This is a genomic window from Streptomyces sp. NPDC087859 (assembly GCF_044742595.1).
Taxonomy (GTDB): Bacteria; Actinomycetota; Actinomycetes; order Streptomycetales; family Streptomycetaceae; genus Streptomyces; species Streptomyces canus_F.
This window is the reverse complement of record NZ_JBIUUU010000015.1, coordinates 56521-114191: the sequence shown is the minus strand read 5'-3', so window position 1 is coordinate 114191 and position 57671 is coordinate 56521. Positions and strand designations below refer to the sequence as shown.

Sequence of the window (57671 nt, the reverse complement as noted above, 5' to 3'; positions counted from 1 at the left end):
GATGCTCCGGGCGCTGCACCGGCTGGCACAGGAGGAGGAGTCGACGCGGAGGTACGGCTACGAGTAGGCCGCCGGGAACGGCGAAGGCCCCCCACCGAAGTGGAGGGCCTTCCCTGTACGTACCCCCGACCGGATTCGAACCGGCGCTACCGCCTTGAGAGGGCGGCGTGCTAGGCCGCTACACAACGGGGGCCCTAGCGATCCTGCGTTTCCGCAGTTCCGAGCTGGTCTACCTGGACTCGAACCAAGAATGACGGTACCAGAAACCGTAGTGTTGCCAATTACACCATAGACCAATAAGGTTTAAAGCTTTTCGTACCCCCGACCGGATTCGAACCGGCGCTACCGCCTTGAGAGGGCGGCGTGCTAGGCCGCTACACAACGGGGGCCCTAGCGATCCTGCATCGAGATCGGCGGGAGCTACCCTGACCATCCTCGCGGGAAGGATCTGTACCCCCGACCGGATTCGAACCGGCGCTACTGCCTTGAGAGGGCAGCGTGCTAGGCCGCTACACAACGGGGGCTTTGCGGAATCGATCTCCGCTTGCAGATGAGCTCTGCGAGCTGGCCTACCTGGACTCGAACCAAGACTAACTGAACCAGAATCAGTCGTGCTGCCAATTACACCATAGGCCACTGGAACGCAAGCCCCGAAGGGGATCTTGTTCTAGTTTGCTCCGTCGGTCCCGGCCTTTCGGCCCGCTCTCCGGCGGCGCAGGAAGAACATTACCCGAAGGTGGACGGGGCTCCAAAACGGGTATCCGCGCCGAGGAGGGCGGGGAGTTCGGCGAGGGTGGCGATCCGGTGGGGGCCGACGGGTGCCGTCCCGGTCGCGTACACACCGTCGCGGTCGATCCAGAAGGAACGCAGGCCTGCCTCGGCGGCACCGCGTCCGTCGATCTCCGGATGGTCGCCGACGTACGCCACCTCCTCCGGGGCGAGTTCCAGGGCCTCGCAGGCCGCGTGGAAGGCACCGGCCTGCGGCTTGGAGATGCCGAGTTCGGCGGCGCAGAGGACGGCCTCGAAGCGGTCGTACACGCCGAGGGCACGCAGTTTGCGGTCCTGGACGTGGATGCTGGAGTTGGAGAGCACCGCGTGCCGGTGGCTGTCGGCCAGGGCGTCCAGGACGGGCAGGACGTCCGGGAAGAGGGCCCAGACCGTCTCGTAGTGGGCGATGTACCGCTGGAACCAGGCGTCGGCCTCCGCGTCGCTCAGCTCCGCGCCGAGGAACGCCCGCACCCGGTCCCGGCGCTGGCCCTGGAAGTCGACCTCCCCCGCCGAGAACCGCGCCCACTGGACGTCCGTGATCTCCCGCCAGCTCACGATGGCCTGCTCGGCGCTCTCGTACGCCTCCAGCAGCCCCTCGGCCGCGAGGTGCAGACGCATGCCGGCGCGGTCGGCACCGGTGTAGTCGAAGAGGGTGTCGTCCACGTCCCAGACCACGGCACGAATGCTCATGATCCGACCGTAACCCGGGAGTTGCCGCCCTGTCCGGGGGTACCGCGAAGGGGCGGCACCCGGTGACCCGGTGCCGCCCCTCACGTGCGCGTGCGTCACGCCGTCAGCTTCACCAGGGCCGCGTCGATGCGGGCCAGGGTCGTCTCCTTGCCCAACACTTCCAGGGACTCGAAGAGGGGCAGACCGACCGTGCGGCCGGTGACGGCGACCCGGACCGGGGCCTGGGCCTTGCCGAGCTTGAGGCCGTGGGCCTCGCCCGCCGCCAGGACGGCCTCCTTGAGGGACTCCGCGGAGGTCCAGTCCGCCGACTCCAGCTTCTCGCGGGCCGTGCGGAGCAGGGCGTCGGAGCCGTCCTTCATCGCCTTGGTCCAGGACGCCTCGTCGAAGACCGGCTCCGCCAGGAACAGGAAGTCGACGTTGTCCGTGATCTCCGACAGGACCTTCAGACGGGTCTGCGCGTGCGGGGCGATCGCGTGCCACTTCGACTCGTCGAAGTCCTCCGGCGCCCAGGGGGCGAACGGGGCCCGCAGCCAGGGGGCGCAGCGCTCGGTGAAGTCCTTCACGTCCAGCAGGCGGATGTGGTCGCCGTTGATCGACTCGCACTTCTTGAGGTCGAAGCGGGCCGGGTTGGGCTGGACGTCCGCGACGTCGAAGGCCGCGACCATCTCGTCCATCGTGAAGATGTCCTGGTCGGCCGAGAGCGACCAGCCGAGGAGGGAGAGGTAGTTGAGCAGCCCCTCGGGCAGGAAGCCGCGCTCGCGGTACAGGTTGAGCGAGGACTCCGGGTCGCGCTTGGAGAGCTTCTTGTTGCCCTCGCCCATCACGTACGGCAGGTGGCCGAAGGACGGGGTCTGCTTGGCGATGCCCAGCTCGGTCAGCGCCTTGTACAGGGCGATCTGGCGAGGGGTGGAGGAGAGCAGGTCCTCGCCGCGCAGGACGTGGGTGATCTCCATCAGGGCGTCGTCGACGGGGTTCACGAGGGTGTAGAGGGGCGCCCCGTTGGCTCGCACGATCCCGTAGTCCGGCACGTTCTCCGGGGTGAACGTCAGCTCGCCGCGGACCAGGTCCGTGAAGGTGATCGTCTCGTCGGGCATGCGAAAGCGGACGATGGGCGCACGGCCCTGCGCCTTGTACTCCTCGACCTGCGCGGCGGTCAGCTCGCGGCAGTGGCCGTCGTAGCCGGAGGGCCTGCCGGCGGCGCGGGCGGCCTCGCGGCGGGTGTCCAGCTCCTGCTGGGAGCAGTAGCAGTGGTACGCGTGACCGGCGTCCAGGAGCTTGGCCGCGACGTCCTTGTAGAGGTCCATGCGCTGCGACTGGCGGTACGGCGCGTGCGGGCCGCCGATCTCGGGGCCCTCGTCCCAGTCGAAGCCCAGCCAGCGCATCGAGTCGAGCAGCTGCTCATAGGACTCCTCGGAGTCGCGGGCCGCGTCGGTGTCCTCGATGCGGAAGACGAGGGTGCCCTGGTGGTGCTTGGCGAACGCCCAGTTGAACAGGGCGGTGCGGACCAGGCCCACGTGGGGGTTACCGGTGGGCGAGGGGCAGAAACGTACGCGGACGGGTGCGCTAGCCACGCTTGACAACCTTGTTGGTGAGAGTGCCGATGCCTTCGATGGTGACGGCGACCTCGTCGCCGACGGTGAGCGGCCCGACGCCTGCCGGGGTGCCCGTGAGGATCACGTCGCCGGGGAGCAGCGTCATGGCCTCGGAGATGTTGACGATCAGATCCTCGATCGGGTGGATCATCTCGCTGGTGCGGCCGAGCTGTCGCTGCTGGCCGTTGACCGTGAGCTGGATCGTGAGATCGGAGGGGTCGAGGTCCGTCTCCACCCAGGGGCCGAGCGGGCAGGAGGTGTCGAAGCCCTTGGCCCGGGCCCACTGCTTCTCGCGCTTCTGGACGTCGCGGGCGGTGATGTCGTTGGCGCACGTGTAGCCGAGGATGACGTCCTTGACGCGGTCGCGCGGGACCTCGCGGCACATACGGCCGATGACGACGGCCAGCTCGGCCTCGTGGTGGAGGTCCTGGGAGAAGGACGGGTACTGGATCTCGTCGCCGGAGCCGATCACCGAGGTGGACGGCTTGAAGAAGGCGAACGGGGCGTCGGGGACCTCGTTGCCCAGTTCCCGCGCGTGCTCGGCGTAGTTGCGGCCGTAGGCCACCACCTTGTTGGGGAGCACCGGCGGCAGCAGCCGGACCTTGCTCAGCGGGACCTTCGTACCGGAGAGCTCGAAGTCCGCGAACGGGATGCCCTTGATGATGTCGAGGACGAGCTCGTCCGGCTTGTCGCCCTCGACCGCGCCGAAGGCGACGTTCCCGTCGATGGAGAATCTGGCGATGCGCACGGGATCCTTGCGCCCCTCACTTGAGCTGTCTGGAGTCTGACGCTCCAGGCTAACGCGGCAAGGGGCCGGCGCCTCGCGCATTGCGCGGGCGCCCCGACGGTCGTACGAGCATGATCTACTCGGCGGTGGCGGAGACCGGGACGTCCATCAGGATCGTGCGGCGCGGGTTGGCGGTCTGGGCCGGGAGGTCGACGGAGTGCTCCGGGAGCTCCGGGGTCTGCAGGTCGTCGGCGTCCTCGAGGTGCGCCAGCGTCGTGCGCCGCGGGTTGGCTATGTTGCGGAACATCATCGTCGTCTTCACGGTTGTACGAGCCCTTGTCGTCTTCGGGCGCCGGACGGGTCCCAAGGGGCCCCGGGCGGGCGCGAGTTGTCAAAGTGTTACGTCATGTAAAGCGTCAGGCTAAACATGCGATTCCCCTCCGAAGGCGTGAAGACCCCATGATCCGCATGTGAGTTTGCTCACGGGGTGAGACGCAAAGCGGTCAATTCAGGCCCGCAATCCACCCCAACGAAACGGACATTGACCCCCTGAAGGCACCATTCCGCTCCTGATCATGGCGACTGGGACACCCTTGCCCCACAAGGGATCCGTTGGGGTACGTCCACTTTTGAGTGGATCACTTTCTACGTCTCGTAACCCGTCCCTCACGTGCTGTCACGGAAGTCACAGCCTGGCCTACGGCCCTTGTTGGAGATCCTGCACTGTGCTGGAATCTCACGGACCGCCGCAGGAACGAGCCGGCGCACTGGGGGCGCACCACGCGCCGGGTGGCGGCGAGTAAGGGGGAGCCAGCGCCGGTCACTCACGACCATGGGGGGCGTAATTCAGGGCGCCCCCTAGTACGCCGACACCGTGCCCTTCCGTTCACGCGGAGGGGTGCCTGGTCCAGAGGTTGCGACGCTAGTGCAGGGACGTTTCAAGAGGGATGGCAGCGCTTCGGCGGAGCCGGAGCCGCACGGCGGGACTGGCCCGAAAGGCGGCTCCGCGCCCCAGCACGCCCAGAACCCGGGCCAGACGACCGCGTCCGGTGACGGGGGCGAGCGCTCCGGTCGACCCGGCGCGGCGTCCTCCGGACCCGCGAACCCCGCGGCCCCGACGGTGAAGGCGCCCAAGGGCCCGACCGGCCCCGGCTCACGAATAGCGCTGCGCAACTGGCGGATCTCCACCCGCCTGGTGTCGCTGCTCGCGCTGCCCGTGGTCGCGGCCACCTCGCTGGGCGCCCTGCGCATCAGCGACAACATGGACGACATCCAGCAGCTCGAGAACATGAAGCTGCTGACGGACATGACCAAGCAGGCGACCGCGCTGGCCGACGCGCTCCAGAGGGAGCGCGACCTGTCCGCCGGTCCGCTGGCGCACGGCTCCAGCGCGACCGAGTACACGATCAAGGGTCTGCGCGACAAGACCGACCGCGCCCTCGAGGACTTCGTCGACTCCTCGGAGGAGATCGACGCCGAGGGCGGAAGCCTCCAGGGCGTCCGCGACAACGTGGTGCTCCTGGTCAGCAACCTGCGCGGTATCGAGAAGATCCGCAACACCGCCTACGAGCAGAAGGACAACTCCACCCAGACGGTGGAGGCCTACCACCGCCTCGTGACGCAGTTGCTCGACCTCTCGCGCGACATGGCGCAGGCGACCAGCAACCCCGAGATGATCCAGCGCACGCGTGCCCTGGCGGCCTTCTCCGCCGCCAAGGAGTACTCCTCCGTGCAGCGCGCGGTCCTCGCGGCGGCCCTGCCCGCGAACAAGACGACGTTCGGCGACCTCTCCGAGAACGACCGGCTCTACGGCCAGTCGGCTCTCACCAACGAAGAAGCCGACATCAAGAGCTTCCAGGTCATCTACGGCAAGACCAGCGCCGTGGAGCTCATGGAGCCCATCAGCGACAACAACTCCACCATCCAGTCCGCCGACACCTACGCCAGCCGTGCGCTGAACGCCCAGGACGGTCTGGAGAACCTGGACAAGCGGTCCTACCAGGACTGGGTGGACGACAGCTCCTCCAAGATCGACCAGATGGGCAAGATCGAGCACACGCTGCTCGAGGAGATGGAGCAGAAGGCCCGCGAGCTGCGCAACGAGTCGGAGCAGGAAGCGATCATCTCCGGTGCGCTGATCCTGCTCGTGCTCGGCATCTCGCTCGTCGGCGCCTTCGTCGTGGCCCGGTCCATGATCCGCTCGCTGCGCCGGCTGGAGGAGACCGCCACCAAGGTCGCCACGGACCGGCTGCCCGAGCTGGTCAAGCAGCTCTCCGAGTCCGACCCGCAGGACGTCGACACGTCCGTGGAGTCGGTCGGTGTGCACTCCCGGGACGAGATCGGCAAGGTGGCCGCGGCCTTCGACGACGTGCACCGCGAGGCGGTCCGCCTCGCCGCCGAGCAGGCCCTTCTCCGGGGCAACGTCAACGCGATGTTCACCAACCTCTCGCGCCGCTCCCAGGGTCTTATCCAGCGCCAGCTGTCGCTGATCTCCGAGCTCGAGTCCCGTGAGGCCGACCCGGACCAGCTGTCCTCGCTGTTCAAGCTGGACCACCTCGCGACCCGTATGCGCCGTAACGGTGAGAACCTCCTGGTCCTCGCCGGTGAAGAGCCCGGCCGCCGCTGGACCCGCCCGGTCCCGCTGGTCGACGTGCTCCGCGCCGCCGCCTCCGAGGTGGAGCAGTACGAGCGCATCGAGCTGGCCTCGGTGCCGACCACCGAAGTCGCCGGCCGCGTCGTCAACGACCTCGTGCACCTCCTCGCCGAGCTGCTCGAGAACGCGACCTCCTTCTCCTCGCCGCAGACCAAGGTCAAGGTCACCGGTCACGCGCTGCCCGACGGCCGCGTGCTGATCGAGATCCACGACACCGGCATCGGCCTCTCCCCCGAGGACCTCGCGGCGATCAACGAGCGGCTCGCCTCGCCGCCCACCGTGGACGTCTCGGTCTCCCGGCGCATGGGTCTGTTCGTGGTCGGCCGGCTGTCGCAGCGGCACGGCATCCGCATCCAGCTGCGCCCGTCCGACTCCGGTGGTACGACCGCGCTGGTCATGCTGCCCGTCGATGTCGCCCAGGGCGGCAAGAAGCCGCAGCCCAAGCCCGGTCAGGGTGCCGGTGGTGCCCCGTCCGTCGCACAGGCGTCCGCCGGTGTGGCCGCGGCCCGTCGTGGCCCCGGTCAGCAGGGCGGCTCGTTCGGTGCGGGTGCGCCCCTCGGTGCCGGCGCTCAGCCCGGTGGCCTGCTCAACGCCGGTCAGGGGCCGCGGGCCGCACTGCCGGGCACGGGCAACGGCGGTCGTCCGGGTGCGCCGGGTGGCGCGCGCGGACCCCAGGCCCCCTCGGCTCCTCCGCAGGGCCGGCCTTCCCCGGCCGGTGCGGGCGCCGGGTTCGGCGGTCAGGCGCCGGGTGCGCCGCAGGGGCTCCAGGCCGCGGGCACCTCAGCGCCGCAGGACGCCTTCGGTGGCGGCCGCGGTCCCGTACCGCCGCAGCAGTCCGCTCCCGCAGGCAACTCGGGCAACGAGCAGCAGGGCCGTCGCCGTGGGCGTCAGCTCCCGGGCCGTGGCGGTCCGCGGGCCGAGCTGCCCGGCGGCAACCCGCAGCAGCCCCGGACGCCCAGCTGGAGCGACGAGAACGCGCAGCCGCAGATCTCGCACACCTCGCTCGACACCCCGCGCGGCCATGACGAGCAGGACTCCGCGCAGACGTCCCGTATGCCGCGCATCGACGACCGGCAGGGCCCGGGCGCGACCACGGAGATGCCCGCGATCCCCCGGTCCGACAACCGCCAGGGTCCCGGCTCCACCTCCGAGTTCGCCCGCCCGGACTTCGACGCCCCGCAGAACACCGGTCAGTTCGCCCGCTCCGAGTACGACGCCCCGCAGAACACGGGCCAGTTCGCCCGCCCCGGCACCGATGCTCCGCAGAGCGGCACGGGTTCGTTCGTCCGCCCGGACGTCTTCGGCACCGCGGGGCAGAACAGCCCCTCGGCGACGGGCCCGTTCACGGTTCCGCAGGGGTACGACAACGGCTCCACGGGCCAGTTCCCGATGCCGGGCCAGGACAACGGCTCCACCGGCCAGCACGCGCTGCCGGGTCACCAGAACCCGCAGCACACCGGCCAGTTCGAGCGACCGCAGACGAACGGTGGACGTGGTCCGGCCGACTTCGGCGCCCCGCGTCCCCCGGTCCCGCCGCGTCCGCAGCGTCCCGCCCGTCAGGAGCCCGAGGCGCTGCCTCCGGCGACGGGCGCGGGCGACGGACGGACGCCGCTGTACGACACCCTCGAGACCAACTGGTTCCACGGTCAGCAGGCCGGCCAGCAGGATCAGCAGGGCAGCGCTCCGGCTCAGGCCCCGCAGCAGCCGCAGAACTCCGCGGCTCCCCAGTCCCCCGCCTCCGCTCCCCAGCGGACCGCGGCCAATTCCTCCTGGCGCAGCTCGCCGAACGACGATCTCGTCCGGCAGGCCGAGCGGGTCAGGCAGCCGGCCGCGGGCGGGGTCACCACCTCCGGCCTGCCGCGCCGGGTGCCCCGGGCGAACCTCGTCCCGGGCACGGCTCAGCAGCAACAGCACCAATCCGGTCCGGCGGTCTCGCGTGCGCCTGATGACGTACGCGGCCGTCTGACCAATCTCCGTCGGGGTATCGCACAAGGTCGTCAGGCCGGCACCGGCCAGACGGGCAGCTTCCCGAGCCCCACTCACCAGCAGGAGCGTTAGTTGAGCCCGATGAGCCAGGCGGCACAGAACCTGAACTGGTTGATCACCAACTTCGTGGACAACACCCCCGGGGTGTCCCACACCGTCGTCGTGTCCGCCGACGGTCTTCTGCTGGCGATGTCCGAGGGTTTCCCGCGTGACCGTGCCGACCAGCTGGCGGCCGTCGCGTCGGGTCTCACCTCGCTGACAGCCGGGGCCTCCCGGATCTTCGAGGGCGGCAACGTGGCACAGACGGTCGTCGAGATGGAGCGGGGTTTCCTGTTCCTGATGTCCGTCTCGGACGGCTCGTCGCTGGCGGTGCTCGCTCACCCCGAGTGCGACATCGGCCTGGTCGGCTACGAGATGGCCTTGCTCGTCGACCGCGCGGGGGCAGTCCTCACGCCTGATCTCCGCGCCGAACTACAGGGCAGTCTGCTTCACTGACCGGCCCCGGATCCACCCGTCTCACCAAATCACCGTCCGGCCGCCACAATCCCCCCACGGCCATGTCAGACGGCTTGACTGACCGACTTGCTGTCCCGCCCGGAGGATTCATGACCCCGCCCAACGCCTCTCATGATCCGTACGCGGAGCCGTACGAGGATGAGGGCGACCAGCCGCTGGTACGTCCGTACGCGATGACCGGCGGCCGGACCCGGCCGCGCTACCAGCTCGCCATAGAGGCCCTGATCAGCACCACGGCCGACCCGGCGGCACTGATGGGCCTGCTCCCCGAGCACCAGCGCATCTGCCACCTGTGCCGTGAGGTGAAGTCGGTGGCCGAGGTGTCGGCGCTTCTGGCCATGCCGCTCGGTGTGGCCCGCATCCTCGTCGCGGACCTCGCCGAGGCGGGTCTCGTCGCCATCCACCAGCCGGGCGGCGACGAGAGCACCGGCGCTCCGGACGTGACACTGCTCGAAAGGGTGCTCAGTGGACTTCGCAAGCTCTGACGGAGGCCGGGCGACCACCTCCGCGAAGATCGTGGTGGCCGGCGGCTTCGGCGTCGGCAAGACCACGTTCGTGGGCGCCGTCTCCGAGATCAACCCGCTGCGCACCGAGGCCGTCATGACCTCGGCGAGCGCGGGGATCGACGACCTCACGCACACCGGGGGCAAGACGACCACCACGGTCGCCATGGACTTCGGACGCATCACCCTGGACCAGGACCTGATCCTGTACCTGTTCGGTACGCCGGGCCAGGACCGCTTCTGGTTCATGTGGGACGACCTGGTGCGCGGCGCCATCGGCGCGATCGTGCTGGTGGACACCCGCCGTCTCGCCGACTGCTTCCCCGCGGTCGACTACTTCGAGAACAGCGGTCTCCCCTTCGTCGTCGCGCTCAACGGCTTCGAGGGGCACCAGCCCTACGCACCCGAGGAGGTGCGCGAGGCGCTGCAGATCGGTCCGGACACCCCGATCATCACGACGGACGCCCGGCACCGCTCGGATGCGAAGAGTGCCCTGATCACGCTGGTCGAGCATGCTTTGATGGCACGGCTGCGGTAGCACTCAAATCGTCCGTGCCGTACGGAAGTTGTCGTAGACGCCCCGGAGCCGGCTGTGTCCTTTGACACGGTCGGCCCTGGTGTTCATAACGTTTCGGCAGAGGAATCGGGTGGTACGGCCACGCGTCGTTGCCAAGCGGTCTCACTGCGCTCACAAAAGCCCCGTCATTTGACGGGGCTCGCTCTTTATGACCGTTTTATCTAGGGCTTACATCACTCCGAATCCTCGCCCTCCCATGTTTGGAGGACCGTAGGCGGACATGCTGGAATGCCTGAACTGCCCAATAGTCAAAGACGTACTCACTAGTCGATGGCGCACTGGGCTCTGAGAGACTGCGGCACAACGTTGGTGCCGACCCCGCCGGAAGGTTGTTGGTCGAGTGAGGCGAAGCAAGAACGGTCCCGAGCCGTCGGCCCGGGGCAACTTCACCCCGCCGCCGCGCGGAGCGGCGCCCGCCCCTGTGCCCGGTTCGGAACCGACGGCCGCGCCCGCCCCGAGCGGCAGCCGTCTCTCCCCGCGCAACTGGCGCGTGCCGACGCGGCTGAACGCGATCCTGCTCATACCCGTGCTGGTCGGCCTCGTCATGGGCGGCTTCCAGGTGAAGAGCTCGATCGACACCTGGCAGCAGGCCGAGGACGCGGAGAAGACCGCACGTCTGGTCCGGGCCGCCCTCACCTACGGCGACGCCCTCTACACCGAGCGCGACTCCACCGCCGCCCCGCTGCTCCAGGGCCTGGGCGAGGACGACAAGACGGTCGTCGCCGCCCGCAAGGCCACGGACACCGCCGCCGACGCCTTCGACGAGGCGGCGCAGAACATGCCGCAGACGGCGGGCCTCCAGCGCCGCCTCCAGATCTTCCGCGAGGTTGAGCCCAACCTCCAGAAGCTGCGCGCCGCCGCCTACACCGACAAGCTCAAGGGCGTGAAGACCGAAGAGGGCTACGTCGAGGTCGCGCACCCCTTGATGGAGTTCTCCAACGAGCTCGGTCTCGGCACCGGAAACATCACCAGCTACGGCCGTACCGTCTACGCGATCGCGCTGACCAAGGCCTCGCTGTCGCTCGAGCGCTCCATCGGCATGCACCTGCTGATCAAGCCGGGCACGGACGCCAAGAGCTTCGCCGCCCAGCGCACCGCGCTCACCTCGTACGCCTACCTCGAGGGCATCGCCATCGAGGAGTACATCGGTGGTGGCACCGAGGCCGACGCCCAGAAGCTGGACACCCTGCAGAAGCAGGCCCTGGCCGACGGCGCGACGATGGCCAAGGAAGCCAAGCAGAAGAACTCCGCCTATGTGGCGCCGCCGGCCAACCCGGTCGACATGGTCCGGGGCATCGGCGGTCTGACCTCCACCGACAAGTCCGAGCGTGACGCGCTCGCCACGAAGGGCATCACCGCCGAGAACTGGTGGGCGGTCAACACCCTCAAGTACAACGTCTACCGGACGATCGAGTCCGACATGGCCGACAAGGCCGTGGACGAGGCCGCCGGCATCGCCGACGACGCCCAGCGGGACGCCTTCGTCACCGGTGCCGCCGTCGTGGTCGCCCTGCTCGCCGCGTTCATCCTGGCCGGCATGGTGGCCCGCCAGATGTCCCGCTCGATGCGCCAGCTGCGCAACGCCGCCTTCGGTATCGCCGAGCAGCGCCTGCCGATGCTGGTCGACCAGCTCTCCCGCACGGACCCTGGCCGGGTCGACACCCGGGTCACACCGATCCCGATCACCTCGACCGACGAGATCGGCGAAGTCGCCCGCGCCTTCGACCAGGTCCACCGCGAGGCCGTCCGGCTCGCCGCCGAGCAGGCTCTCCTGCGGGGCAACATCAACGCGATCTTCACCAACCTGTCGCGCCGCAACCAGTCGCTCATCGAGGGCCAGCTGACCCTCATCACCGAGCTGGAGAACAACGAGGCCGACCCGGACCAGCTGGAGAACCTCTTCCGCCTGGACCACCTCGCGACCCGTATGCGCCGCAACGGCGAGAACCTCCTGGTCCTCGCAGGCGAGGAGCCCGGCCGCCGCTGGGACCAGCCGGTCCCGCTGGTCGACGTGCTCCGCGCCGCCTCCTCCGAGGTGGAGCAGTACGAGCGCATCGAGCTCTCGGGCGTCCCGGAGGCCGAGATCCACGGCCGCGCCGTGACCGACCTCGTGCACCTGCTCGCCGAGCTCCTGGAGAACGCCACCACGTTCTCCTCCCCGCAGACCAAGGTCCGTGTGACCGCGACCCGTCTCCCCGACGGCCGCGTGATGATCGAGATCCACGACAAGGGCATCGGCCTCACCGCCGAGGACTTCGCGGACATCAACCACAAGCTGGCCAACCCGCCGACCGTGGACGCCGCGATCTCGCAGCGCATGGGCCTGTTCGTGGTCGGCCGGCTGTCCGACCGGCACGGCATCCGCGTCCAGCTGCGTCCCTCGGGCGAGCAGGCCGGTACGACCTCGCTGGTCATGCTGCCGGACGCGATCACCCACGGTGGTGGTGGCGAGCAGCAGCAGCCGTCCCAGGACGAGTTCACGGTCTCGCAGATCATCCCGGAGCAGAGCTTCGGCGGCGAGAACTTCAACAACGGTCTGCCGATGCGTACGGCCGCCGAGCTCGGCTTCGACGACAGCCGCTACACCGAGGTCCCGGACGACATCCGCGAGCTGGACCCCGTGGGCCGCTCCCTCATGCGTGAGGAGCGCCGCGCGGCCCTTGAGGCCCAGCAGGGCCAGCCGTCCCTGGAGGGCCCCGGGAACCCCTCGTACGTCGACGAGTTCGACGCCCAGCAGGCCGCCTACGAGAACGGCCACGGCGGCTTCCAGCAGCCCTCCGGCTACGAGGAGCAGCAGGCGCCCTACGCCGAGCCGCAGCGCGCCGCGTACGAGGAGCCGCAGCAGGCGTCGTACGACGAGCAGTACTACGCGCCGAACGGCGGTGTGCCGCAGAACGACGCCTTCTCGTCGAACGGCGGCTACCCCGAGCCCACGTATGCGGAACCCGCCCAGACGGACCACACGTCCGTACCGGAGTCCATCCCGGCCTTCGAGGAGCGGCGCTACCAGGACGACTGGCCGCAGCAGGACGGGTACCAGAACGGGTACCAGGACCAGTACGCTCCCGAAGCGGAATCCGCGCAGGCCGCTGACGTCGGTGAGCGCGACCACGTAGGCTTCGACCGTCCGGGTCCGGCTCCGTCGGCCGCTCACGACCTGACCGAGGCGGGGCTCCCCCGCCGCGGATCCGGCGGGGGCGGGACGAACGGCACAGCCCGGGCGAACGGAACGAACGGCACGGGCAGCACGACCGACATGTTCGGCTCGCGGCACGTGAACCAGGAACAGCCGGCCTCCGCACCGGAGAGCAACGGCAGTGGCAACGGTGACTGGCGCTCGGCCAACGACGAGCGCTGGCAGCAGGCTTCGGCACTCAAGAAGCCCAAGGCAGGCGGGGTCACCTCCTCCGGTCTGCCGAGGCGGGTGCCCAAGGCCAACCTGGTCGAGGGAGCCGCCGAGACCACCCCCCAGGGCGGCCCACAGGTCTCCCGCGCTCCCGAGGACGTCCGGGGCAGGTTGAGCAACCTGCGCCGCGGTGTCGAGCGGGGCCGCAGCGCAAGCAGTGAAACGAACGGTCAGGGCTTCGGTTCTGACAGCACCTACAACCAGGAGCGTTAGTGTGAGCCCGATGAGCCAGGCGGCACAGAACCTGAACTGGTTGATCACCAACTTCGTGGACAACACCCCCGGGGTGTCCCACACGGTGGTGGTCTCCGCCGACGGACTCCTTCTGGCGATGTCCGAGGGTTTTCCGCGTGACCGCGCCGACCAGCTTGCGGCCGTCGCGTCCGGTCTGACCTCACTGACCGCCGGCGCCTCGCGCATTTTCGAGGGCGGCAGCGTGAACCAGACGGTTGTGGAGATGGAGCGGGGATTCCTCTTCATCATGTCCGTCTCCGACGGATCATCGCTCGCAGTTCTCGCACATCCCGAGGCGGACATCGGTCTCATCGGGTACGAGATGGCGCTCCTGGTGGACCGTGCCGGTACGGTCCTGACGCCCGATCTTCGGGCCGAGCTCCAAGGGAGCCTTCTCAACTAACAGACAGACGGTGCGTTTTGGCGTCCCGAGGCCATAAGGTTTCGGGACGCGGCTCCACAGTGATGCGGTGCCCGGCACAGTCGGAGGAGGAGAGAAAGTGGCAACACCCCCAGGCGGTTCATCGTCCGGTAATTGGTCGTACGGCCCTGGCCAGGGTCAGAACGACGGTTCCCAGAACCCGAACCGTTACAACTTCCCCTCCGCACCGAGCCATCGGCAGCCGTACGCGCCCCAGGGCCCCGGGCCCTCGCCGTACGACCAGCCGTCGGCACCGCGTATCCAGCCTGTGCAGCCGCAGCGACGCGCCCCTGAGCCGGCGCCCGCAGGGGCGTCGAACAACAACCACAACCCCTTGGTGCGCCCGTACGCCATGACCGGCGGCCGGACGCGCCCGCGCTACCAGCTCGCCATCGAGGCACTGGTGCACACCACCGCGCAGCCGCACCAGATGCAGGGCCAGCTGCCCGAGCATCAGCGGATCTGCAACCTCTGCCGGGAGATCAAGTCGGTAGCCGAAGTCTCGGCACTGCTGACGATCCCTCTCGGCGTGGCCAGGATCCTCGTCGCCGACTTGGCGGAGGCGGGCCTGGTCGCCATTCATCAGCCCGGCGGCGACGAGAACGCCGGCGGCCAGCCAGACGTGACACTGCTCGAAAGGGTGCTCAGTGGACTTCGCAAGCTCTAGCGGCGGTCCTTCCCGCTCCACCACCTCGGCGAAGATCGTGGTGGCGGGTGGCTTCGGCGTGGGCAAGACCACGTTCGTCGGGGCCGTTTCGGAGATCAACCCGCTGCGCACCGAGGCCGTCATGACGTCCGCTTCCGCGGGCATCGACGACCTCACCCACACCGGTGACAAGACCACCACCACGGTGGCCATGGACTTCGGCCGTATCACCCTGGACCAGGACCTGATCCTGTACCTGTTCGGTACGCCCGGTCAGGACCGCTTCTGGTTCATGTGGGACGACCTGGTGCGCGGCGCCATCGGCGCGATCGTCCTCGTGGACACGAGGCGCCTTGCCGACTGTTTCCCGGCCGTCGACTACTTCGAGAACTCGGGGCTTCCTTTTGTGATCGCCCTGAACGGGTTCGACGGGAACCAGCCGTACAACCCGGACGAGGTCCGGGAGGCGCTGCAGATCGGCCCGGACACCCCGATCATCACGACCGACGCGCGCCACCGTGCGGACGCGAAGTCGGCGCTGATCACCCTCGTGGAGCACGCGCTGATGGCGCGCCTGCGGTAGGCGGTTCTCTTTGCGGCCACTGGGCTGCCACGGACGGTGTACGCCGTCCGTGGCAGCCCAGTGGCTTGTCTCGCACTTCCCCGCGCCCCTGAAAGCCAAAAGCCGAGGGCCCCCTCTCTTTCGAGAGGGGGCCCTCAGACGTCGTACGCGTGCTCAGTGCCAGCTGTGCGGGGCTCGGAAGCCGCCCTCGCGTTCCAGGCGGCGCCAGCCGGCCTTGGGGTGGGGGCGGTGCTGGTCCGGGGAAGCGGGCTGGGCGGCGGCGCGGGCCAGAAGGATCGCGGTGATCGCGGCGACTTCCTCGGGCCCGGCGTGGCCCTTCTCGACGCGGATGTCGGGAGTGTTCATGGGTGTCAGTCTCCGTGAGAGAGGTTTCCGCAGGGGTGCCGCGGAGGGTCCGCTGGGTTACTGCGGGGGGTTGCCGTGCTTGCGGGACGGCAGGTCGGCGTGCTTGGACTGGAGCATCGCCAGGGACTTGATGAGGACCTCGCGGGTCTCCGCCGGGTCGATCACGTCGTCCACCAGACCGCGCTCGGCGGCGTAGTACGGGTGCATGAGCTCGGACTTGTACTCCTTGACCATGCGGGCCCGCATGGCTTCGGGGTCCTCGGCGTCCGCGATCTGCCGGCGGAAGATGACGTTGGCGGCACCTTCGGCGCCCATCACGGCGATCTCGTTCGTCGGCCAGGCGTAGGTGAGGTCGGCGCCGATGGACTGGCTGTCCATGACGATGTACGCGCCTCCGTAGGCCTTGCGCAGGATCAGCGAGATCCGCGGCACGGTCGCGTTGCAGTAGGCGTAGAGGAGCTTCGCGCCGTGGCGGATGATTCCGCCGTGCTCCTGGTCGACGCCCGGGAGGAACCCGGGGACGTCCAGGAAAGTGACGATCGGGATGTTGAAAGCGTCACACATCTGCACGAAACGCGCAGCTTTTTCGCTCGCCTCGATGTCCAGGACGCCCGCGAGGGACTGCGGCTGGTTCGCCACGATGCCGACGACCTGGCCGTCGAGGCGGGCCAGTGCGCAGATGATGTTCCGCGCCCAGCGCTCGTGGACCTCGAGGTAGTCGCCGTCGTCGACGATCTCCTCGATGACCTTGGCCATGTCGTAGGGCCGGTTGCCGTCCGCGGGGACCAGGTCGAGCAGTACGTCGCCCCGGCGGTCCGCAGCGTCCGTGGACTCCACGCGCGGCGGGTTCTCGCGGTTGTTCTGCGGCAGCATCGACAGGAGGTAGCGCACCTCGGCGATGCAGGTCTCCTCGTCGTCGTACGCGAAGTGGCAGACGCCCGACGTCTCGGCGTGCACGTCCGCGCCGCCCAGCCCGTTCTGCGTGATCTCCTCGCCCGTCACGGCCTTGACCACGTCCGGACCGGTGATGAACATCTGCGAGGTCTCGCGGACCATGAAGACGAAGTCCGTCAGCGCCGGCGAGTACGCCGCGCCACCCGCGCACGGGCCCAGCATCACCGAGATCTGCGGGATCACCCCGCTCGCCCTGGTGTTGCGCTGGAAGATGCCGCCGTACCCGGCCAGCGCCGAGACGCCTTCCTGGATACGGGCGCCCGCGCCGTCGTTCAGCGACACCAGCGGCGCGCCGGCCGCGATGGCCATGTCCATGATCTTGTGGATCTTCGTGGCGTGGGCCTCGCCCAGCGCACCACCGAAGATCCGGAAGTCGTGCGCGTACACGAAGACCGTGCGGCCCTCGACCGTGCCCCAGCCGGTGATGACACCGTCGGTGAACGGCTTCTTGGCCTCCAGGCCGAACCCGGTCGCCCGGTGCCGGCGCAGCTGCTCGACCTCCTGGAAGGAACCCGCGTCGAGGAGCAGCTCGATGCGCTCCCGGGCGGTCAGCTTGCCCTTGGCATGCTGCGCCTCGGTCGCCCTGTCACTCGGTCCGGCCATCGCCTGCGCACGGATCTCGTGCAGCTCGGCCACTCGCCCGCGTGCGTCCGTCGGCTCACCCGGCGCGTCATCCAAAACGGTCATGTAGTGACCTTACGAAGTGCGACAAGGAAACCGGGCCGTCGACTCCGTACAGTCTCCGACCCGTTTTCCTGGTACCCCTGAACAGAACCTCGGAGCCATGCAGCCATTCCGACTGCTCAGGGGGCGTCTCGCTTGTAGAGATCACACAAAGACATCAGCTGAGAGCCACCTCACATTCATGGGGGGCACATGCCCTCCCCGGGGTGATTCTGAGGCGCAGACGGCGGCCTATGGCGAGGATCTCCACCGATTCGTCGGCCCGGATCACCGCGCGGACCGGATGGTCCCAGGCGATCTCCACCGGCTCCCCCGTCCGCGGCGGCTCGCTCACGCAGAGGGTAGCGGTGCGGCCCCGGCGGCGGACCAGCACGCTCGCGCCCGCGGAGACGGCGAGCGGGCCCGCCGTACCGGCCCGCCAGAAGGTGGCGGCCGTCAGGGAGAGGGAGGGCACATGGACCGCCTGGCGGGTGCCGTCATTGGCGAGCACCTTCAGCCACCGGCGATCGGCGGCGCGGGCCGCGACCCCGTGGCGGGACGCACCGGGCATCAGGACATAGGCGTACGACGCGTCCGTCGGGTCCGTGCCGTGGTCCAGCCAGAGGGTCTGCCAGCGGCGGGTGGCCCGCTCCGTCGTACTGGCGGTGTTGATGTCCGCCCAGGCGCCGGTGCGGTCCTCGCGCAGGGTGCGCAGGTCGCCGTACGGCACCACCCAGCCGCCGTGTCCCTCCAGGTGGGCCCAGCCACGCCCCTGCACGAAGGCCGGGGTGCCGCCCTCCCCCAGGTTGCGGTTGTCGACGACGGTCTCGACCGGGACGCCGTCGGCGCAGGTGATGCCGGCGCCCAGGCAGATCACCGCGTCGGCGACACAGAACCACGACTTACGGGCTTCCAGGGTCGAGCCGAGGCCCTTCAGATGCTGTCCGATCGCCGCGAACTCGCCGTCGGTGACACCGCCGACCCAGCGCGCGTCGGGTTTGGGCTCGCCCCATTCGCCGCCGGCCCGGTCGGGAAGGCGGCGCGTGGAGACGGTCGTCCCCGGTAGGCGGTACCAGTCGACGGTGGGCCAGTACCAGTCCGTGTACTGGTCCGTCCGGCCGCCGGTCCACCAGGAGAGCATTCCGGCTCCGGTGTGCCAGCCGCGCGGGTTCTCGCCGTTGCCGCACTCGTAGTACGCGATGCGGTCGCTCGCCATGGCGATGTTCGCGACGAAGCCGGGGCGGCGGTGGACGGCCCGGTCCATGGCGGCGAAGAGCCGGTGGCCGACGGGGTCGGGGGCGGCGGGCACGGGGGACTCGGCGACCGCGTGCAGTCGGGCGAGGTCGGCCACCCCGAACTGACGTGCCGTCAGGATCGTGGAGACGGTGTCCCGTTCGATCCATCCCTTGATACGGCCGTACCAGCGCTCCCGCTCCGCCTCGCTCGCCGCGCCCGCGAGGAGGGCCGTCGCGGCGATGACGCCCTGGCCGTGGAAGTGGTCGCCGCGCAGCACGTGCCGGTCGTCGCTCTTGAGATAACCCCGGCTGATGGCACGGCCGTTGACGCTGTCCATCATCAGACCGTCGTGGATCAGGGGCGCGTAGGCGTGCTCCACGGCGTCCAGGACGATCTGCCGGTTCGGGTCGGTCACGGCCCACTCGGAGCCGGCGAGGAGGGCGAAGAGACGGCCGAGGCCGTCGAGGAGAACCTGGCCGTAGGTGCCGGAGTAGGGGACCCAGGTGTGCTGGACGAACGAGCCGTCGGCGTAGAGGCCGTCGCCCTGGACGACGTACGGGAAGACCGGCGAGAGCGCGTCGCGGGCCAGGGCGATCTTGGCGGGCGCCCGGCCGAGGATGCCGCGCAGGGCGACGGAGCGGCACAGGTCGACGCGGTTGGCGCCGGTGGACGTACCGGAGTAGTCGCTCAGCATCGCGTCGGGGACGAAGTGGTCGACGGCGGCGCAGGCGGCGTCCCGTCGGTCGTCGGTGAGGTGGTCGTACAGCGTGGCCGTGAGGTCCATGAGCAGTCGGGGGCTGCCGATCTGCCACTCCCACCAGTTGCCGTAGCGGGTCGTGGAGGGGTTGTAGACCGTGGCGGAGAGGTGGTCGAGGCCGCGCAGGACGTCCGCGAGGAGGGACTCGTCGCCGGTGGAGCCGGTGCCCGGCTGGATGTAGGCCTGGGTCATGGTCCACAGGCGGCCGTAGCTCTGGGTGATGCCGGACGGCGGGTCGTAGGGGTGGCCGGGCCAGAGGGAGGTCGCGGTGGGGGCCATGGTCGCGCGGAAGCCGCGGGCGAGGGCGCCGGTCTCGGCGAGGCGGGCGGCGTACGGCTCGGCGGTGGGGTCGTAGCCGGTGCCGAGGGCGATGTCGAGCCAGCGGAGGCGCAGGGCGCGGTAGGGGTCGGGGGCGGCGGCGCGGGCACCGGGGGCGGCCGTGGCGAGGAGCGCCGCGGTGAGTAAGGCGGCCCGGCGGGTGAGCCGGAGGGGGCCGCTGGGATACGGGTTCATGCCCTGGGCATCTACCACCTCAGCGTAATCACGCCAACACTTTACGGATGATGTTGAAACTTGTACGGAATAGGTCTACGGTCGTTCCTGTTAGGTAATTCAACGTTCAACTTCCTCACTCCCAAGGAGCACGCCATGGCGAACACCGACCTGACCGCCCTGACCGGCGACTACTCGATCGACGCTGCCCACTCGACGATCGGCTTCACCGTCCGCCACGCCATGGTGACCAACGTGAAGGGGAAGTTCGTCGACTTCAGCGGCTCGCTGCACCTGGACGGCGGCGACCCGTCCGCGTCCTCGGCGTCGATCGACGTCAAGATGGACAGCATCGACACCGGCTCCGCGGACCGCGACGGCCACCTCAAGAGCGCGGACTTCTTCAAGACGGACGAGTTCCCGACGATGACCTTCCGCTCCACCAAGGCCGAGGCCCTCGGCGACGAGGACTACCGCATCACCGGTGACCTCACCATCCTCGGCACCACCAAGCCGCTCACCATCGACCTCGAGTTCAACGGCGCCGCGAAGGACCCCTTCGGCAACGAGCGCGTCGGCTTCGAGGGCAAGGCGACGATCCTGCGCTCCGAGTGGGGCCTGACCTGGAACGCGGCGCTGGAGACGGGCGGCGTGCTGGTCTCCGACAAGATCAAGCTGAACTTCGACATCTCGGCCATCAAGAACGCGTGACGCGTCCTTCGTGAGCATGCCCGCCCTCGTGTCCTTGAGGGCGGGCGCTCGGCGTTCTCAGCCGTCGCGGCCGGACAGTTTCTCCAGCCCGGCCACCGCCGAGGCGACCTGAGCGGCCCGGCTCTGAGGGGTGAGGGCCCGCAGCACACCGAGCATGACCTGGTACCGGTCCGTCCTGCCGAGCCCTTCGAAGGCCGCGCCGGCCCGCGGGCTGCGCTTCAGCGCGGCGGCCAGGTCGTCCGGCACCCCGGCCTCCTTCTGGGAGAGATACGCCGCCGCCCACCGTCCGTCCGCCTTCGCCGCGTCGATCTCCGCGAGGCCGGGCTCACGCATCCTGCCGTCGCCGATCAGCTCCTCGACCCGGCGGACGTTGACCATGGACCAGAGGCTGCCGGTGCGGCGCGGGGTGATCCTCTGGAGGAAGTGCGAGGCGTCGAATCCCTTGCGCTGACCGGTGATCCAACCGTGGCAGAGGGCCACGTCATTGACTTCGGCAGCGGTGACGGAGGGGATGCCCGAGCCCTTTTTGGCGACCTTCACCCAGAGGCCGGCGTGCGGGGCCGGGTGGGTGGCGAGCCAGGCGTCGAGGGCGGCGGCGGAGGCGAAGGTTTCCGACATGGGGCGACCGTACGCCGCCATTAGGTCGGTTCCTGTCCTCATTGACGCGCGGCCGGGCTGGCCGAATCACACCCCTTGTGCGGCCTGTCACAGCGTTCTCATAATCCAGCAACAGATTTGACCTGCCCATGCCAGCGGATGGGTGTCTCTTTGCGTTCCCTCTTGGCATGCGCACGACATATCTGCGACTGAGCACTTCATGAGCACTTCCACCCCCCACGGAAGGCAGAACGTTGAAGAGACTCCTCACGGCCCTCAAGAGATGCGCGGCATTCGGCGCCGCCGCCCTCGCGATCGCCAGTCTTCAGCCCGTCTCGGCCGCGCAGGCCGCCCCCGCGCCCGTCGTCGGCGGAACCCGTGCCGCGCAGGGCGAGTTCCCGTTCATGGTCCGGCTCTCCATGGGCTGTGGCGGCGCGCTGTACACGCAGCAGATCGTGCTGACCGCCGCGCACTGTGTGAACGGGACCGGTGCCAACACCTCCATCACCGCCACCGCCGGTGTCGTGGACCTGCAGTCCACCAGCGGGCGGGTCCAGGTCAGGTCGACGTATGTGTACCGGGCTCCCGGGTACAACGGCGACGGCAAGGACTGGGCGCTCATCAAGCTCGCCTCCCCGATCAATCTGCCGACGCTGAAGATCGCCACGACGACGCAGTACAACACCGGGACGTTCACCGTCGCCGGGTGGGGTGCGGCCAGTGAGGGCGGCTCCCAGCAGCGGTACATGCTCAAGGCCACCGTGCCGTTCGTGAGTGACGCGACCTGTCGTTCGTACAGCGGGTACAGCGGGCTCATCGCGAGCGAGGAGATCTGTGCGGGGTATGCCGCGGGTGGGGTCGATACCTGTCAGGGGGACTCCGGTGGGCCGATGTTCCGGCGGGACGCGAGCAACGCGTGGGTACAGGTCGGCATCGTGAGCTGGGGTATCGGGTGCGCCCGGGCCAACGCGCCCGGTGTGTATTCCGAGGTGTCGACGTTCGCGTCGGCGATCGCGTCGGCCGCGGCTTCTCTCTGACGCGCGGGTTGTCTCGTACGAACCTCCGCGGGCTCGGCGTGTGGTGCGCCGGGCCCGTGGGCGTGGACGGGGCCTTTTTCGCCCCCGCCGCCCCTACCCGTCCCATCCCCAGGGGCTCCGCCCCTTCGCCCCCACTGGGGCTCCGCCCCGGACCCCGATCGGCCCTCAAGGGGCCCAGTCCTCAAACGCCGGATGGGCTGAGATTGCGTGGACCGCCGTCGCGAGGCTCCGTGTCTCAAACGCCGTGCGGTCAGAATCCTCCTCCGCCGCCGAAGTCGCCGCCTCCTCCGAAGTCGCCGCCGCCGAAGCCGCCCGAGAAGTCGTCGGAGTTGAAGTCCGCGCCCGAGACGTCGCCGCCTTCGTAGGTGCCGCCGAAGTCGCCGTAGCCGGAGCCGTAGTCGGCGGCGTAGGCGGGGGTGGCCATCATGCTGCCGAGCATCGTGCCGACGAGGAGGCCGGGGAGGAGGCCGCCGCCGAAGTAGCCGCCGGCCCAGGGGCCGTAGGCGGGGCCCGCGTCCCAGTAGGGGCGGCGGCCCTGGTCGGTGTCGACCTCGCGCATCACCGGGTCGCGGCCGTCGGCGAGGCGGGTCGCGTCGGCCGCGCAGACCGGGACCTCGCGTGGGGCACCGCTGGGCGGGGTCCAGGTCGCGTCCGTGGTGGACGGGCCGTGGCGAGGGTCGAAGAAGCAGGGCGGGCGGCGCTCCGGGAGCGGCCGGCCCTCACGGCGGGCGGCCAGTCGTGCCAGGGAGAAGCGGCCGTCCTCCAGGGCCTGGGTCACCGCGCGGACCTCCTCCGGCTGCCGCGCGGCCGCCATGAACGACTTCGCCTTCTCGTAGGAGTCGAGCGCGTGCTCGTAGTCCTCGCGCATGGCGTCGTCCGCGCCCGGTTCGGCGGGGTGGAAGTCAAGGCGGTCCAGTTCCTCGCCGAAGGCGGTGATGTCCTCGTCCACCACGACCCGCAGCTTCTCCAGGGCGGCCCGCTGCTCCTCCTCGTGGCGGCGGCGGTTGCGGCGGACCAGCGCGTACGCGCCCACGCCACCGGCCGCCAGCACGGCGCCCACCGTCACCAGCGCGCCCGCCGGGACGCCTCCGTCGTCGGAGGACGAGCCCCAGCTCGCGGGCGCCGAGCCGCCCATGTTGGCCAGGGCCTGGTCCGCGAAGTCGTCGAGCTGGGTCTTCGCGTCGCTCTCGCCCCCGACGCTCGCGACGAGGTTGCGCACGGCCGTCCTCGGCAGGACCGAGGAATCCGCGCCCGCGTCGAAACGGTCGCCGACGCGCACCGCGTACAGACCTGTCACGCCGGTCGCGGTGCGCAGGTTGCGCAGGAGGTTCTCGGTCGGCTGGTCCGCGGGCAGGACCGCCACGAACAGGGCCTTGTCCGCGTCCTCGATCTGCTCGGCGAGCGCGGCGGCGTCCCCGGAGGACAGCTGCGCGGAGGCCGCCGGGTCGACGTACACCGGACTCTCGCGGAGCGCCTCGGCGATCCTGGAGACGCTCGTGGCGGCGGAGGCGGGCGCGGGGACCGCCCACAGTACGGTCAGGGCCGCGAGCACGAGGGCCGCGAGCAGCCCTGGGAGGCTTCGGGTCCGTAGGACGGACTTCATACTTCGAAGCTACCCGAAGCCTCCCAAAACAGCCTCAGTCGGTTGCCCGATAAGCCTGTGTCAGTTGTGCCACCGCCGCCGTGTACCGCCCGGTGAGCAGCAGATGGTCCGCTTCGGCGAAGGGTTTCGCCGATGCGGCCGTGATCTTCCTCTGCTGGACGATCAGCCGCGCCTTGGTGACGATCGCGCGGCCCGCCTCCTCGGCCCCGGCCTTCTCGGCAACCGCCGCCGCGACGCCGAGCGCCTTCAGTGTCGTCACGCCGCCCTCCGGCACCTTTGTCAGCGTGGTGAGGCCCCAGCCGTACGGGAACTGCGGGTCGTACGCCGTGTCGCCGACGTTGATCGGCAGCTGGGCCAGCGACTTCGGCCAGGTGACGGGGAGCTGCCCGGTGAAGGCGCGCTTGCCGTAGAGGACGTCCGCGACGCCGTCGCCCTCCGTCCCGGGCAGCCAGGAGGCCACCAGCGCGTCGATCTCGCCCAGCCGGTCGCCGATGAGCTGGGGGCGGCCCGAGACGATCAGCACCGCACACTTCATGGCCGCGCAGACCTTGTCGACGGCCGCCTGGTCGGCGGGGCTCAGCTCCAGGTCATGGCCGTTGCCGACGTCTCCGACGCCCTCGGCGTACGGGGTCTCGCCGACGACGACCACCCCGATGTCGTGGCCGGTCGTGGGGGCGGAGGCGTCCTTGGAGTACGTCAGCCGCGCGGAGTTCTTCCGCATGGCCTCCAGGATCGTCGTACCGGGGGTGATGTCGCCGGACGCGCCCTGCCAGGTGACGGTCCAGCCGCCGCTCTGGTTGCCGATGTCGTCGGCGTTGGAGCCGGCGACGTACACCTTCTGGGACCCCTTCAGCGGCAGCACGCCGTCGGCGTTCTTCAGCAGCACCTGTGACTCGGCGGCCGCCCGGCGGGCGACGGCCCGGTGCTCCGCGGAACCGATCTCCGCGGCGCCGCCGGTGTCGGCGTACGGCTTCTCGAAGAGACCGAGGCGGAACTTCTGCGTGAGGATGCGGGAGACCGCGTCGTCGATGCGCTGCCCGCTGACGCGTCCGGCCTGTGCCTCCTCCATGAGCGTGGTGCGGAACTCCCGGAAGGCGTACGGGACCATGACCATGTCGACGCCGGCGTTGACCGACGTACGGACGTCGGACGCGCGGTCGCCGGGGATCTGGTCGATGCCGTCCCAGTCGCTGATCACGAAGCCGTCGAAGTCCATACGGCCCTTGAGCACGCCGTTGATCATGTCGGCGCGGGCATGCATCTTGACCGGGCCCCGGCCGTCGCCGAGGACCTCCAGCGAGGAGTACGAGGGCATCACGGTGCCGACCCCGCGGTCGACGGCGGTCTCGTAGGGCGCCAGGTGGACGGCCTCCAGCTGCTGCCGGGTGACCTTGGTGACGCCCTGGTCGATCGTGTAGGTGCCGGTGGTGGAGGAGCCGTACTCGGTGCCGCCGTCGCCGACGAAGTGCTTGGCGGTGGCGAGGACCTTGTCGTTGTCCTTCAAGTCCTTGCCGTTCCGGGCGCCTTGGAGGCCCTGGATGACCGTCTCCAGGGAGTCGACGAGAGCCGGGTCCTCACCGAAGGACTCGTAGGAGCGGCCCCATCGTTCGTCGCGGGTGACGCAGAGGCAGGGGGCGAAGTCCCAGGGGACGCCGGTGGCGCGGACCTCGGCGGCGGTCACCGCGCCGGTCTGCTGGGCGAGCCGGGGGTTCCGGGAGGCGCCGAGGCCGATGTTGTGGGGCATGACGGTGGCGCCGACCAGGTTGTTGTGGCCGTGGACGGCGTCGACGCCGTAGACGAGGGGGATCTGGAAGCGGGTCGCCTGGGCCCGGAGCTGGAAGCCGTCGATCATCTTCGCCCAGGCCTCGGGGGTGTTGGGCGTCGGCGTGGAGCCGCCGCCGGACAGGAGCGAGCCGAGGTCGTACGTGGCGACGTCCGCGCCGGTCCCCACGGCTCCGCGCTCGGCCTGGGTCATCTGACCGGCCTTCTCCGCGAGCGACATGCGGGAGAGGAGGTCGGCGACACGCTGCTTCACCGGCAACTCGGCGTCCAGGTACGGCAGTCCGTGCGCGTCGACGACGATCTGCGGGGTCTCGGCCGGGGGCTTGGCGCCGGTGACGGTGAGGGCGAGGGGGATGGTCTCGGCGGGCTCAGCCTTCTTGTCCTTCAGCGTCGGTACCCGCACGGTCCGTGTGGCGCCGGAGACGGTGCCTGCCGGGAAGGTGAGGGTCCCGCTGACCGGGGTGTAGTCCTTGCCGGGTTCGGCGGTGCCGGTCGCGGCCGTCTCGTAGGCGACGGTGACGGGTTCGTCGATCGGGGCGGAGCCGGTGGTGGCGACGGAGATCCTCACGGTCGCCGTGCCGCCCTCGTCCGTGGGGTGGACGGCGGAGTCGGTGAGGACGGAGGCGCGCAGTGACTGGTCGGCCTTGCCGTACAACTCGACGCCGTCCATGGCGAACCGGCCCTGGACGCCGACGGGGAGGGTGACGGCGTAGCCCCATGTCTCGGTGAGGCCGAGGATGTGGTCGATGCCGCCGACGGGCTGGTAGTCCGTGCGGTAGGCGAAGTCGGTGAAGGGGATCTCGATCTGTTTCCAGCCGCTGAAGTCGTCGGTGAAGGACGTCGTCCACAGCTCGGAGGCCTCGCCGTCGGCGCCGCCGTCCTTGAGCTCGAAGGCGACCTTCTTGCCGTTGTCGCGGCCTTCCCACCAGAAGCGGATGCCCTTGTGGGCGGACCAGTCGTGGGCGGGCTCGGCGAAGGCGAAGTCATGGGTGAAGCCGCCGTAGCCGCTGATGTCGTAGGTGCCGGACAGGACGCGGTCGCCCTCGGGGGCGTCGGCGCGTTCCTCGAGCGCGAGCGCGGGCGGGTCGTCGTTGTCGCTGCCCCAGGTGAAGATGCCTCCCGCGGGCGGGTTCGCGAAGGGCACCTCGCCCTCGAAGCGGTCCACGGGGACCGGGGCGGGATCGTCGGCGGCCTGTGGCTGTGCCTGTGCGGACACCATCGGCAGCAGGGTTGTCAGCAGGGCGGCTGAGGCGAGCAGGGCGGTTCTTCGCATGGAGCTTCCCCCTTGGCTCTCGTTAGTCCACACATGACTTACCTCACGCCGTGAGTTAACTGGTGCCACCCAGGCCCGTCAAGGCGTCACGTCAGCCATTCAGCCCCAACTGACGGGCCGGTAAGGCACGTTGTTGCCGAGTGGGTGCGGGGCCTCGCTGCTGCCGCTGGTCGCGGTGCGGCTGGACGCCTCGGGGGCACCCCAGGCCTTGCTGCGGCCGTGCGGCGACGACCTGATCCAAGGTCTCCGGCTGACAGGGGCCCCGGCCGGGGAGGACTCCGACGAGAACCTCTCCGGTTGGGAGACGTCCGGCAAACGCGGGGGCGACGACATCGGGTTCCCGCTGTTCGAGCCGCCGGCCGCGTGGCACGCCCGGGTGGCCGGGCAGCAACGGCTGGTGCCGGCGTACAGCTACCGACTCGCCTTCGGGAAGGCCGAGTTCAACTACGAGTACACGGGAACCGTCACGTTCCGTGCGGCAGACCTCGCCGTTCTGGAGCCCGGTCAGGTCTGGGCCGATGACCGGGTCATGAGCCTCGGCGAGTTCGAGGAGCTCGCCGAGGACTCATGTTGAACGGCGGTTACTCGGCGGGCTCCACGCCGGCGCGCAGCAGGCCGTAGGTGTAGGCGTCCTCCAGTGCCTGCCAGGACGCCGCGATCACGTTCTCCGCGACTCCCACGGTCGACCACTCCCCCGCCCCGTCGGACGTGGAGATGAGCACGCGGGTCGTGGACTGGGTGCCGTGGACGCCTTCCAGGATGCGGACCTTGTAGTCGACGAGGTCGAGCTTGGCGAGCTGGGGGTAGATCTTCTCCAGGGCGACCCGGAGTGCGCGGTCCAGGGCGTTGACGGGGCCGTTGCCCTCCGCCGTGGCGACGATGCGCTCGCCCTTGGCGAAGAGCTTCACCGTGGCCTCGTTCGCGTGGCTGCCGTCGGGGCGGTCCTCGACGATCGCGCGCCAGGACTCGACCTCGAAGTACTTCAGGGGCTTGCCCTCGACCTCGGCGCGCAGCAGCAGCTCGAACGACGCGTCCGCCGCCTCGTAGGTGTAGCCCTTGAGCTCGCGTTCCTTCACGCGCTCGACCACCCGGCCGACCACCTCGCGGTCGCCGCCGAGGTCCACGCCCAGTTCCTTGCCCTTGAGCTCGACCGAGGCGCGGCCCGCCATGTCGGAGACCAGCATCCGCATGGTGTTGCCGACCTGCTCGGGGTCGATGTGCTGGTAGAGGTCCGGGTCGACCTTGATGGCCGAGGCGTGCAGGCCGGCCTTGTGGGCGAAGGCCGAGACGCCCACGTAGGGCTGGTGCGTCGAGGGGGTGAGGTTCACGACCTCGGCGATCGCGTGCGAGATCCTCGTCATCTCGCGGAGCTTGCCCTCCGGCAGCACCTTCTTGCCGTACTTCAGCTCCAGGGCCGCGACCACCGGGAACAGGTTGGCGTTGCCGACCCGCTCGCCGTAGCCGTTCGCCGTGCACTGGACGTGGGTGGCGCCCGCGTCCACCGCGGCCAGGGTGTTGGCGACCGCGCAGCCCGTGTCGTCCTGGGCGTGGATGCCGAGCCGGGCGCCGGTGTCGGCGAGGACCGTGGAGACGACCGCCTGGACCTGGGCGGGGAGCATGCCGCCGTTGGTGTCACAGAGGATGACCACCGAGGCGCCCGCCTCCGAGGCCGCCCGTACGACCGCCTTCGCGTACTCCGGGTTCGCGCGGTAGCCGTCGAAGAAGTGCTCGCAGTCGACGAAGACCCGGCGGCCCTGTGCCGTCAGGTACGACACCGTGTCGCGGACCATCTCCAGGTTCTCGTCCAGCGTGGTGCGCAGGGCGAGTTCGACATGGCGGTCGTGGGACTTGGCGACCAGGGTGATGACCGGGGCGCCGGACGCCAGCAGCGCGTTGACCTGCGGGTCCTCCGCCGCCTTGGCGCCGGCCCTGCGCGTCGCGCCGAAGGCGACCAGCTGGGCGTGCTTGAACTCGATCTCCTGCTGGGCGCGGGCGAAGAACTCGGTGTCCCGCGGGTTGGCGCCGGGCCAGCCGCCCTCGATGAAGCCCACGCCGAAGTCGTCCAGGTGCCGCGCGATGGCCAGCTTGTCCGCGACGGTGAGGTTGATGCCCTCCCGCTGGGCGCCGTCGCGCAGGGTGGTGTCGAAGACGTGGAACTGATCGTCGAGCTCGCTGGTTGCGGTCATGGTCTCAAGGCTCCTGAGGATTGGATCTCGGTCTGTACCGGAATGACCGGCTCCACCGTCCCCACATGGTCCCTCGCGCTCTCGCCTCTGGTTACGGGTGGGCCAGAAAAGCGAAAAACCTCTCGCGGGTGCGAGAGGTCTGCGCGCGGGTCGAGGACGACGGTGTCCGCCCGTACCTGGTCGTACGTGGCGGTCACTGCGGACCGGCGCGCCTGCTGCCAATAATCATGGCGAACGAGAGCACGGGGGCAGTCTGGCACAAGACTCCCCCGCGCTCACCGTCCGTCTCAGGATGCGAGCACTGTGCTGATCACCGCAGGTGGCGGACGAAGCCGTCGGTGACCCCGTTGGTGTCGTCCGGCACCAGTTGCGCGGAGTCGGAGGCGAGGCCGACCGCCCTGCCGCCGCGGGTGACGGAGTAGAGGGTGACGTTCCCGTCCTCCACGGTGCCTCCGGTGACCGACTCGGTGACGAGGCGGATCGATCCGGTGTGCAGGTCGCGCAGGTAGACGTTGCCGACGCCGAAGTAGCCCGTCTCCCGGTTCCGCGGGGTCGCCTCGTAGGCCACATACCGGCCGTCGGGACTGATCTCGGGGCTCTGGGTGCCGAACGCCGTCTCGGCGTTGTGGGAGATCCTTCGGATCTCGCCGCCGACCAGGTCACGCACGAACACGTCCGTGGTGTCGTTGGTGTCGTCCGGGACCAGGTCCGGGGCGCCGGAGCTGAAGGCGACGAACCGACCGTTCGCGGTGAGCGAGGCGTCGAGGGCCTGGCTGGTCGGGGTGCCGTCGGGTGTGACGTTCAGCTGCCGCTGGGTGCCCTCGCGGATGTCGTACGCCCACAGGGCCGAGCCCGGTCCCCGGTACTGGAACTGGTTGTAGACCAGGCGGCTGCCGTCCTCGCTGACGTCGTAGAGAACGGACGTCCAGTCCGGACGGGCCCGGTCGCTGACGCGTTTGACGGTTCCGGTGGTGCGGTCGAGGAGGTAGAGCATCCGGTAGCCGTTGGGGTCGTCGGCCTCCATCCGGTTGGGCCGGGCGGTGAAGGCGATGTAGCGGGCGTCGGCCGACATGGCGGCACCGCCGACGTCGACGGAGCGTCCGTCGATCCCGAAGCTGAGCCGTTCGGTGGTGCCGGTGCGGCGGTCGTGCAGATAGACGTCGTCGACCCATTCGTCGGCGGGCGGCGGCGTGTCCCAGTGGACCAGGTTGCGGGCCTGGGAGGTGAACAGCACGTACCGGCCGTCACGGCTGATGTCGGACCCGGAGGACTCCCCGTCGGCCTGGGCTCCGCCGGTACTGACGTCGACCCGCTCGACCGTGCCCTTGCGCAGGTCGCGCACGAAGACGTCGGTGAGGCCGTTGGTGTCGCCGGGCACCAGGTTGGCCGCCTGGGACGAGAAGACGGCGAAGCGGCCGTCGGCGCTGAACTCGGGGCCGTAGGAGTAGCTGTCGCCCTGCTCGCCCGTGGCCGACTCGGTGATCCGGTCGGTGCGGGGTGCGGGAGCGGCGGTTGCCGTGGTGGTGGACAGTGCGATGAGGCCGGAGAGGAGTCCGGCGGCGAGCGCGAGACGTGTACTGGTGTACAAGATCTGTTCCCCCTGTTGCGTACGGACTGCGCTGTGCGGTCAGCGCAGGCGGCGTACGAAGACGTCGCGGTTGTCGTTGGTGTCGCCGGGCACCAGGTCGGTGGCCCAGGAGTCGAAGGCCACGACCCGGCCGTTCCGGCTCACCGCGGTGGCCGGCCAGCCCTGGTAGTCGCTCTCGCCGCCGTCCTGCGCGACGGTCACCCGCTGGGTGACGCCGGTGCGCAGGTCGCGGGAGAAGAGCGGGCCTCGGGCGGTGTCGCCCGCCACGAGGTTCGTCGCGCCGGAGACGAAGGCGACCCGCCGGCCGTCCTCGCTGATCACCGGCTCGTACGACTCGGTGTCCAGCTGTTCCCCGGTCGCGCTGACGGAGACCCGCTCGACGGTGCCCTTCGTCATGTCCCGGACGAAGATGTCCTGCATTCCGTTGGTGTCCCCGGGCACGAGGTCGGGAGCGGCGGACTGGAACACCGCGTACCGGCCGTTGCCGCTGAACGTGGGACGGCTGGTGCGCTGGTCCGCGCGGTCGAAGCGCTCCTTGAGCCCGGTTCGCCGGTCCCAGGTGTAGGCAGCCCCGCCGTGGCCGGGCCTCGCCTGGTTCATGGCGTACGCGACGCGGCTGCCGTCGGCGCTCATGCTGGGGGTGCCCATGATCCAGGAGTGCCCGTCGTCGGTGGGCGGCGGTTCGGTGACGCTGACGAGGCGGGTCGTGCCCTTTTCGCGGTCGCGCACGTAGACGCCCGTCCCCAGGCGCGTGCTCGTGTCGCCGTGGTCGGTGAGCGAGGAGACGAACGCGATGTACCGGCCGTCGCGGCTGATCACGGGATCGGTGGAATAGGCCGGTTTCTCGTCGTCGGTGAGGCTCACCACCTCGGTGCGGTCCTTGACGCGATCCCAGAGGAAGACGCCCGAGAACCAGTTGCCCTCCTCGGGCGACCCCGTGCCGCCCGCGAAGACGACGTACCGTCCGTCGGCACTGATCTTCGCACCGTAGGCGAGCGTGTACGGGCCCCCGTCGTCGCGCACGCTGACCCGCTGGACGGTGCCCTTGCGCAGATCGCGCAGGAACACGTCGCTGGACTGGTTGGTGTCCCCCGGCACCAGGTCGTCGGCGTCCGACTCGAAGACGACGAACCGGCCGTCACCGCTGATCGACGGCGTCCGCGAGTCCCCGGCCACCTGCTCGCCGCCGGCGCCCACGCTGACCCGCCGCGTCTCCCCTCTCTCCGGCGCGGCACCGGCCGCCACCGTCACCGTCGAGAGGGCGATCGCCCCCGCGAGCAGCGCTACAGACGTCCCCCGTAAGACATTTGACATTGTTTCCCCCGTTGACACTGCTTCCCCCGGCCCCGTGCCGAGGGCTCTCTACGAGGCAAGCGCATCACAAGACACAGGGCAATCCCCCGAATTGCGTACAACCCGGGCTCCGGGTCACGCGTCCGCGAGAAGGTTCTCGTCCAGGAACTCCCGTACGTGGCCGAGAATCTGCGATCGGTCCGCGCCCCGCAGACCGATCGCCACGTGGATGGAGAACCCGTCGAGCAGCGCCCGCAGCCGGGCGGCCACGCGGTCCGGGTCGACCGGGCGGAACTCGCCCCTCGACACGCCTTCCGCCAGCAGTGCCACCAGGTCGCGGTGCCAGGCGCCCTCGATGGCGGCCTGCCGGTCGCGGGCGTCGGCGGGGGCGTTCTGCGAGCGGTTCCAGACCTCCAGCCAGAGCGTCCAGTGGGGGTCGCGATGGCCGTCGGGGACATACAGGTCGACGTACGCATCGAGCCGTTCGCGCACGGTGGCGGTGCGGGTGAGGAGGCGGCCGCGCTCGGCGCCCAGCCGGCCCTCGCTCCACTCCAGGGTCTGGAGCAGCAGCTCGTCCTTGGAGTGGAAGTAGTACAGGAGGTGGCCGCTGCTCATCCCGACCTCGCGGCCGAGGGCCGCCATGGTGAGCTTCTCCAGGCCGAGTTCGGCGATCATCTCCATGGCGGCAGCGAGGAGGTCCTCGCGCGGCGGAGCGGGGGTGCGGCGGCGGGCGGGGGTCATACGACGGCCTCCACGCCGACCGCGTCCGGCAGGAAGTGCGTCTCGTAGGGGCCGTAGCACTCGGAGAACAGCGTCGCCACCGCCGTGCCGCACTCCGCGCAGACCTCGTTCGGCCCTTCGCGTCCGGGGCGGCCGCAGCACCCGACCTCCTCCACTGCGGGGTTGGCGGACAAACGCCCACGGGTGTCCTCGGGGTGGACCACCCATGTGCCGCGCGGCCCGGCGGACATCAGGCACCCCGGTCCGTCGGGGTCTCCCATGCACACGTCTCCCGGGTGGGCAGATCCGCACCACTCGGGGTCGGGATGCGGCACGTACGGCGCCCCGCACGGTTCCGGGTCCACCGCGTACGCCCCGCGCGGCAGGGTCGACGGGGCGTGCCGGGAGCCGTCGGGGTTCTTGAGCCCGTCGTACTCCGGGCGGGGCGGCACCTCCGGCAGGAGCCGCAGCGGCTCGGTCAGGCGGCTTCCGCAGGCGGCACAGGTCAGCACGTTCACCCGTACGTTCTACCTGACCGTCGTCCTCGGCTGCTGCTGGGTGATGCAGTGGATGCCGCCCCCGCCCGCGAAGACGGTCCGCGCGTCCACCAGTGTCACCGTCCGTTCGGGGAAGAGGCGGCGGAAGATGCCGGCCGCGAGTTCGTCGTTCGGGTCGTCGAAGCCGCAGAGCACCACACCGCCGTTGCAGAGGTAGTGGTTGATGTACGAGTAGTCGACCCACTCCCCGTCCTGGTCCTTGAGGACCGTGGGGGCGGGGATCTCGACGACCTCCAGGCGGCGGCCCTTCGCGTCCGTCTGTCCGCGCAGGATCTCGACGTACTCCCGCGAGCGGGCGTGGTCGGGGTGGTCCGGGTCGCGCTGGCTGTGGACGACCACGGTGCCGGGCCCGGCGAAGGCCGCGACGATGTCGACGTGCCCCTGGGTGCCGTACGTGCCGTAGTCCCCGGCGAGGCCGTGCGGGAGCCAGATCGCCTTGCTGGTGCCGAGCCGGTCGTGGATCTCCGTCTCGACCCGCTCGCGCGTCCAGCCGGGGTTGCGCCCGGCGCCGAGCTGGACCGTCTCGGTGAGCAGGACCGTGCCCTCGCCGTCGACGTGGATCGCGCCGCCCTCGTTGACCAGTGTGCTGCTCCGCACCGGCACGCCGGCCAGGTCCGCGACATGGCGGGCGATCTTGGAGTCGTGCTCCCAGCTCGCCCAGTCCTGTGCCCCCCAGCCGTTGAACACCCAGTCCACGGCGGCCAGTCGACGGCCGTCGCTCACGAACGTGGGCCCGATGTCACGCATCCACGCGTCGTCGAGTTCGCGCTCCACCAGGTCGACGTCCGGTCCGAGCAGCTCGCGCGCGGACTCCCCCTGGCCCGCGCCGTGCACCATCGTCACCGGCTCGAAGCGGCGCACGGCACGGGCCACCGCGGCCCAGGCGGTCCGGGCCTCGGCGAGCTCCTCGTCGTCGGTGAAGGTCGCGTTGGGTCCGGGCCAGGCCATCCAGGTGCGCTCGTGCGGCTCCCACTCGGCGGGCATGCGGTAGGTCATGAGGTGCTCCAGGGGTCCTAGAGGAAGTACAGGCGGTTGAGGGGGACGGAGTCGGCCGGCTCGGAGCGCAGCGGCTCGCCGTCGAGGGTGACCAGGCCGGTGCGCTGGTCGACATCGACCGCTCCGGTACGGGAGTTGAGGCGCAGGTCGGCCGGTCCGATGCCGCGGGTGCCGCGAACGGCGACCCTGCGGCGGCGGGTCGGCATCGAGTCGTTGCCCTGGTCGAGCGCCGCCTGGGCGACGAAGGCGACCGAGAGGTCGGCGGGGGTGGCGCCGTATGCGCCGAACTGCGGCCCCAGCACCAGGGGTTCACAGGTGTCCGTCGCCGCGTTGGGGTCGCCCACCACGCCGTACGCCGGGAAGCCGGACTTCAGTACCAGCTGCGGTTTCGCGCCGAAGTACTCCGGGCGCCACAGCACGATGTCGGCCAGCTTGCCGACCTCGATGGAGCCGACCTCGTGCGAAAGACCGTGCGCGATGGCCGGGTTGATCGTCAGCTTGGCCAGGTAGCGCAGGACGCGTTCGTTGTCGTGGTCCTCGTCGGGGGCGCCCGACTCGGCCTTCATCTTCCCTGCCATGGCGAACGTACGGCGGACCGTCTCGCCCGCTCGCCCCATGCCCTGCGCGTCCGAGGAGGTGATGCCGATCGCGCCCAGGTCGTGCAGGACGTCCTCGGCGCCCATGGTCCCGGCGCGGATGCGGTCGCGGGCCAGGGCGGCGTCGCCGGGCAGGTCGGTCTTCAGGCCGTGGACGGAGACGATCATGCCGTAGTGCTCGGCGACCGCGTCCCGGCCGAAGGGCAGGGTGGGGTTGGTGGAGGAGCCGATGACGTTCGCGACGCCCGCCATCTTCAGCACGTTCGGGACGTGTCCGCCGCCGCAGCCCTCGATGTGGAAGGCGTGGATGGTGCGCCCCTCCAGGACGCGCAGGGTGTCCTCGACGGACAGGCATTCGTTCAACCCGTCGCTGTGCAGGGCGACTTGGACGTCGTGTTCCTCGGCGACCCGGAGCGCCGTGTCCAGGGCCCGGGTGTGGGCTCCCATGTCCTCGTGCACCTTGAAGCCGGACGCCCCGCCCTCGGCGAGCGCCTCGACCAGGGGCGCGTCGTGGGAGGACGAGCCCCGGCCCAGGAAGCCGATGTTGACCGGCCAGGCGTCGAAGGCGTTGAACGTGTGCCGCAGGGCCCAGGGCGAGTTGACGCCGACGCCCCACACCGGCCCGAACTCCTGGCCGATGATCGTGGTCACGCCGGAGGCCAGCGAGGCCTCCATGATCCGTGGCGACAGCAGATGGACGTGGGTGTCGACGGCCCCGGCGGTGGCGATGAGCCCCTCGCCGGACACGATGGACGTGCCGGTGCCGACGACGACGTCGACCCCGTCGAGGGTGTCGGGGTTCCCGGCCCGGCCGATGGAGTGGACACGGCCTTCCCGGATGCCGATGGAGACCTTGCGGATCCCCTGAACGGCATCGATCACGACGACGTTGCTGATGACGACGTCACAGGTCTCCCGCACGGCCGCGGCCTTGAGGTGCAGTCCGTCGCGGGCGGTCTTCCCGAAGCCGGCGAGGAACTCGTCGCCGTAGCGCTGGGAGTCGGCCTCGACGCGGATCGTCAGCCCGGAGTCGCCGAGCCGGATGCGGTCGCCGGCGCGGGGGCCGTGAGTGGCGGCGTACTCGTGGGGGGTGAGGCGGCGGGCCTCGGCGGGGTGCCCTCCGGGGCGGCTCATCGGCCGGCCTCCTCGGTGGGCACGCCCAGGTAGCCGCAGGCGGCGGCGCGGCGCAGGGCCTCCTCGCGGGCGCCGGGCGCGTCCAGCGGTCCGTCGACGAGCCCGGCGAAGCCGATGGCGACGCGGGCACCGCCGATCGGCACCAGGCCGACCTCCAGCGACTCCCCCGGCCCGAACCGCACCGAGGAACCGGCGGGAACGGCGAGCCGTGTGCCGTAGGCCTCGGCGCGGTCGAAGTCGAGGCGCGGGTTGGCCTCGAAGAAGTGGAAGTGGGAGGTGACGGAGACGGGGACGGTCGCGGTGTTGGTGACCGTCAGCCGTACGACGGCCTCGGGCTCGGCGTGCTCGGGTCCGGGCAGCAGCGCGCCGGGAGCCTCGGGGCCGAGTCCGTCGCCGATCGGGTCGCTCACCACGGCCAGCCGGGACCCGTCGTCGAAGACGGCCTCGACATGCACCTCGGTGACGATGTCGGCGACACCGGGCAGCACGTCGTCGGGACCGAGCACCGCGCGGGCCCGCTCGATCGCCTCGACGAGCCGCACCCCGTCACGGGCGGCCTCGCACACGGTGTCCGCGATGAGCGCGGTGGCCTCCGGCACGTTGAGCCGCAGCCCTCGGGCGCGGCGGGCACGGGCCAGCTCGGCGGCTCCGAAGAGCAGCAGCCGGTCGCGTTCGGTGGGGGTCAACCGCATGTCGTTCCCTTCTCTTAGAGCGTCACTCTAATCAGGGATATCGAGGAAAGGAACCCTGTGCGCCTCCCATGGCACGCATCACATTGAGCGTCGCTCTAACACTGTCGCTCTAATGCCGGTCGCGATATACGTCCTGAAGGGGTGCGGGGAACTGCGCGACCAGCCACGACGGCGCCGCGGCCGACAGACGGCATGCGAAAGGGCCGCCGCGGACCGGAGTCCACGGCGGCCCTGATGGGGTCCGCGACTAGCCCAGCTTGTGCATCCAGCCGTGCTTGTCCTCGGCCGTGCCGCGCTGGATGTCCAGCAGGGCCTGCCGCAGCTTCAGCGTGACCTCGCCCGGCTCGCCGCCCGACTGCTGCCACTCGGCGGTGGCGCGCTTGACCGTGCCGACCGGGGTGATCACGGCGGCCGTGCCACAGGCGAAGACCTCGGTCAGGGTGCCGTTCTCGGCGTCGCGCTGCCACTGGTCGATGGAGACGCGGCCCTCCTCGGACTCGTAGCCGAGGTCGCGGGCGACCGCCAGCAGGGAGTCGCGGGTCACGCCCTCCAGGATCGAGCCTGTCAGCGCCGGGGTGATGATCTTGTCGCCGTACACGAAGTACAGGTTCATGCCGCCGAGCTCCTCGACCCACTTGTGCTCGACCGCGTCGAGGTAGCAGACCTGGTCGCAGCCCTTGGCGGCCGCCTCGGCCTGGGCGAGGAGGGAGGCCGCGTAGTTGCCGCCCGTCTTCGCGTCGCCCATGCCGCCGGGGACGGCGCGGACGCGGTCCTCGGAGAGCCAGATGGAGACCGGCTTGACGCCGCCGGGGAAGTAGGCGCCGGCCGGGGAGGCGATGACCAGGAAGAGGTACTCGTTGGCGGGCTTGACGCCCAGGCCGACCTCGGTGGCGATCATGAAGGGGCGGAGGTAGAGGGACTCCTCGCCGCCGTGCGCCGGGACCCAGGCACGGTCCTGCTGGACGAGGGCGTCGCAGGCCTCGATGAACGTCTCGACCGGCAGTTCGGGCATGCCGAGGCGGTGCGCGGAACGCTGGAAGCGCTCGGCGTTCTTCTCGGGGCGGAAGGTGGCGACGGTCCCGTCGGGCTGGCGGTACGCCTTGAGGCCCTCGAAGATCTCCTGCGCGTAGTGCAGGACCATCGTCGCCGGGTCGAGCTGGAGCGGGGCGTACGGCACGAGCTGGCCGTCGTGCCAGCCGCGGCCCTCGGTCCACTTGATGACGACCATGTGGTCGGTGAAGTGGCGGCCGAAGCCGGGGTTCGCCAGGATCGCGGCGCGCTCGGCGTCGGAAAGTGGCGAGGCTGAGGGCTTGAGCTCGATCGTGGGCGTCGTCATGAGTGGTTGTCCTTCACCGGTTGTGTAGTGATGGGCCGCGCTCCACGCCCTTTACTGTCAGTTGCCAGTGCTAGGACGTCCGAGCATTCCCTCATTCCGCGGCTCCGCGTTCGATTATCGCGCTACGGAGGCCGGGGACGAAAACGGCGTGAATGCGACCCAGGGGATGATGGTGGCACCCGGCGGGGACATAAGGAAAGCCGCCGGGTGCGGATGCGACCCGGCGGCTTCGAGGTGTTTCTGGTAGCCGCGGGTCAGCCGGCTACTCGTACGGCGAGCGCGTCGCCGATCTCGGAGGTGCTGCGCGCGGGCTTGCCGGTGCGCTCGGCGAGGTCGACGGAGACCGCCTCGTCGATCCGGGCGGCCTCGGCCTCGTAGCCGAGGTGACGCAGGAGCAGCGCGACGGACAGGACCGTGGCGGTGGGGTCGGCCTTGCCCTGGCCCGCGATGTCGGGGGCCGAGCCGTGGACGGGCTCGAACATCGACGGGAACTCGCCGCTGGGGTTGATGTTGCCGCTCGCCGCGACGCCGATGCCGCCGGAGACGGCCGCGGCGAGGTCGGTGATGATGTCGCCGAAGAGGTTGTCGGTGACGATCACGTCGAACCGGGCCGGGTCGGTGACCAGGTAGATCGTGGCCGCGTCGACGTGGATGTAGTCGGTGGTGACCTCGGGGAACTCCTCGGCCACCTGGTTGAAGACGTTCGTCCACAGGTGGCCCGCGAAGGAGAGCACGTTGTTCTTGTGGACCAGCGTGAGCTTCTTGCGGGGGCGGGCCTGGGCGCGGGCGAAGGCGTCGCGGACGACACGCTCGACGCCGAAGGCCGTGTTCACGGAGACCTCGGTGGCGACCTCGTGCGGGGTGCCCTTGCGGATGGTGCCGCCGTTGCCGGTGTACGGGCCCTCGGTGCCCTCGCGGACCACGACGAAGTCGATGGCGGGCTCGCCCTTGAGGGGGGTCTCGACACCCGGCAGCAGCTTCGACGGCCGCAGGTTGACGTGGTGGTCGAAGAGGAAGCGGAGCTTGAGCAGGAAGCCGCGCTCCAGGACGCCGGAGGGGACGCTGGGGTCGCCGATGGCACCGAGGAGGATCGCGTCGTGCTGCTTCAGCGCGTCCACGTCGGCGTCGGTGAGGGTCTCACCGGTGGCGTGGTAGCGCTTGGCGCCGAAGTCGTACTCCTTGGTCTCCAGCTTCACATCCTGCGGAAGGACGGCGGAGAGGACCTTCAGGCCTTCGGCCACGACCTCCTGGCCGATGCCGTCACCGGGAATCACTGCGAGATTGATGCTGCGAGACATGTCGGCACCCTACTCCGCGTCCCATGGGATGACACGACACGTCCGCCATACGGACAGCCGCGTACACCTGGGCGTCAGCCCTTCGACTGGCGTTCACCCGTACGTATGGCGGGTGTTGGGCCGCGCTGGGAACTTCACCGGCATGGACCTTCCCGACGTCGGCATCCCGCCGCGGCTCGCGCGCCGGATGAGCATGGCCGAGCAGTACGAGTATCTGCGCACGAAGCTGACCCGGCGCCGCACCCTGGTGACGGCCGGCGCGGTGGCGGGCGGCCTGCTGACCGGCGGCTGCGCGGGAGACTCGCCCTCGCCCTCCTCCCGTACGACCGCTTCCCCGTCCCCCACGGCCACGGTGCACGGCTCGGTCGTCGCCCCCTTCGGCCGCCACCTCGCCTTCGGCGCCGACCCGAAGACGCAGATGCGGATCTCCTGGCAGGTCCCGCTCGCCGTGAAGAAGCCGTACGTCCGGATCGGCACCCGCCCCGACGATCTGAGCCACCGGATCGGGGCCGAGGTCCGCGATCTGCGCACCCCGGGCGTCACGGGCGTCCGCGCGCCCCTCGACCAGTACTACCTGCACGCCGCCCTGGACGGCCTGCGCCCCGGCACCACGTACTACTACGGCGTCGGCCACGACGGACTCGACCCGGCCGCCGCCGCGCACCGCTCCACCATCGCGTCCTTCCGCACGGCCCCGGCACGCCCGGAGAGGTTCGTCTTCACGGCCTTCGGCGACCAGGGCGTCAGCAAGGCCGCGGCCGCCAACGACCACATCCTGCTGCGCCAGAACCCGGCGCTCCATCTCCACGCGGGCGACATCTGCTACGCGAACGTCAACGGCCGGGGCGAGACGTCGGACGGCTACGACCCGTCGTACTGGGACCTGTTCCTCAGGCAGAACGAGGAGGTCACGCGGTCGGTGCCGTGGATGGTGACGACCGGCAACCACGACATGGAGGCCTGGTACTCCCCCGACGGCTACGGCGGCCAGCTCGCCCGCTGGTCCCTGCCGGACAGCGGCTTCGACCCGCGCGCGGCGCCGGGCGTGTACGCGTTCACCTACGGCAACGTCGGCTTCGTGGCGCTGGACGCCAACGACGTGTCGTACGAGATCCCCGCCAACCTCGGCTACACGGGCGGCAAGCAGACGGCGTGGCTGGACGAGAAGCTGGGCGAGCTGCGGGGATCGGTGGACTTCGTCGTCGTCTTCTTCCACCACTGCGCCTACTCGACCTCCTCGCACGCCTCCGACGGCGGGGTGCGCGAGGAGTGGCTGCCGCTGTTCGCGAAGCACCAGGTGGACCTGGTGATCAACGGGCACAACCACGTCTACGAGCGCACCGACGCCATCAAGGGCGACGCGGTCGGCAGGCGGGTGCCGATCGGCGCCTCGACCGACCCGACACGGGACGGGACCGTGTACGTCACCGCGGGCGGTGGCGGCAAGGACCTGTACGGCTTCCCGGCGGGCGTGCAGGAGAGCTACGAGGGGCACGTGCGCGACCGCGAGTCCGTGGACACCTTCCGGTGGACGAAGTCACGGGCCGCGGACAAGGAGACCGTGGAGTGGTCGCGGGTGCGCTACCGGGGCTTCTCCTTCCTCCAGGTGGAGGCGGAGAGCGGTACGGCGCCGAGGCTCAAGGTGTCGGCGCTGGCGCAGAACGGCGACCGGATCGACCATTTCGAGGTGCGGCGCGGGCGGTGAGCCCGCGCCGCACCCCGGCGGGTGCGGCTCCCGGTACTGGGGTGGGCGGCCTCAGTGGCCGGTCGAGCCGCCGTTGTCACGGCGGTCGAGGGCGCGCTGGAGGGCGGCCGCGGCGTTCTTGCGGTCGGACTCGCTCGTACGGACGGTGTGACGGACTCGACGGCGGGCGGTCGTCTCGGCCATGAGAAATCGACTCCTTCGAATTCATGGAGTGCAGAAGGGAGTTGCGAGACGCCGGAAGGGGCGGGGAGCGGTGCCGCAGGGGTTGCCTGCATGGGGCCCGGCTCACGACCGCCATTCGCTGGATCGAGCGAGACGTTCGGCTTCTACAAAGCTAAGGGAGGACGCTCGACCTGTCTCCACAATTACTCGGACTTCCTACTATCTGAGACAGTGCAGTGGGTCACACGGCGCTGACCTGCGGTTTCGCATGGCTGCGCAGCTCGCGGACCAGGGCTCGCACGACGGCGGTGGTGGCGAGTTCGGGTGTCGTGACATACCCGATCCGACGGGTGGGCCGGTCCGGTCCGAGATCGGTGATCTCCAGACCGTGCGGCGCCTCGGCGAGGGAGAGCGCGGGCATGATCGCCATACCGAGACCGCTGCCCACCATCGAGAGCACCGCCCCGTCGTCCTCGGCGCGGACGGTCGCGGTGGGGATCCAGTCCTGGGCCGCCCACCAGGTGCGGGTGTAGGAGGAGCAGTTCTCCCGCCAGTCGACGAGCGGCAGGGAGCGCGGGGCGGGGTGGCCGGCCGGATGGACGAGCGCGTACGGCTCCTCCAGCAGCACGTCCCCGACGAGGTGCGGCGGGATCGGGGAACTGGTGCCGAAGGTGGCGATACCGAGGTCGGCCCGGCCCTCGGCGACCTCCCCTGCCGTGCCGGGCCCGATCTCCCGTACGACGGTGACGGTCGGCTCGATCGCGGGGTGCCGTGCGGTGAGGCGTTCCAGGACGGGGGGCAGGAGGTGGAGGGCGGCGCTGCGGAAGGCGGCGATCCGCAGGGAGCCGGCGACGTCCTGGGGCTCCGCGGCCCGCGTCTCCCGGACGAGCAGGTCCAGCATCCGCAGGACACGGCGACCGTGGGCGACGGCCCGTGCGCCGGCCGCCGTGGGCCGGGCCCCGTACCGTCCGCGGTCGAACAGCACGACGCCCAGCTTGCGTTCGATGCCGCGCACCGCGTGCGAGACGGCGGACTGACCGGTGCCGAGCCGGACGGCGGCGGCCGAGAAGCCGCCCTCCTCGGCGACCGCGACGAGGGTACGGAGTTCGTGCGGCGCGAGATCGACGGTGCTGCTCATGGCGGGTCCCCCACCTGCTGCTATGAGCGAAGGCTCATGGATGTGTCCGTTCCATGAGCGCAACCCTCTGCTGCGGTTCGGCATTCCTCCGTACGGTCCCGTCCATGACCGACACAGCGATCACCGTGCACCAGACCGCCCGCCCGAAGGGCTTCCCCACCCCCGCCGACTTCGCCTTCGTGGAGTCCTCCCTGCCCACCCCCGCCCCCAACTCGGCCCTGGTGGAGAACCTCTACTGGTCGGTCGACCCGTACCACCGCGAAATGATGGACGGCGACTTCGAGTTGAACGCGCCACTGGAGGGCCGCACGCTGGGCCGGATCGTGGCCTCGCGGGACCCGGGGCTGCCCGAGGGCGAGATCGTCTTCCACCGGCAGGGCTGGCGCACCCACTCCCTGGTGACCCCGGGGGAGGTCAGACGCCTGCCGCGGCACGAAGGCGTCCCGCTGTCCGCGTACTTGAGCGTGCTCGGCGGCACCGGCCTGACGGCGTACGTCGGTCTCACCCGGATCGCGCGGCTCCGCGAGGGCGACGACGTGTTCGTCTCCGCGGCGGCGGGCGGGGTCGGCACGGCGACGGGCCGCTTCGCGCGGCTGCTGGGCGCGGGCCGGCTGGTGGGCAGCGCGGGCTCGCCGGAGAAGGTCCGCCATCTGACCGAACAGGTCGGCTATGACGCGGCGTTCGACTACCACCAGGGCCCGGTCCCGGACCTCCTGTCGAAGTCCGCCCCCACCGGCATCGACGTCTTCGTCGACAACGTCGGCGGCGACCACCTGGGCGCGGCGATCGGCGCCCTGCGCGACCACGGCCGCGTGGTCCGCATCGGCACGGTGAGCCAGTACAACACCCCGGACGCGCCCCCGGTCGTGTTCAACCACGCCGACGTGGTGGAGAAACGCCTGCGCATCGAGGGCTTCCTGGTCAGCGACTACCGCGACCTCCAGGACGAGCTGTACGACTTCGCCGTACCGCACCTCCTCAGCGGAGCGCTCACGCCGGACGAGACGGTGGTGGAGGGCTTCGAACGGATCGTGGAGGCGTTCCTGTCGATGCTGGGGGGCGGGAACGTGGGGAAGATCCTGGTGCGCGCGAGGACGTGACCGCACAACCGCAGGCGCCTCGGGGCGAGGCCCGTTGCGGTCAGGAGACCCGCGCTGACGGACGCGCCGTCAGGGACACCGACCTCAAGTACGTCGCCGGTGACCGCTCCAGCCGAAGGCCGGCTCCTTCGACGTCCGCCAACACCCGCTCCACCTCGCCCTGTTCATGCCCGAAGAGGTCGATGTCCCGCCAGACGACCGGGAAGGCCGGCGCGTCCGGCTGAGCGAGGTTGATCCAGTCGAGTCGCCGCGTTTCGTCCGCGGCCCCGCAGACCAGCAGCTCGACCCCTTCGTAAGCGGCCCCGAAGCTCCACCCCGTCCCGCACACCCACGTCTCCCGCACATCCGCAAGCGTGGCCACCATCCACTGGGCCTCCCGCTCCCCCATCCCGAATCGCAGCACGCCTGCTCCTCGGGGCAGGACAAGCCCTTCCCCGGGGCGGAGTTCGAAGTGGAGCGGCATGGTGCCGAAGGGTAGTCGCCGCTTCACGACGGTCGGCACCGAGCTAACTCTTCAAACACACTTGACCGGTTAGTGCGATCCATGATGAACTCACCTAACCGTCAAATATACATTCAGGGGTTAGAGCATGATGACCGCCCACCGCACCACCACCGTCCGCGGCCTCGACATCCACTACCGCGAGGCCGGGCCCGCCGACGCCCCCGTTCTCCTGCTCCTGCACGGCTTCCCGAGCAGCTCGCACATGTTCCGCGACCTCATCCCGCTCCTGGCCGACCGCTACCGACTCATCGCCCCGGACCACATCGGGTTCGGACGCTCATCGACTCCGGACGCCTCCGACTTCCCGTACACCTTCGCCGAACTCGCCGAGATCACGGCCGAGTTCACCGAGCGGCTGGGGCTGACGGAGTACGCCCTGTACATCCAGGACTACGGCGCCCCGATCGGCCTGCGGCTCGCCCTCGCGCACCCCGAGCGCGTGACGGCGATCGTCACGCAGAACGGCAACGCCTACGAGGAGGGGCTGGGGAAGGAGGCCTGGGCTCCCGTGCTCGCGCTCATCGCCGAGCGGACGCCGCAGACCGAGGCGCCGGTGCGGGAGATCTCCTCGCCGGACGGCATCAAGTGGCAGTACCTGCACGGGGTTCCGGAGGATCTGCGGCATCTCGTCAGCCCGGACGCGTACGAGCACGACGCGGCCTTCATCGCCCGCCCCGGCCAGTCGGAGATCCAGCTCGACCTGATCTCCGACTACGGCTCCAACTTCGCCCTCTACCCCGCCTTCCACGACTACTTCCGCACCAGCCAGGTCCCCCTGCTGGCCGTCTGGGGCGCCCACGACGAGATCTTCGTCCCGGCCGGCGCCCTCGCCTACCAGCGCGACCTCCCGAAGGCCGAGATCCACCTCCTGCCCACGGGCCACTTCGCCCTGGAGACGCACGCACCCCACATCGCCGCACTGATGGGCGACTTCCTCAGCCGAATCCTCTGAGCACCGCCCCCACCGCCTCCCGGAAGCCGTCCGGATCCTCCACCCACGGCGCGTGCCCGGCACCGGGAAGCACCACCCGCCGCACCCGGGGCAGCGCCCGCTCCGGCGAGTCGACCGCCCAGCGCGGCCGGACGTCCCGCTCACCGTCGACGATCAGTACGGGCACCTCCAGCCCCTGGCAGGCGGCGTACAGCTCCGGGCTCCCCCAGGTCTGCTTCGTCTCCGCGCCCAGCGCCTTGTTGCAGTCGAAGTTGATCCCGAACCAGGGATCCGCCATCCGACCGGCATGCTCCAGCTCCCGCTCCCGGTCCTCGAAGTCGACCGACCACTGCAGCATCGCCCGCTCACGGTCGCCGTCCGCCAACTCCTGTCACCGGGCGAACCGTTCGGGCACCTCACCCAGCCTCGCGCGGAAGTTCGCCTCGAAGGGCCCGCGCCAGGTGGACACCGGCTCAATGCCCGTGCCGCCCACGTACACGAGACCCCCCACCCGCTCCGGGTGCGCCAGCGCACAGCTCAGCGCCGGCTGGGCGCCCCAGGAGTGGCCGAGCAGCACGCGCCGGTCGAGCGCGAAGTGCTGTCGTACGGCGTCCAGATCCGCCACGAACCGGTCGGTCGTCCAGCATGGCGGCCATGTCCTCGAACCTGTCCCACAGTCCGGGGCCGCCGTGACACAGCACCAGGGCCTCTCCGCCGTGCCCCTGCCGCGAGGCCCACAGGCGTACACCGTCGTCAGTCGTCACCGTCATGACCATGAGTCCGCGCCACGAGTTCCACCCGGAGACGGCGAAGGGCCGGGCAACAACCCGGCCCTTCAAGCTCTCTGACCTGCCATCAGCCCATGTGCGGGTACCCGTAGTCGGTCGGCGGGACCAGCGTCTCCTTGATGGCGCGGGTCAGGGTCCAGCGCATCAGGTTCTGCGGGGCGCCGGCCTTGTCGTTGGTGCCGGAGGCCCGGCCGCCGCCGAAGGGCTGCTGGCCGACGACGGCGCCGGTGGACTTGTCGTTGATGTAGAAGTTGCCGGCCGCGTAGCGCAGCCTGTCCATCGTGTACGCCGCCGCCGCGCGGTCGGCCGAGATGACCGAGCCGGTGAGCGCGTAGTCGGACACCGACTCCATCTGGGTCAGCATCTCGTCGTACTTCTCGTCCTCGTAGACGTGCACGGCGAGGAAGGGGCCGAAGTACTCGGTGGTGAAGACCTCGTTCGCCGGGTCCGAGCACTCGACGACGGTCGGGCGGACGAAGTAGCCGACCGAGTCGTCGTACGAACCGCCCGCGACGATCGTGCAGGCGGGGTCGGACTTCGCGCGGTCGATGGCGGCCTTGTTCTTGGCGAAGGCGCGCTCGTCGATGACGGCGCCGATGAAGTTGGAGAGGTCGGTGACATCGCCCATGGTGAGGTAGTCGACCTCGGCCGCGAACTCCTCCTTGAAGCCGCTGTTCCAGATCGACGCCGGGATGTAGGCCCGGGAGGTCGCGCTGCACTTCTGACCCTGGTACTCGAAGGCACCGCGGGTCAGCGCGGTCTTGAGGATCGCCCTGTCGGCGCTCGGGTGGGCGACGACGAAGTCCTTGCCGCCGGTCTCGCCGACCAGACGCGGGTAGGTGCGGTACTTCTCGATGTTGGCGCCGACCGTCTTCCACAGGTGCTGGAAGGTCTTGGTGGAACCGGTGAAGTGGATGCCGGCGAGGTCGCGGTGCTCGAGGGCGACCTTGGAGACCTCGATGCCGTCGCCGGTGACGAGGTTGATGACGCCCTTGGGCAGCCCGGCCTCCTCCAGGAGCTGCATGAGCAGCACGGCGGCGTGGGTCTGCGTCGGGGACGGCTTCCAGACGACGACGTTGCCCATCAGCGCGGGCGCGGTCGGCAGGTTGCCCGCGATCGCCGTGAAGTTGAAGGGCGTGATCGCGTAGACGAAGCCTTCGAGCGGGCGGTGGTCCAGGCGGTTCCAGACGCCCGGGGAGTTCGCCGGGGGCTGCTCGGCGAGCAGGTCGCGGGCGTACTTGACGTTGAAGCGCCAGAAGTCGACGAGCTCGCAGGGGGTGTCGATCTCGGCCTGCTGGGCGGTCTTCGACTGGCCGAGCATGGTGGAGGCGGCGAGGGTCTCGCGCCAGGGGCCGGCGAGGAGTTCGGCGGCGCGCAGGATGATCGCGGCGCGGTCGTCGAAGGCCATCGCACGCCAGGCGGGCGCGGCGGCGAGGGCCGCGTCGATCGCGTCCTGCGCGTCCTGCTGGGTGGCGTTGCGGTAGGTGCCCAGAACGGACTTGTGGTTGTGCGGCTGCACCACCTGGAAGGCGTCGCCGCCGCCGAGCCGCTTCTCGCCGCCGATGGTCATCGGCAGGTCGATCGGGTTCTCGGCCAGCTCCTTCAGCTTGACCTCGAGGCGGGCGCGCTCGGGCGAGCCGGGGGCGTAGCCGTGCACCGGCTCGTTGACGGGGGTGGGGACCTGGGTCACGGCGTCCATGGGTTACCTCTTCCGAGTGACTCTCGGGCTTCAGCACGGGGGAGCCGAAGCTGTTTCGTATGGTGAGCAGCGGTCAGGGCTTGACCGTCACGGACTCGCTGCGGCGAGCTGGTGAGAAGCCCCTTCGGGGGCGGAGTCACGAGATCCGTAACTCCTTCGCGGATCTGGGTCCGGCTCAGCCGGCCGCAGGGCGGCGGCTGTCGGTCTCCGAAACTCTTCGGGGACCGACAGTCGCGGCTCATCCCAGCGCATCACCCCTTGCTGACCATCGACCGGACGAAGAAGCGCAGGTTGGCGGGCTTCTCCGCGAGGCGGCGCATGAAGTAGCCGTACCAGTCGGTGCCGTAGGCCGTGTAGACGCGCATGCGGTGGCCCTCGGCGGCGAGGCGCAGGTGTTCGTCGCCGCGGATGCCGTACAGCATCTGGAACTCGTACTCGTCGGGCTTGCGGCCGGCCCGGTGGGCCAGTTCCTGCGCGATGGAGATCAGGCGCGGGTCGTGGGACCCGATCATCGGGTACCCCTCGCCCTCCATCAGGACCTTGAGGATGCGGACGTACGCCTTGTCGATCTCGTGCTTCTGCTGGTACGCGACCTCGGCGGGCTCCTTGTAGGCGCCCTTCACGAGCCGCACCCGGCTGCCGCTGTCGGCGAGGCGGCGGGCGTCGGCCTCGGTGCGGAAGAGGTAGGCCTGGATGACGCAGCCGGTCTGCGGGAAGTCCTTCCGCAGCTCCTCGTGGATGGCGAACATCGAGTCGAGGGTGGTGTGGTCCTCGGCGTCCAGCGTCACGGTCGTACCGATGGCGGCGGCGGACTCGACGACCGGCCGGACATTGGCGAGGGCCAGCTCGTGGCCGCCCGGCAGCGCCTGTCCGAACATCGACAGCTTCACGGACATCTCGGCGCGGGTGCCGAGGTCCAGCTCCTTGAGCCGGTCGACGAGCCGGAGGTACGCGTCCCGGGCGGCTTCGGCCTGCTCGGGGGTGGTGATGTCCTCGCCGACGACGTCCATCGTCAGCTCCAGACCCCGGTCCGTGAGCTCCCTGATGATCGGCACGACCTCGTCGACCGTCTCGCCGGGGATGAAGCGGTCGACGACCTGCTTGGTCACCGGCGCCGCCGAGATCAGGCGTCGCATCCGGTCGCTGCGCGACGCGGCAAGAATCACGGGACCCAGCACGGGGCACCTCCACAAACCAGCAGATAGAACCACCGTGAAACCTAAGGATCCCTCCGATCGTCGGCCATCGACAGCTGTCACGCATCCGTGCCACAGATCTCAGACAGATGTATGAAGGGGCGGGATTGTGCGGGAGAATGCCCGAGTGACAGCCGATGCCGCGTCGTCCAGCCGAGCCGGTGACTACCAGGAGCTGGTCGACGAGATCTCCGAGCTCCTCGGGGTGCCCGCGACCCTGGAGAGCCGCGACTTCGAGCTGATCGCCTTCGGGGCGTACGACAGTGAGGGCGACCTCGATCCGTCCGCCCTGGACCCGGTGCGCGCCCGCTCGATCCTGACCCGCCGCTCGACGGCCGCGGTCCGGACCTGGTTCGAGGGCTTCGGCATCACGCGCGCGACCGGACCGGTCCGTATCCCGCCGACGCCCGAGGCGGGGGTGTACCGCGGACGGATCTGTCTTCCCGTACGTCATCGGGGTGTCGTCCTGGGATACGTCTGGCTGCTGGAGTCCGACCCCGGGCCCACCGAGGCCCAGCTGACCGCCGCCATGGAGGTGACGGTGCGGATCGGCGCGCTGCTCGCGGACGAGGCGCAGCACGGGGCGGACCTCAGCCGGGAGCTGCGGGCGGTGCTGACCGCCGAGCGGGGCTGGCAGGGGGACATGGCGGTGGCGGCGCTGCGTACGGCGCTCGGCCCGCGCGGCGACGGGCCGCACGCGGTGGTGTGTGTCGCGCCGTGGCCGTCGGCCGACCCGGACGACGCGCCGTCCGCGCGGACGGTGCCGCACACGACGGCCCTGTGCACGGTTCCGTGGGGCGCGACCGGGCAGAGTCTCGCGGTCCTGGTCCGGCTGCGGTCGCCCGAGGTGCGGGCGCCGGCGCTCGCGGCGGCGCAGAGGCTGCTGGGGGAAGGCGCCCGGGCGGCCGGCGTGAGTGAGCCCCGTACCGGTCTCGGTGACCTGGCGACGTCCTGGCAGGAGGCCTCGGCGGCGGCCCGCGCGGCCCTCGCGGAGCCGGCGCTCGGCCCGGTCGCGGAGTGGTCGCGGATCGGCCCGTACCGGCTGCTGACCTCGCTCCCCGCGGAGACGGCCCACGATCCCGCCGTACGGCCCCTGCTCTCCCCCGCCCACCGCGAACTCGCGCGTACCGCCGAGATCTACCTCGACCGCGCGGGCCAGGCGGGCCGCACGGCCGCCGAACTGGGCATCCACCGCCAGACCCTGTACTACCGCCTGTCCCGGGTGGAGCAGCTGACGGGCCTGGACCTGGACGACGGCGAGGACCGGCTGCTGCTGCACATGGCGCTGAAGGGCGCGCGCCTCTAGAGCTCCTTTTTTGACTCCTCCTGCCCGAATCCGGGCAGAAAGAAGGGGAAGCCGACGGTCTCCGCCTCTACAGTGCCCGCATGATCACTGCCTCCGCACTGGGCTCCTTCGCACTGATCGTGGGCCTGCTGACCCTCACTCCGGGCATCGACACCGCCCTCGTACTCCGCACCGCCGTCACGGGGCGCCGCACGCGCGCGTGGGGCGTCGTTCTCGGCATCCAGACCGGCACCCTCGTCTGGGGCGTGCTCGGCGCGCTCGGCGTCACCGCCGTCCTGACCGCGTCCCACCTCGCCTACACGGCCCTGCGCTGGGCGGGCGCCGCGTACCTGGTCTGGATGGGCGCGCGCATGGTGTGGGCGACGCTCCGGCGGCGGGGCGGGGACGCCGGGCCCGCGGAGGACGCGGACAGCGGGGGCGGCTTCTGGAGCGGCTGGCGCAAGGGCGCCCTGACGAACCTGCTCAACCCGAAGGTGGGCGCCTTCTACATGGCGGTCCTGCCGCAGTTCGTCCCGGAGGGCGGCGCGGCGGCGCACCTGCTGGCCGGCACCCTGCTGGCGGGCGTGCACATCGGGCTCGGGGTGATCTGGTCGGGCGTCCTGATCCTCTTCGCCCGCACCCTCCGCGACACCCTCCGCCGCCCGTCCGCCCGCCGCGTCCTGGACCGCGTCACCGGCACGGTCATCGCCGCCTTCGGGGCACGCCTCGCCTTCGGGGAGTGACCGATCGGGATCGACGCGCGCGGTGTGACTCAGCCACCGTCGAGAAGATCCGCCACCGCCGCCACCCCCTCCACGATGGCGCGTTCCGTCACATCACCGAATCCCAGGACGAGTTGAGGGGGCTCCGCGGCCTGCGAGGTGCGGCACGCGCTCATGCCGTACAGGCCGACCCCGCGAGTGCGAGCCGCGCCGACGAGGGCGTGCTCGTCGGCCGTCGCGGGCAGATGGGCCACCGCGTGGAACCCCGCAGCCAGTCCGGACAGCCGCACCGCGGGGGCGTGTGCGGCCAGGGTCTCGACGAGGACGGTGCGGCGGGTGGCGTACGTCGTGCGCATGCGGCGCAGATGGCGGTCGTAGCGGCCGGACTCGATCAGGCGGGCGAGGGCGAGCTGGTCGAGGGTGGGTGAGCCGCGGTCGGTGACGCGTTTGAGGTCGGTGACCAGGTCGACCAGGGCCGGCGGGCACAGCAGCCAGCCCAGCCGCAGGGCGGGGGCCAGTGACTTGCTGACCGTGCCGATGGAGATCACCCGGTCGGCCGCCAACCCCTGGAGCGCACCGACCGGTTCGCGGTCGTAGCGGAACTCGGCGTCGTAGTCGTCCTCGATGACGTACGCGTCCTGGCGCACGGCCCAGTCGATGAGCGCATGGCGGCGGTCGGGCGCCAGCACGACTCCCGTCGGCCACTGGTGGGCCGGGGTGACGATCACAGCCCGGGCGCCGGTGGCCGCCAACTCACCCACGTCCAGGCCCTCTTCGTCGACCGGGACCGGTACGGCCGTGAGCCCCGCCGCCTCGGCGGCCGCCCGCGCGGTGGCCGGGCCGCCCGGGTCCTCGTACGCCACGACCCGCACACCCCGGCGGGCGAGGGCGCCCAGGGTGAGGCTCAGCCCCTGCGCGTAGCCCGAGCAGACCACGGTCCTGGCGGGGTCGGCGGCGGCGCCGCGCACCCGGCGCAGATATCCGGCGACGACCTCGCGCAGGGCCGAACTCCCGCGCGGATCGCCGTAGTCGAGGTCGGCGGTGGGCATGTGCCGGGCCGCTTCCCTGGTGGCCCAGAGCCAGTCGGCGAGCGGGAAGGAGGTCAGGTCCGGCACCCCGTGGCGGAAGTCGGCGATCAGCCGGGGGCGGGCGTCGGGTGGGGGTGCCGGAACAGGTGCCGTCGGCTGGGCACAGGCCGCCACGCGGGTGGCCGAGCCGACGCGGGTCACGAGGTAGCCCTCGGCCTGGAGTTGGGCGTAGCAGTCCTGGACGAGACCACGGGACAGACCGAGCTCGCGCGCGAGTTCCCGGGAGGACGGGAGGCGTTCACCGGCCTGGAGCCGCCCGGTGCGGATCGCGTCCCTCAGCTGCCCCTCCACCTGCGCGGACAGTCGCTGCGCACTGCCCCGGTCGACGGTCAGAAGCAGCTCTGGTGACAGACCGGCCCACTGCACTGGCATGGAATTGGAGCTTAGCGGAGGGCCGGTGCGAACCTACCGTCGACGGTATGACGACTTCGGCCAAGCCCCCCGCGCGGACGACCGGTTCGCGTCCGCCCCTGCTCACCCGGCCCCTGCTGCTCCGCTTCGTGAGCCTGGTCGGGGCGTCCGTCAGCTTCTTTCTGCTGCTGTCGGTCGTACCCGCCTACGCGGCCGGGTCAGGTGGCGGCGGTGCGGCGGGTCTCGCGACCGGTGCCCTGATGCTCTCCACGGTCCTCGGCGAACTGGTCACTCCCCGCCTGGTCGCACGCTTCGGATACCGGGTGGTCCTGATCGCCGGTCTGTTCCTGCTCGGCGCCCCGGCCCTGGCGCTGACCGCCTCCCGGGACATCGGGTGGATCGTTGCCGTGTGTCTGGTGCGCGGACTGGGCTTCGCGCTCACCATCGTCGCGGGCGGCGCCCTGACCGCGACACTGATCCCGGCCGAGCGCCGGGGCGAGGGCCTCGCCGTGGTGGGCGTGGTGTCCGGTGTGCCGTCGCTGGTCGCGCTGCCGCTCGGGCTGTGGCTGGCGGAGCGCGCGGGATACGGGACCGTCGCGGCCGTCGGCGGCGGTGCCGCACTCGCCGCGATCGTCTCGGTGTTCGGCCTGCCGGACCGTGGCGCGAGCGCCGAGCGGCCGGTCGGTGTGGTCCGCGGGCTGCGCACCGGCGCCCTGCTGCGCCCCGTCCTCATCTTCGGCGCCACCGCGACGGCCGCCGGAATCCTGGTCACCTTCCTGCCGTTGGCGGCCGGTTCGGTGTCCTCCGGAGTGATCGCGGCGGCCCTGTTCGCCCAGCCCGCGGCCGCGACCGTCACCCGCTGGCTGGCGGGCCGGCACGGCGACCGGCACGGCAGCTCCGGGCTCGTCCTGCCCGGCCTGCTCCTGTCGGCGGCGGGCGTGCTGGTCACTGCCGCGACCGGCAGCCCGATCGCCGTCGTCGCGGGATCGGCGCTGTTCGGGGCCGGCTTCGGCATCGCCCAGAACGCCACCCTGACCCTGATGTACGCCCGGGTGTCCGCCTCTTCGTACGGCACGGTCAGCGCGCTGTGGAATCTCGCCTACGACGGTGGCATGGGCGTCGGCGCGGCGGGCTTCGGTGTCCTGGCGGGGCTGACCGGCTATCCGTGGGCGTTCGCGGCGACGGCCGCACTGATGCTGATCGCCCTGGTCCCGGCGGTGCGCGATCTCCGTCACACAGATTACTGAAAACGATTGTCATTGTGTTAGCGTCGGCGCGCTCACCCTTGACCACCCCTTTACCCGGAGCGTTCCGTGCGCCTGCCCGCCCGTCACCTGTTCTCGGCCGCCGTGGCGTCCACCCTGCTCACCGGCTGCTTCTCCGGTGCCTCCGCCGAGGGTGAGGGCGACGGCGACGGCAAGCGCGTCCGGGTCGCGATGATGCTGCCCCCGCGCTCGGCCCTCTCCCCGCTCTCCGACGACGCGTTCAAGCTGTCCCGCTGGTCGGCGGCGGAGACCCTCGTGAAGCTCGACGCCGACGGGGACGCCGAGCCCGCGCTCGCCACCGAGTGGCAGCAGTCCGGCAGGACGTGGACCTTCGAGATACGCGACGGCGTCACCTTCCACGACGGCACCAGGCTCGACGCCGAGGCGGTCGTACGCTCGCTCACCACCGCCGCCACCGCCTCCCCCAAGCCCCGCATCCTCGACGGCGTCGAACTGACCGCGAAGGCGAAGGACCCGGACACCGTCACCGTCACCACCGCCGACGAGGACCCCCTCGTCCCGCAGCGGCTCAGCTCGCCCCAGCTGTCGATCCTCGCCGCGAAGGCCTACGGCGGGAAGACGGTGAACCCCGTCGGCGCCGGCACCGGCCCCTTCGAGCTCACCGAGGTCGACGGCACCTCCTCCGCCACCCTCGACCGCTACGACGCCTACTGGGGCGGCAAGGCCAAGTCCCCCGGTATCGACGTGAAGTTCGTGCCCGACGGCACCGCCCGGGCAGCCGCCCTGCGCAGCGGTGAGGCCGACATCGTCGAGGCGGTCCCCGTCTCCCAGGCCGCCCTCCTCGACGAGGACCTGATCACCGAGGTCCCGATGCCGCGCACCAACACCCTCTACCTCAACACCGGGAAGGGCGTCTTCAAGGACGCCGCCCTGCGAGCCGCCGCCCGCGAGGCGATCGACGCCGAGTCGATCGTGAAGGGCGTGTACGAGGGGCGGGCGGACGTCGCCGAGGGGCTGCTCGGGCCGGCGCTGCCGTGGGCCGCCGAACTGCGGTCGGACGTCAAGCGCACCGCCGCCGCGAAGCCGAACGGCCGGAGCATCACCATCGGCACCTTCACCGACCGCGCCGAACTCCCCGAGGTCGCCGCCACCCTGCAACAGCAGCTTCAGAAGGCCGGGTTCAAGGTGAAGCTCGACGTCCGCGAGTACGCCAACATCGAGTCCGACGCCCTCGCCGGCGCGTTCGACGCCTTCATCCTGTCCCGAGCGACCGTCCTCGACTCCGGCGACCCGGCCGCCTACCTCTACAGCGACTTCGCCTCCGACGGCTCCTTCAACATCTCCCAGCTCGCCGACGCCCAGGTGGACGCCGCCCTGAAGAAGGCCGGCGGGACCAGGACCGGCGAGGCCCGGCGCAAGGCCGTCATCGCCGCCGAGGCCGCCGTGCTCGGCACCGACGCGGCCGTCCCGATGCTGCACGAGCGCGTGATCCAGGGCGACGCCGCCGACGTCGTGGACGCCGCGCACGACCCGCGCGAGCGTGAGCTGGTCACGGCCGGCACGTACGTCAAGTGAGGCCGACCGCGGCCGGGGTGACCCGGATCCTGTGCCTGCTCGGGACCGTGACCGCCGTCGGGCTGCTCCCCTGGCTCTCCGGCAGGGACCCGGCGCTCACCGTCCTGCGCGCCCGCTCCGCCGAGCAGGATCCGACGAAGGAGGCCCTGGACGCCGTACGACAGGATCTCGGCCTCGACGCGGGTCCCCTTTCGCTGCTGGGGAGTTGGGCGTCCGATCTGCTGCACGGGGACCTCGGGACCTCGTGGGTGTCGGGTACCGACGTGCTGCCGTCCGTCGGGTCCGGGCTCCAGGTGTCGCTGGCGCTGATGGGCGCGGCCTTCGTCGTCGCGGTGCTGCTCGCGGGTGCGCTGGTCGCGCCCGTGCTGGTATTGGGGCGCAGGTCGGCCGGGGCTTTCGCGGCGATGCTGGCCGCCGTGCCCGAATTCCTGCTGGCCACCGTCGCGTTGCTGGTCTGCGGGGTGTGGCTGGGATGGCTGCCCACCTCCGGCTGGCAGGGTCCGGCGTACATGGTCCTGCCCGCCCTCGCCCTCGGCGTCCCCGCGGGCGGGCTGCTCGGGCGGCTGGTCGCGGACGCGCTGCCCGCCGTGCTCGACGAGCGGTGGGTGGAGCTGTGGCGCGGGGCCGGGGTCGGCGGGGCCCGGGTCTCCGCGGCCGCCCTCCGGCGCGTACTGCCTCCTCTCGTCCCGCAGTTCGGGATGGCCGCCGTCGGTCTGACCGGGGGCGCGGTCGCCGTGGAGACGGTGTTCGCGGTACCGGGGATCGGGCGCACAGCGCTGGGGGCCGCCAAGTCGCAGGACCTGCCGCTGCTCCAGGGTGCGGTGCTCGCCCTGCTGCTGCTCGGTCTGGCCGTGGGGGCGTTGTCCGCGCTCACCCGTCGCCGGCTGCTGGGTCCGGCCCTGCGGGACGCCTCGCTCACCCTGCCGCCGGCCCGGCCGGTCCGTACCCACCCGGCGATCCCGTCGGTCCTGTTCGCCGTCCTCGCCGTGACGATCGGCTGGGGTCTGCTGCGCGACCCGTACGCGATCGACACGACGAACCGGCTGGCCTCTCCCACCGGGTCGCACCCGCTCGGCACCGACGGCCTCGGCCGCGACGTCCTGGCCCGGCTCGGGCACGGCGCCGCCGCCACCGTCGGCACGGCCGCCGCCGTCTGTCTGCTGAGCCTGCTGGTCGCGCTGGCGCTCGGTTTCCTGCCCGGTGTCGCGGCTGGCGCGGCGGACATCGCCAACGCCCTGCCCCCGGTGATCGTCGGCATCCTGGTCGCCGCGGCGGCCGGACCCGGCACGGGCGGCGCGGCCCTCGCGGTCGCCCTGATCTCGTGGCCGCCGCTGGCCGCGCACGCGGCGGCACTGGTGCAGGAGGTCCGGGCGTCCTCCTTCCTGATGGCCCAACGCGCCATCGGCGCACCGCCCTTGTGGATCCTGACCCGGCACGTCCTGCCCTCGGTGGCCGCGCCCGTCGGCCGGCACGCCCTGCTGCGGCTGCCCGGCATCGCGCTCGCCCTGGCCTCACTGGGTTTCCTGGGCCTGGGCGCCCAGCCGCCCGCCCCGGAGTGGGGCCTGCTGCTCGACGAGTCCCGCGCCTATGTCGAACGCGCCCCCTGGGCCGCCCTCGCCCCGGCCGTGGCGCTGGCCCTGCTGGCGGGGCTCGCGGTGTCGGGGGCGTCGTACGCGCAGGGCCGGAACGTCACGAAAGGCCGGCAAGCCGTGCGGGAGGTCCCCGTTGGAGTCTGAGGCACTGCTGTCGGTACGCGATCTGCGGATCGCCTTCGACGGCGTCGAGGTCGTGCGCGGACTGTCCTTCGACATCCGTGCGCGTGAAGTGCTGGCGGTCGTCGGCGAGTCGGGCGCGGGCAAGTCCCTGACCGCCCGGGCGCTGCTGGGCATGCTGCCCAAGGACGCGACGGCGACCGGGACCGTCCGGCCGGACCTCTCGGCCGAGCGCGGGAGCCGCATCGCCCTGGTCCCCCAGGACGCCCTGTCCGCCCTCTCCCCCGTGCACCCGGTGGGCGACCAACTCGCCGCCGCCGTACGGTCGGTGGCCCGCGTCTCCCGCAAGGAGGCCCGGGCGCGCGCGATCACGGCACTCGACCGGGTGGGCATCCCGGACGCCGCGCGCCGGGCACGGTCGTATCCGCACGAGTTCTCCGGCGGTATGCGCCAGCGCGCGGTCGTCGCGATGGCCACGATCAACGAACCCGACATCCTGGTCGCCGACGAACCCACCACCGCCCTCGACGAGGAACGCCGCGAGCAGGTGCTCCGGGTCCTCGCCGAGCAGCGGGAGGCGGTCGGCGCCGCGCTCGTCCTGGTCACGCACGACCTGGACGTCGTACGGCGCCACGCGGACCGCGCGCTGGTCATGTACGCCGGCCGGCTGACCGAGCTCGGCCCGGCACAGGAGGTGCTGGCCCGTCCCCGGGCCCCGTACACAGCGGGCCTGCTGGCGTCCCTCCCGCAGAACGCCCGGGGCCGCCGCCTGCCCGCCCTCCCCGGCACACCCCCGGCCCCGGGCACGCTTCCGCCGGGCTGCGCCTTCGCCCCGCGCTGTCCGCTCGCCACCGACACCTGCCGCCGCGAGGAACCTGAACCGCGGCACGTGGAGGGGCGGTTGGTCTCCTGCCACCACTGGGAGAAAGTGTGAGCACACTCCTTCTCGACGTCCGCGCCCTCGTCGTCCGTCACGGTGACGTGACCGCGGTGGACCGTGTGGGCTTCGCCCTGGAGGCCGGCGAGACCCTCGCCCTCAACGGCCCCTCCGGCTGCGGAAAGTCCTCCACCGCGCTGGCGGTGCTTCAGCTGCGCCGCCCGGCCTCCGGCGAAGTGCGCTTCGAGGGCCGGGAGTTGACGACCCTGACGGAACGCGAACTCCGTCCCCTGCGCCCGCGTATGCAGCCCGTCTTCCAGGACCCCTACGGCTCCCTCAGCCCCCGCCACCGCATCCGGGACGCGGTCGCGGAACCGCTGAAGGTCCAGGGCCGCTGGACCGCCGCGTCCGGTCCCGCCCGGGTGGCCGGACTCCTCGACCGGGTCGGCCTCGACCCGTCGTA

48 protein-coding genes, 5 tRNA genes and 1 pseudogene (2 of these 54 only partly in view) are annotated in these 57671 nt (G+C 70.8%); 22 read left to right on the top strand and 32 right to left on the bottom strand.

All coding sequences use genetic code 11. The features are described 5' to 3' along the window. Positions 1-67, top strand: the final stretch of a protein-coding gene (locus ACIOHP_RS33690; RefSeq protein WP_401893425.1) for a MerR family transcriptional regulator. 578 nt of this gene lie to the left of the window's left edge; 67 of the gene's 645 nt are visible here — the last part of the coding sequence; the start codon falls outside the window, past its left edge; it ends in the stop codon at positions 65-67. A gap of 53 nt (positions 68-120) precedes the next feature. Here the strand turns inward: ACIOHP_RS33690 and ACIOHP_RS33685 are convergent. From ACIOHP_RS33685 to ACIOHP_RS33645, 9 genes are all read right to left on the bottom strand, one after another. Next, positions 121-193 (bottom strand) — tRNA-Glu (locus tag ACIOHP_RS33685). Between the two features lie 31 nt (positions 194-224). After that, positions 225-296, bottom strand: a tRNA-Gln gene (locus ACIOHP_RS33680). Between the two features lie 20 nt (positions 297-316). Beyond that, positions 317-389, bottom strand: a tRNA-Glu gene (locus ACIOHP_RS33675). A 62-nt stretch (positions 390-451) separates the two neighbouring features. Beyond that, positions 452-524, bottom strand: a tRNA-Glu gene (locus tag ACIOHP_RS33670). Positions 525-564: 40 nt separating this feature from the next. Then, positions 565-636, bottom strand: a tRNA-Gln gene (locus tag ACIOHP_RS33665). 90 nt (positions 637-726) lie between these two features. After that, the gene (locus ACIOHP_RS33660; protein ID WP_401893424.1) at positions 727-1458 is read right to left on the bottom strand and encodes an HAD family hydrolase; all 732 of its coding nucleotides are present in this window, start codon (positions 1456-1458) and stop codon (positions 727-729) included. A gap of 95 nt (positions 1459-1553) precedes the next feature. After that, positions 1554-3038 carry a glutamate--tRNA ligase gene (gene gltX / locus ACIOHP_RS33655; protein ID WP_401893422.1) on the bottom strand — a complete coding sequence of 495 codons (1485 nt, stop codon included), beginning with the start codon at positions 3036-3038 and terminating at the stop codon, positions 1554-1556. Beyond that, entirely contained in the window at positions 3022-3798 is a 777-nt protein-coding gene (locus ACIOHP_RS33650; protein WP_327719591.1) for a fumarylacetoacetate hydrolase family protein, read from the bottom strand. The genes gltX and ACIOHP_RS33650 overlap by 17 nt, the downstream gene beginning before the upstream one ends. A gap of 115 nt (positions 3799-3913) precedes the next feature. After that, positions 3914-4099, bottom strand: coding sequence for a hypothetical protein (locus ACIOHP_RS33645; protein ID WP_046258883.1), 186 nt, complete (start codon positions 4097-4099; stop codon positions 3914-3916). A gap of 603 nt (positions 4100-4702) precedes the next feature. Between ACIOHP_RS33645 and ACIOHP_RS33640 the strand changes: the two genes are divergently transcribed. The 8 genes from ACIOHP_RS33640 to ACIOHP_RS33605 all read left to right on the top strand — a co-directional run bounded on the left by ACIOHP_RS33640 (position 4703) and on the right by ACIOHP_RS33605 (position 15302). Further along, positions 4703-8488 (top strand): nitrate- and nitrite sensing domain-containing protein, encoded by a 3786-nt coding sequence (locus ACIOHP_RS33640; RefSeq protein ID WP_401893419.1) that lies wholly within the window; start codon positions 4703-4705, stop codon positions 8486-8488. 9 nt (positions 8489-8497) lie between these two features. Beyond that, positions 8498-8911 (top strand): roadblock/LC7 domain-containing protein, encoded by a 414-nt coding sequence (locus ACIOHP_RS33635; RefSeq protein ID WP_003973453.1) that lies wholly within the window; start codon positions 8498-8500, stop codon positions 8909-8911. A 110-nt stretch (positions 8912-9021) separates the two neighbouring features. Continuing rightward, the gene (locus tag ACIOHP_RS33630; RefSeq protein WP_188289079.1) at positions 9022-9417 is read left to right on the top strand and encodes a DUF742 domain-containing protein; all 396 of its coding nucleotides are present in this window, start codon (positions 9022-9024) and stop codon (positions 9415-9417) included. Further along, the gene (locus ACIOHP_RS33625) at positions 9398-9973 is read left to right on the top strand and encodes an ATP/GTP-binding protein (protein WP_046258886.1); all 576 of its coding nucleotides are present in this window, start codon (positions 9398-9400) and stop codon (positions 9971-9973) included. The genes ACIOHP_RS33630 and ACIOHP_RS33625 overlap by 20 nt, the downstream gene beginning before the upstream one ends. 379 nt (positions 9974-10352) lie before the next feature. Beyond that, positions 10353-13631 (top strand): nitrate- and nitrite sensing domain-containing protein, encoded by a 3279-nt coding sequence (locus ACIOHP_RS33620; RefSeq protein WP_401893417.1) that lies wholly within the window; start codon positions 10353-10355, stop codon positions 13629-13631. Positions 13632-13641: 10 nt separating this feature from the next. Further along, the gene (locus ACIOHP_RS33615) at positions 13642-14055 is read left to right on the top strand and encodes a roadblock/LC7 domain-containing protein (RefSeq protein ID WP_005479603.1); all 414 of its coding nucleotides are present in this window, start codon (positions 13642-13644) and stop codon (positions 14053-14055) included. Positions 14056-14152: 97 nt separating this feature from the next. Next, positions 14153-14740 (top strand): DUF742 domain-containing protein, encoded by a 588-nt coding sequence (locus ACIOHP_RS33610; protein ID WP_307025464.1) that lies wholly within the window; start codon positions 14153-14155, stop codon positions 14738-14740. Beyond that, on the top strand, positions 14721-15302 hold the full coding sequence (locus tag ACIOHP_RS33605; RefSeq protein ID WP_026248371.1) for an ATP/GTP-binding protein: 582 nt from the start codon (positions 14721-14723) through the stop codon (positions 15300-15302). Before ACIOHP_RS33610 ends, ACIOHP_RS33605 begins: the two co-directional genes overlap by 20 nt. 153 nt (positions 15303-15455) lie before the next feature. On the opposite strand, the gene ACIOHP_RS33600 is transcribed toward ACIOHP_RS33605, so the two are convergent. From ACIOHP_RS33600 to ACIOHP_RS33590, 3 genes are all read right to left on the bottom strand, one after another. Beyond that, a complete protein-coding gene (locus ACIOHP_RS33600; protein ID WP_361490523.1) occupies positions 15456-15647 on the bottom strand; it encodes an acyl-CoA carboxylase subunit epsilon in 192 nt (63 codons plus the stop codon). Between the two features lie 57 nt (positions 15648-15704). Further along, complete coding sequence (locus ACIOHP_RS33595; protein WP_361545637.1) at positions 15705-17288, bottom strand: acyl-CoA carboxylase subunit beta; 1584 nt, start codon at positions 17286-17288, stop codon at positions 15705-15707. 154 nt (positions 17289-17442) lie between these two features. Next, on the bottom strand, positions 17443-19770 hold the full coding sequence (locus ACIOHP_RS33590) for a polysaccharide lyase 8 family protein (RefSeq protein WP_401893414.1): 2328 nt from the start codon (positions 19768-19770) through the stop codon (positions 17443-17445). Positions 19771-19905: 135 nt separating this feature from the next. Between ACIOHP_RS33590 and ACIOHP_RS33585 the strand changes: the two genes are divergently transcribed. Beyond that, a complete protein-coding gene (locus tag ACIOHP_RS33585) occupies positions 19906-20460 on the top strand; it encodes a YceI family protein (RefSeq protein ID WP_401893412.1) in 555 nt (184 codons plus the stop codon). A gap of 57 nt (positions 20461-20517) precedes the next feature. On the opposite strand, the gene ACIOHP_RS33580 is transcribed toward ACIOHP_RS33585, so the two are convergent. Next, positions 20518-21099 carry a YdeI family protein gene (locus ACIOHP_RS33580; RefSeq protein ID WP_401893410.1) on the bottom strand — a complete coding sequence of 194 codons (582 nt, stop codon included), beginning with the start codon at positions 21097-21099 and terminating at the stop codon, positions 20518-20520. Positions 21100-21311: 212 nt separating this feature from the next. On the opposite strand from ACIOHP_RS33580, the gene ACIOHP_RS33575 reads away from it, so the two are divergent. Next, positions 21312-22094 carry a serine protease gene (locus ACIOHP_RS33575; protein WP_401893408.1) on the top strand — a complete coding sequence of 261 codons (783 nt, stop codon included), beginning with the start codon at positions 21312-21314 and terminating at the stop codon, positions 22092-22094. 250 nt (positions 22095-22344) lie between these two features. Here the strand turns inward: ACIOHP_RS33575 and ACIOHP_RS33570 are convergent, their stop codons facing one another. Continuing rightward, positions 22345-23697, bottom strand: a complete 1353-nt coding sequence (locus tag ACIOHP_RS33570; protein ID WP_401893407.1) for a hypothetical protein — start codon at positions 23695-23697, stop codon at positions 22345-22347. Positions 23698-23731: 34 nt separating this feature from the next. Continuing rightward, complete coding sequence (locus ACIOHP_RS33565) at positions 23732-26752, bottom strand: glycoside hydrolase family 3 N-terminal domain-containing protein (RefSeq protein WP_401893405.1); 3021 nt, start codon at positions 26750-26752, stop codon at positions 23732-23734. A gap of 133 nt (positions 26753-26885) precedes the next feature. Between ACIOHP_RS33565 and ACIOHP_RS33560 the strand changes: the two genes are divergently transcribed. Then, positions 26886-27326 carry a hypothetical protein gene (locus tag ACIOHP_RS33560; protein WP_401893403.1) on the top strand — a complete coding sequence of 147 codons (441 nt, stop codon included), beginning with the start codon at positions 26886-26888 and terminating at the stop codon, positions 27324-27326. A 7-nt stretch (positions 27327-27333) separates the two neighbouring features. Here ACIOHP_RS33560 and cimA read toward each other — a convergent pair whose 3' ends face one another. The 10 genes from cimA to ACIOHP_RS33510 all read right to left on the bottom strand — a co-directional run bounded on the left by cimA (position 27334) and on the right by ACIOHP_RS33510 (position 39148). Continuing rightward, on the bottom strand, positions 27334-28938 hold the full coding sequence (gene cimA, locus ACIOHP_RS33555) for a citramalate synthase (RefSeq protein ID WP_401893402.1): 1605 nt from the start codon (positions 28936-28938) through the stop codon (positions 27334-27336). Positions 28939-29248: 310 nt separating this feature from the next. Beyond that, positions 29249-30526, bottom strand: a complete 1278-nt coding sequence (locus ACIOHP_RS33550) for a TolB family protein (RefSeq protein ID WP_401893401.1) — start codon at positions 30524-30526, stop codon at positions 29249-29251. 39 nt (positions 30527-30565) lie between these two features. Continuing rightward, the gene (locus tag ACIOHP_RS33545) at positions 30566-31840 is read right to left on the bottom strand and encodes a TolB family protein (RefSeq protein WP_401893399.1); all 1275 of its coding nucleotides are present in this window, start codon (positions 31838-31840) and stop codon (positions 30566-30568) included. A 114-nt stretch (positions 31841-31954) separates the two neighbouring features. After that, the gene (locus ACIOHP_RS33540; protein WP_401893397.1) at positions 31955-32560 is read right to left on the bottom strand and encodes a TetR/AcrR family transcriptional regulator; all 606 of its coding nucleotides are present in this window, start codon (positions 32558-32560) and stop codon (positions 31955-31957) included. Then, entirely contained in the window at positions 32557-33057 is a 501-nt protein-coding gene (locus tag ACIOHP_RS33535) for a hypothetical protein (protein WP_401893396.1), read from the bottom strand. The genes ACIOHP_RS33540 and ACIOHP_RS33535 overlap by 4 nt, the downstream gene beginning before the upstream one ends. 9 nt (positions 33058-33066) lie before the next feature. Beyond that, positions 33067-34092, bottom strand: a complete 1026-nt coding sequence (locus tag ACIOHP_RS33530; protein WP_401893395.1) for an agmatine/peptidylarginine deiminase — start codon at positions 34090-34092, stop codon at positions 33067-33069. Positions 34093-34109: 17 nt separating this feature from the next. Continuing rightward, positions 34110-35822 (bottom strand): urease subunit alpha, encoded by a 1713-nt coding sequence (locus tag ACIOHP_RS33525; protein WP_401893393.1) that lies wholly within the window; start codon positions 35820-35822, stop codon positions 34110-34112. Continuing rightward, positions 35819-36514 carry an urease subunit gamma gene (ureA, locus tag ACIOHP_RS33520; RefSeq protein ID WP_401893391.1) on the bottom strand — a complete coding sequence of 232 codons (696 nt, stop codon included), beginning with the start codon at positions 36512-36514 and terminating at the stop codon, positions 35819-35821. Before ureA ends, ACIOHP_RS33525 begins: the two co-directional genes overlap by 4 nt. A 247-nt stretch (positions 36515-36761) precedes the next feature. Further along, positions 36762-37850: a branched-chain amino acid aminotransferase gene (locus tag ACIOHP_RS33515; protein ID WP_361545591.1), complete on the bottom strand. Its 1089-nt coding sequence runs from the start codon at positions 37848-37850 to the stop codon at positions 36762-36764. A gap of 254 nt (positions 37851-38104) precedes the next feature. Beyond that, on the bottom strand, positions 38105-39148 hold the full coding sequence (locus tag ACIOHP_RS33510) for a 3-isopropylmalate dehydrogenase (RefSeq protein WP_307025499.1): 1044 nt from the start codon (positions 39146-39148) through the stop codon (positions 38105-38107). Positions 39149-39290: 142 nt separating this feature from the next. Between ACIOHP_RS33510 and ACIOHP_RS33505 the strand changes: the two genes are divergently transcribed. Further along, positions 39291-40853, top strand: coding sequence for a purple acid phosphatase family protein (locus ACIOHP_RS33505; RefSeq protein WP_401893390.1), 1563 nt, complete (start codon positions 39291-39293; stop codon positions 40851-40853). 51 nt (positions 40854-40904) lie between these two features. Here ACIOHP_RS33505 and ACIOHP_RS33500 read toward each other — a convergent pair whose 3' ends face one another. Together ACIOHP_RS33500 and ACIOHP_RS33495 are read right to left on the bottom strand one after the other, a co-directional pair. Continuing rightward, positions 40905-41036, bottom strand: a complete 132-nt coding sequence (locus ACIOHP_RS33500) for a hypothetical protein (RefSeq protein ID WP_095046488.1) — start codon at positions 41034-41036, stop codon at positions 40905-40907. Between the two features lie 220 nt (positions 41037-41256). Further along, a complete protein-coding gene (locus ACIOHP_RS33495; protein WP_401893388.1) occupies positions 41257-42153 on the bottom strand; it encodes a LysR family transcriptional regulator in 897 nt (298 codons plus the stop codon). A gap of 104 nt (positions 42154-42257) precedes the next feature. On the opposite strand from ACIOHP_RS33495, the gene ACIOHP_RS33490 reads away from it, so the two are divergent. Continuing rightward, positions 42258-43253, top strand: a complete 996-nt coding sequence (locus ACIOHP_RS33490; protein ID WP_401893386.1) for an NADP-dependent oxidoreductase — start codon at positions 42258-42260, stop codon at positions 43251-43253. A 40-nt stretch (positions 43254-43293) separates the two neighbouring features. Here the strand turns inward: ACIOHP_RS33490 and ACIOHP_RS33485 are convergent, their stop codons facing one another. Next, entirely contained in the window at positions 43294-43656 is a 363-nt protein-coding gene (locus tag ACIOHP_RS33485; RefSeq protein WP_401893385.1) for a hypothetical protein, read from the bottom strand. A gap of 187 nt (positions 43657-43843) precedes the next feature. Here ACIOHP_RS33485 and ACIOHP_RS33480 point away from each other — a divergent pair, with 187 nt between their 5' ends. Then, positions 43844-44710, top strand: a complete 867-nt coding sequence (locus ACIOHP_RS33480; protein ID WP_401893383.1) for an alpha/beta fold hydrolase — start codon at positions 43844-43846, stop codon at positions 44708-44710. On the opposite strand, the pseudogene ACIOHP_RS33475 reads toward ACIOHP_RS33480, so the two are convergent. From ACIOHP_RS33475 to ACIOHP_RS33465, 3 genes and pseudogenes are all read right to left on the bottom strand, one after another. Then, positions 44694-45437: pseudogene (locus ACIOHP_RS33475) on the bottom strand (alpha/beta fold hydrolase). The gene ACIOHP_RS33480 and the pseudogene ACIOHP_RS33475 sit on opposite strands and share 17 nt — an antisense overlap. Positions 45438-45544: 107 nt before the next feature. After that, positions 45545-47176 (bottom strand): L-glutamate gamma-semialdehyde dehydrogenase, encoded by a 1632-nt coding sequence (gene pruA, locus ACIOHP_RS33470; RefSeq protein ID WP_361545568.1) that lies wholly within the window; start codon positions 47174-47176, stop codon positions 45545-45547. 251 nt (positions 47177-47427) lie between these two features. After that, entirely contained in the window at positions 47428-48354 is a 927-nt protein-coding gene (locus ACIOHP_RS33465; RefSeq protein ID WP_401893381.1) for a proline dehydrogenase family protein, read from the bottom strand. A gap of 127 nt (positions 48355-48481) precedes the next feature. On the opposite strand from ACIOHP_RS33465, the gene ACIOHP_RS33460 reads away from it, so the two are divergent. Continuing rightward, a complete protein-coding gene (locus tag ACIOHP_RS33460) occupies positions 48482-49678 on the top strand; it encodes a PucR family transcriptional regulator (RefSeq protein ID WP_401893380.1) in 1197 nt (398 codons plus the stop codon). Positions 49679-49758: 80 nt separating this feature from the next. Then, a complete protein-coding gene (locus tag ACIOHP_RS33455; protein WP_401893379.1) occupies positions 49759-50400 on the top strand; it encodes a LysE family translocator in 642 nt (213 codons plus the stop codon). Between the two features lie 29 nt (positions 50401-50429). Here the strand turns inward: ACIOHP_RS33455 and ACIOHP_RS33450 are convergent, their stop codons facing one another. Further along, positions 50430-51839 carry a PLP-dependent aminotransferase family protein gene (locus ACIOHP_RS33450; protein WP_401893378.1) on the bottom strand — a complete coding sequence of 470 codons (1410 nt, stop codon included), beginning with the start codon at positions 51837-51839 and terminating at the stop codon, positions 50430-50432. Between the two features lie 47 nt (positions 51840-51886). Here ACIOHP_RS33450 and ACIOHP_RS33445 point away from each other — a divergent pair, with 47 nt between their 5' ends. The 5 genes from ACIOHP_RS33445 to ACIOHP_RS33425 all read left to right on the top strand — a co-directional run. After that, complete coding sequence (locus tag ACIOHP_RS33445; RefSeq protein WP_401893377.1) at positions 51887-53065, top strand: MFS transporter; 1179 nt, start codon at positions 51887-51889, stop codon at positions 53063-53065. Positions 53066-53131: 66 nt separating this feature from the next. Further along, complete coding sequence (locus ACIOHP_RS33440) at positions 53132-54619, top strand: ABC transporter substrate-binding protein (protein WP_401893375.1); 1488 nt, start codon at positions 53132-53134, stop codon at positions 54617-54619. Continuing rightward, positions 54616-56355 carry an ABC transporter permease subunit gene (locus ACIOHP_RS33435; RefSeq protein WP_401893374.1) on the top strand — a complete coding sequence of 580 codons (1740 nt, stop codon included), beginning with the start codon at positions 54616-54618 and terminating at the stop codon, positions 56353-56355. The genes ACIOHP_RS33440 and ACIOHP_RS33435 overlap by 4 nt, the downstream gene beginning before the upstream one ends. Then, positions 56345-57265 (top strand): ABC transporter ATP-binding protein, encoded by a 921-nt coding sequence (locus tag ACIOHP_RS33430; protein ID WP_401893372.1) that lies wholly within the window; start codon positions 56345-56347, stop codon positions 57263-57265. The genes ACIOHP_RS33435 and ACIOHP_RS33430 overlap by 11 nt, the downstream gene beginning before the upstream one ends. Further along, a protein-coding gene (locus ACIOHP_RS33425; protein WP_401893371.1) for an ATP-binding cassette domain-containing protein crosses the window boundary here: on the top strand, positions 57262-57671 show its 5' portion. It continues 271 nt past the right edge of the window; 410 of the gene's 681 nt are visible here — the first part of the coding sequence; the start codon lies at positions 57262-57264; the stop codon falls past the right edge of the window. The genes ACIOHP_RS33430 and ACIOHP_RS33425 overlap by 4 nt, the downstream gene beginning before the upstream one ends.

Bases quoted from the DNA above. Each gene is read 5' to 3' on its own strand.
- ACIOHP_RS33660 (WP_401893424.1), bottom strand. From the start codon at position 1,458: ATGAGCATTCGTGCCGTGGTCTGGGACGTGGACGACACCCTCTTCGAC.
- ACIOHP_RS33635 (WP_003973453.1), top strand. From the start codon at position 8,498: ATGAGCCAGGCGGCACAGAACCTGAACTGGTTGATCACCAACTTCGTG.
- ACIOHP_RS33630 (WP_188289079.1), top strand. From the start codon at position 9,022: ATGACCCCGCCCAACGCCTCTCATGATCCGTACGCGGAGCCGTACGAG.
- ACIOHP_RS33615 (WP_005479603.1), top strand. From the start codon at position 13,642: ATGAGCCAGGCGGCACAGAACCTGAACTGGTTGATCACCAACTTCGTG.
- ACIOHP_RS33600 (WP_361490523.1), bottom strand. From the start codon at position 15,647: ATGAACACTCCCGACATCCGCGTCGAGAAGGGCCACGCCGGGCCCGAG.
- ACIOHP_RS33595 (WP_361545637.1), bottom strand. From the start codon at position 17,288: ATGACCGTTTTGGATGACGCGCCGGGTGAGCCGACGGACGCACGCGGG.
- ACIOHP_RS33590 (WP_401893414.1), bottom strand. From the start codon at position 19,770: ATGAACCCGTATCCCAGCGGCCCCCTCCGGCTCACCCGCCGGGCCGCC.
- ACIOHP_RS33585 (WP_401893412.1), top strand. From the start codon at position 19,906: ATGGCGAACACCGACCTGACCGCCCTGACCGGCGACTACTCGATCGAC.
- ACIOHP_RS33580 (WP_401893410.1), bottom strand. From the start codon at position 21,099: ATGGCGGCGTACGGTCGCCCCATGTCGGAAACCTTCGCCTCCGCCGCC.
- ACIOHP_RS33570 (WP_401893407.1), bottom strand. From the start codon at position 23,697: ATGAAGTCCGTCCTACGGACCCGAAGCCTCCCAGGGCTGCTCGCGGCC.
- ACIOHP_RS33565 (WP_401893405.1), bottom strand. From the start codon at position 26,752: ATGCGAAGAACCGCCCTGCTCGCCTCAGCCGCCCTGCTGACAACCCTG.
- cimA (WP_401893402.1), bottom strand. From the start codon at position 28,938: ATGACCGCAACCAGCGAGCTCGACGATCAGTTCCACGTCTTCGACACC.
- ACIOHP_RS33545 (WP_401893399.1), bottom strand. From the start codon at position 31,840: ATGTCAAATGTCTTACGGGGGACGTCTGTAGCGCTGCTCGCGGGGGCG.
- ACIOHP_RS33540 (WP_401893397.1), bottom strand. From the start codon at position 32,560: ATGACCCCCGCCCGCCGCCGCACCCCCGCTCCGCCGCGCGAGGACCTC.
- ACIOHP_RS33530 (WP_401893395.1), bottom strand. From the start codon at position 34,092: ATGACCTACCGCATGCCCGCCGAGTGGGAGCCGCACGAGCGCACCTGG.
- ACIOHP_RS33525 (WP_401893393.1), bottom strand. From the start codon at position 35,822: ATGAGCCGCCCCGGAGGGCACCCCGCCGAGGCCCGCCGCCTCACCCCC.
- ureA (WP_401893391.1), bottom strand. From the start codon at position 36,514: ATGCGGTTGACCCCCACCGAACGCGACCGGCTGCTGCTCTTCGGAGCC.
- ACIOHP_RS33515 (WP_361545591.1), bottom strand. From the start codon at position 37,850: ATGACGACGCCCACGATCGAGCTCAAGCCCTCAGCCTCGCCACTTTCC.
- ACIOHP_RS33510 (WP_307025499.1), bottom strand. From the start codon at position 39,148: ATGTCTCGCAGCATCAATCTCGCAGTGATTCCCGGTGACGGCATCGGC.
- ACIOHP_RS33505 (WP_401893390.1), top strand. From the start codon at position 39,291: ATGGACCTTCCCGACGTCGGCATCCCGCCGCGGCTCGCGCGCCGGATG.
- ACIOHP_RS33500 (WP_095046488.1), bottom strand. From the start codon at position 41,036: ATGGCCGAGACGACCGCCCGCCGTCGAGTCCGTCACACCGTCCGTACG.
- ACIOHP_RS33495 (WP_401893388.1), bottom strand. From the start codon at position 42,153: ATGAGCAGCACCGTCGATCTCGCGCCGCACGAACTCCGTACCCTCGTC.
- ACIOHP_RS33490 (WP_401893386.1), top strand. From the start codon at position 42,258: ATGACCGACACAGCGATCACCGTGCACCAGACCGCCCGCCCGAAGGGC.
- ACIOHP_RS33480 (WP_401893383.1), top strand. From the start codon at position 43,844: ATGATGACCGCCCACCGCACCACCACCGTCCGCGGCCTCGACATCCAC.
- pruA (WP_361545568.1), bottom strand. From the start codon at position 47,176: ATGGACGCCGTGACCCAGGTCCCCACCCCCGTCAACGAGCCGGTGCAC.
- ACIOHP_RS33455 (WP_401893379.1), top strand. From the start codon at position 49,759: ATGATCACTGCCTCCGCACTGGGCTCCTTCGCACTGATCGTGGGCCTG.
- ACIOHP_RS33450 (WP_401893378.1), bottom strand. From the start codon at position 51,839: ATGCCAGTGCAGTGGGCCGGTCTGTCACCAGAGCTGCTTCTGACCGTC.
- ACIOHP_RS33445 (WP_401893377.1), top strand. From the start codon at position 51,887: ATGACGACTTCGGCCAAGCCCCCCGCGCGGACGACCGGTTCGCGTCCG.